Raw genomic sequence first — 57,671 nt, forward strand, 5'->3', positions numbered from 1 at the left:
ATAAAAAAGGCTGTGATAAAAATAAGTGGCAGCATCATGATTAGTCCCACAAATCCAGTTGAAATATGCACGGATAAAAATATAGATAAAACAAGCATAATAGCTGACTCAATTAATGATATACAAACTGCTTCTAGCGTTTGGCCTAGAACAATAGAGCTTCGTTTTATAGGGGCTATGAGTATCCTGTAAAAACTTCCTTTGGATTTCATAATAAAATTAATATAACCGCTACTGCTGCAGCACGCAAGTGTAACGAGTACCATAATGCCAGGTAAAATAAAGGAAGTATAGTTACCTCTTGATATGCTCTGCATGGATTGCCCTGCTATTGCACTATATAGTATTAGCCAAATGAGAGGTTGTATAATGGTAAGGAGAATTGAAATAGGATTTTGGAAGCGCCACTTTATGCTGCGCCATAAAATATTTAGTGTAGCCATGTAATTTACCTTCCTTCAATTAGTTAATTTTAAGAACACGTCCTCAAGGCTTGGTTCTATAATTTCAATTGCCTTAAAAGGAATCTTCTTTTCCAAAAGCCATCTGTTAACAGTTTCAAAAGTTTTTTGGTTCTCCAAGGCATCGATGAAAATTGAGGATTCTCGGATATTTATAGATGGAAGGATATTTGCTTTGGAGAACATTTCAGCACATTCTCTAGTTTTCTTTTTATCAGAAAAGCCAATACGCAAAATATTTTGTTTGGTATATTTCTTTAAGCTTTCAGGAGTTCCTTGAACTAGTTCATGCCCTTCTTTCATAATGCAAATTGTATTGCTGAGTGCGTCTGCCTCCTCAAGATAATGTGTGGTTAGAAAAATTGTGGTTTTAAACTCATCTCGAATTTTTTGCATGATTTTCCACATAGCATTCCTAGAGGCAATGTCCATACCAACGGTTGGCTCATCTAAAAACAGTATTCTAGGCATAGATACCATATTCATTGCAATATCCAATCGACGTTTTATACCTCCGGAATAAGAGGCAACAGGGTATTTTAAATACTGTGATAATCCAAAGCTGTCAATTAGTGAATTTATCCTTTTTCGTGCTGTAACATTATCCACCTTGTAAAGCCTGCTTTGAAACAGCATATTTTCCATAAGTGATAGATGATCATCAATGGAAACACGCTGTGCGGCACAGGAAATTTGTGTACGAATCCAGAAAATGGACTTACATAGATTCTTTCCAAGCACGGTTACATTCCCTGAAGTGGGTTTGTAAAAGGTGGTAAGAATATTGATAAGCGTAGATTTGCCTGCACCATTTGGACCAAGTAAAGAAAATATTTCTCCGCAGTTTACCTTTAAGCTTAAATTGTCAAGGGCTCTTACGCCATTTTTATATTGCTTAAACAATTTATCAACTTCAATTGCCAGCATTTTTACTCCTCCTCTTTTATGGGAAATAGTATTTCTGTAATATACTTGCTCGAATTTCCCTTAAAAAACATTCCTGGTCCTTTTATATATACTTCACGAAAAGGAGGCTCTAGGTGTAGATCCTTTTCTTTAGCATAGCGGTTAATTGCCTCATATGCATAGTTCATAGTTTCATAAGGACCAACATGAGTAGCCGAAACAGCTTTTATCCGGGGCATTTCTTTTATGGCAATACCATTTTCTGTCGGTGTTTCGGAGGTGGGAACGCACAGTTCTAGTTCACCAATTTTTGATTTTGAATCCATTACATAGTAGCAGAAAAATGGAGCTCCGTTCGCTTTGCCGCCAATGGATTTAAACACGCTTGGAAATACTTTATTTGCATCTGTGACCACTCCTTTGTATTTCATGAAGGCAATTCTAATAGGTTCAACATCTTTAACTTGAATTTCATAATCCATTTATTTTTCACTTCTTTCTTTATTTATTGCAATCCAGACTTCTGCATGCCCGCTACTAGCTCCAGCTGCATCAGTAGGGTAAACTTCTACATCTGGAAGCTGTGCATACTCGTAGTCTGAAGTAGGAAGCCATTCTGTAAGGAAACGCTTAAATATAGATTGAACGGACTCTTTAAAATGGCCATTACTTTCAAATATCACCCATGTGGCAGCAGGTATTTCAAATTCAACCATACCTTTAGGGACAGGTTTGTTTGTTGGAGCTGCTATATAATAATAAATATCTTTAGGCCCTTTGTAAGCTGTTATACCTAAAATACCATATGGTTCTTTATTTATAAGACCGCAGATGTCCTTAAATACCTTGCTATTAAGGGTTTTATTCCAAAATACTGGAACAATTTTTTGATTTTCCTCCATATCCTCCTCAAGTGAAGTCCTAACTCCAACAATTCGCATTGCTTTTTTCGATTCAATTCTATAGCTCATATCATTACCTCCTATAACTGAAATTGAAAAGCGGATAGGTGGATAGGCATTTAGCAAGGTTCCTTCAGTACGGGCAGCAGTTGGAGATACACCATGGACACTTTGAAATGCTCGATTAAAAGCCGTGGGAGATTTGTAACCATACTTTAAAGCTATATCCATTACCCTCATATTACTTTTTTGCAAATCAAAAGCTGCTGCTGTCATGCGCCTTTTTCGTATATATTCAGATAGAGATATACCTGAAATGTAAGAAAACATGCGCTCAAAATAATAAGTTGAGCAGCAGGCGATTTTTGCAGCTTCATCATAGGAAATATCATTTGCTAAATTGTTTTCTATATAGTCAATTGCCCGGCTTATATGTTTTAACCATTCCACTTTTACCACCTCTTTCTTGAGAAAAGTTTAGCACAATATAAATTATTAATCCTCTCTTTTGATGTTCAGTTTTGTGAAATTTAATTTAACTGCAATTTTGTGGAAGCGTATTACATATGTGTTATAATTGTCTTTAGATAAATTTCGAATATTACGGTAAAGGGGGAAAGGGAATGAAGGATATCATTATTATTTTAGGAATAGTAATTGGGTTTTTACTAATTAAAATAGGTAAAATGAAGGCAGTGAATAAGTTGCAAACTGTAGGGGCATTAGTAATTGTGGTTTGCTTTGTTGTAGCTGCCCCTGATTTCATAAAGGATGCTATAAGTGGATTTATGGATGGTATAAATAGTGGTATGTAATATTTTAGATACTGTATAATCAGTTGACAATGGACAATTGTCAACTGATTAAAATATTTTCAGCAAATCAACTTTTGCATCAGGGGAAAATATAGAAACATAGTTACTAATATCTTTTAGATGGCTTAGAATAGCGTCGTCACTAATTCCGGATGGGATGTAGGTGTAGAATAATGCATTCTTTGTATCGGTAGAAATTTTTGTCCTGTAATCAGGACCGTTTAAAATGCTTGATATAATAGAAGTTCCATCTGAAAGCATCATATCGTTTTTGGCAAGAGTTTGTTCCTTATGAGAGATGCCAGTAAAACTTTCAGAGCCATCTGCCAAGCTGAGCTTAAGCGGGAAATTTATTTTATCAAAATCATGTCCAGCGGTTAAGAGTAAATTTTTTAATTCAGCTGTGAACATGGCTTCAACCAATGTAGATACGTTTGGTATTGACTTGCCTTTTAAAACTACGGATTCCAATTCAAGCTGAACTGGGTAGGTCTTTTTAAACTTTTTATAATAATTTCTGTAAAAGCAGACCGGTTCAGTTTTAATAAACTCCTTTCTATTAAAGTTTGGATATCTATTCAATAATTCATTTTGCACTGAAGCTTTAATCTCGTTGAATTTTGGATTGCTGTGTAAATTTCGTACATTCTTTATGATAAGTATTCCCAATTTAGCGGCTGGATAAAGTTCTTTTAAATCTTCTGATATTGTTAGCAAGCATCTCACTCCTTAAAATTTTATGTAATATTATGGCTATTATTTTATAATATTATCACATATAAAGTTATTTATATAGTTTTAATTTGATTTAAAGTTGCGGGTTATTATTGATAAAAATAGTATTTTGTAACCAACAATGCCAATAAAAATAATATTATTATAGCAAGTGTATACGTTACAATTTATATATATGAAAAAATTATAGCCATAAATTAATGACTTATTAATAATAGAATGAAGTTGTAGACAATAATCCATAAAAGAGGTAAGAATATTATAATAATAGAAATGAATGAGTATAAAAGATATTAAATTGATTGGGGCGAATTTGATTTAATATCAAAACATTCATTAATAAGAAGGGGGATCTTATAAATGAACGGACTTTTGATGATAGGAATCGCTATTGTGGTTCTTGGAGGAGCCTATATTATCTACGGTAGGTGGCTGGCGAATAAATGGGGCATTGATATTAAAGCTAAGACACCTGCCTATGTAAAAGAGGATGGAGTAGATTATATTCCAACACCTAAAGCAGTAGTTTTTGCACATCAATTTTCATCTATTGCAGGAGCGGGACCTGTAACTGGACCAATTATTGCAGCAATGTTTGGATGGCTTCCAGCACTTCTATGGATTCTTGTTGGAGGGGTTTTCTTTGGAGCAGTTCACGATTTTGGAGCACTTTATGCTTCTGTCAAGAATGAAGGAAAATCCATTGGATGCATCATAGAACAGTATATTGGAAGAACCGGAAAGAAATTATTCTTATTATTTTCCTGGATATTTTCTGCATTAGTTATTGCAGCTTTTGCAGATATAGTTACCAGCACTTTTAATGGTTTTACAGCTACTGGAGCAAAAAGCACACCTAATGCTGCTGCAGCTTCAATATCAATGCTATACATCGTAGTTGCTTTGCTATTTGGATTATTTGTTCGCTATAAAAAGCCAAGTCAAGGACTTGAGTTTGTTATGGGTATTATTCTTTTATTAGTAATGTTAGCAGTTGGCATTTCTTTTCCACTGTATTTTAGTAAAAATTTTTGGACTGTAGTTGTATTTGCATACATTTTTCTTGCATCTATAACGCCTATGTGGCTTTTAATGCAGCCAAGAGATTATTTAAGTTCCTTTTTACTTATAGGAATGATTATTGGTGCGGTACTTGGAGTTATTGTGGCTAGACCATCAATGAATCTTCCAGCATTTACTGGCTTTGTAGTAAATGGAAAGCTGCTTTTTCCAACGCTATTTGTAACTATTGCTTGTGGAGCTGTATCTGGTTTTCATAGCTTGGTTTCATCGGGAACTTCTTCAAAACAGGTACAAAATGAAAAGGATATGCTTACCATTGGATTTGGAGCAATGCTAGTAGAATCTTTACTTGCTGTTGTAGCGCTTGTTGCAGTAGGTTCGCTTGCAGTAGGTGGGAAAATGCCAAAGGGAACACCATTTTCACTCTTTGCTTCTTCTGTAGCTGGTTTCCTTGGAATTTTAGGAATTCCAAAGCACATTGCAGTGTGTGTAATGACTATGTTCGTTTCTGCACTTGCCCTAACAACCTTGGATTCGGTTGCCCGTATTGGTCGTATGTCTTTTCAGGAATTTTTCATAGATGAGAATACTGATAAAAGCAAGCTGTCACCTTTTATGAAGCTAGTTACTAATAACTATTTCTCTACTATTGTTACTCTAGCAATAGGACTTGCACTTTCCTTTGGAGGTTACAACAATGTTTGGCCTTTGTTTGGATCAGCAAATCAGCTTCTTTCTGCACTTGTTTTAATAGCACTTTCAGTATTTCTTAAAACTACTGGACGTAAGGGTTTTATGCTTTGGGCACCAATGTGCATTATGCTTGCGGTCACCTTTACAGCATTGGTTCAGGCAATTCTTGGTATTGTAAAAAAGTTATCAGCTGGAAACTTTGTATTCTTAACTGATGGACTTCAACTTATATTTGCTGTTTTACTTGGGGCGCTTGGTATTATGGTAGCTGTATCTTGTTTTAAAAAGCTTGCTTCTAAAGAGGAGCTTAAGGCTCAGAAATTGGAAGCGTAAAAATCCATAGTTTTCATATAAATAAATATAAACCGTTTGAAACTTCAAAATTAATTTGTATCAAAGTGCCATTTCCTGGACATTATGATGCAAGTTGATTTTGGAAGTTGAAACGGTTTATCTATAGCAGGTAGTTTTTTGTAAAAGAAAAACTGCCTGCTGTTTTATATGTGTTAAAATTATTTTGCAGTTTTATGCACAATAACTGCTATAATTTGAGTTGCTATCCCAAAGATACAAACTCCGTACCATCCAAAGTGTGAGTAGCTATAAGATCCTAGAAAAGAGCCAAATGCTCCGCCTAAAAAAAAGCTTACCATATATACAGTATTAAGTCTGTTGCGCATTTCTTCATTTAAAGACTGCACTCTGGTTTGATTAGAAACATTTCCAGATTGAACTCCTAAATCAAGCAATATAACTCCTAAAATAAGTCCCCATACTTTAAATCCAAATATAAGGAAGAATATATAAGAAATTATTATAACAACTAAGCATATGCCTATAACAAATCTAGGACCTTTCTTATCAGCTGCTTTTCCAACTAAAGGAGCTGCCAAAGCACCACTAACGCCAACTAATCCAAATAAACCCACTGCTTGGGGTCCCATGTTGTAATGAGAACTTCCAAGTAAAAATGTAAGTGATGTCCAAAATGCACTGAAGGCTGCAAATATCATAGCTCCATTAATAGAAGCTTCTCTTAAGACGGGTTCCTTTTTTATTAAGTGAAACATTGATTTTAATAACTCAGTATATTTAATGTTGGAAACAGGTTTACTTACTGGTATTAATTTTCTTAAAGCTATCATAAGAATTAGCATAATGACTGCTGCAATAATATATACTATTCTCCATCCAAAGTATCCACCCAAAATACCGCTAAATGTACGCGATACTAATATACCAATTAATAAACCACTCATTACTGTGCCTATTATTTTACCTCGCTCTTTTGGAGCCGATAACTGAGCAGCTAAAGGGATAATAAGCTGCGGAATAATTGAAGTAAATCCAATTGCAAAAGAAGAGATTATAACCATAAATATATTATGAGAAAAAAACATACTTGTAAGAGAGAATATTGAAAATAAAAGCATTATAGTTATTAAATTTCTTTTTTCTTTTATATAGCCAAGGGGTAATATAAATATCATTCCAGCTGCATATCCTATTTGCGTAAGCATTGCTGCAAAGCCTACACTAGTTTCATTGACATTAAATGTTTTAGCTATATCCGCTAGCAAGGGCTGTATATAATATAAATTTGCTACAGTAAGACCACAAGCTATAGCCATAACCATAATTAATAAATTATTTAGTGCAGGTTTATTTTTTGCAAAATCATTACTTAAGTTTTCCATAATTTCCACTCCTTTAATAAATACTAAACGTTCAGTTTATAATTATATAATATACTAAACGTTCAGTATTGTAAAGAAGAATTTTTTAATATATAATATACGTATATGGATAAACCGTTTTAACTATTGAAATTGCAAGTCCCAAGTTTGTATGGATAAGTTTGGTATTGGTAATTTAAATCTTTCATGCTGTTTATCTATAGTTTTAAAGTTCATTTATAATAATGTAAGGAGATATACATAATGGATAAAAAATTAGGGCGTCCTCGCAGTGAAAAAACAAAAACAGATATTCTTACTGCTTCATATGATTTATTAATTCAAAATGGATTTGGAGCAGTAACCGTTGAAAAAATTGCTGAAAAAGCTGGAGTTAGCAAAGCTACTATTTATAAATGGTGGCCCAATAAAGCTGCTGTTGTTATGGATGGTTTCTTAAATGCGACTACGGAGAAGCTTCCAATACCTGATACAGGTTCAACTATTGATGATATGCTTATTCAAGTCAGTAATTTTGTAGAATTTTTAATGAGTAAAAAAGGAAATGTAATTACTGAAATAATAGCTGAAGGACAGTTTGATCAAAATTTAGCTGATATATATCGTAAAGCATATTTTAAGCCTCGCCGAGATATTTCAAAGCAAATTTTAGAACGTGGGATTTCAAGAGGGGAATTAAGAAAGGATTTGGATATAGAGTTAGTTATTGATTTAATTTGGGGACCCGTATTTTATAGATTATTAATAACTGGAGAAGTACTTGATGATATTTTTATAAAGAAATTGATAGACTATGCATTTGAAGGAATTAAACCGAACTTTTAGGAAATTAAAGGGGAGAAAACTTATGGTTGAATCAAAAGCCTGGGACTGGAGTAAAAATGAAAGTAATAAATGGTTAAATCCTTCATTAGAATCTTGTTATTTAGCTGAATCATGGAAGTCAAAGGGATTTAAGAAGTTCCTTGATTTAGGATGTGGGTTGGGAAGACATTCAATCTATTTTGCACAGAAAGGCTATGAAGTCAGTTCTGTAGATCTATCCGATTATGGTATAAATCATTTAAAAAATTGGGCAGATAAGGAGAAACTAAATATAACAACATATGTATGTGATATGGACCATTTACCATTTAACGATAGCGCATTTGATTGTATAATTGCGTATAACGTAATATATCATACGGATATTGAAGGATTTATTAAGTCACTTCACGAAATAAGCAGGGTATTGAAAGATAAAGGAGAATTATTTATTACTCTGCTTTCAAAAAATAGTTTGGCGTATCAAAATGCTGATAAAAATAAACATATTGATGGCAATACCATATTGAGAGATGAGGATGATACAGAACGAAATGTTCCACATCTTTATATTGACATAAATGATATAAAAAAATTTTTTGTTGAATTTAATTTAATCAATGATACTGTTGAACAAATAAATTATGATATAGAAGGCAATGAGAGAATGTCTAGGCATTTCAATTTAATTGTTAGAAAAAAATAGTTTTTTAAATATCATTTCAGAATATCATAATACATTCCTTTAAATTTAGATAAAAAATGTATTCTTTTTAATAAATGTGATAGAGCAAAATAAAGATGCGTTACTGAGCATTGTAATCAGCTTAATAATACGTTTTGGAATTTATATATAACCAGTTACTTTCTGAGAGCTACTGGTTACTTTTTTATATCTAAATATAATTCAAAGAAAATACAATTTTTACATCTTACTTTGGATAGGAATAAAAATATAATTACTTATAAATATTGATTTATTACTTAAAAATACTTATAATAAAATTATGAGGTGATTATATGTATCAGGAAGAGAGACTTCTTAATATATTAGAGTATTTAAACAAGAACGGCAGTATGTCTGTGCACACTATTTGTGAAATGTTTGAGGTATCTAGAGATACAGCAAGGCGTGATATTGTAGAGCTCATAAAGCAAGGGGCAGCCGTAAGAAGCCGAGGCGGCATTAGTCTTCCAGTTTTAAAAAACACAATTAAAAACTACAGGGAAAGACTTGAAGCATATTCTGATGAGAAAAAGAATATTGCAAAAAGGGCACTGGAATTTATTGAAGAAGGCAAACATTATTTTTTTGATGTTTCTACTACAGTAAGTTTTCTTGCCCAATATGTAAATAAAGAAATTACAGTATTTACTCATTCTCTTGATAACATTGAAATACTTTCTCAAAAAAAGGATGTACACATATATTCAACAGGAGGAAGTCTCAATAAAAACAATAGATTTTTTTATAGTCCTGACTGTTTGAATTACATTAGTGGAATAAAATTTGACACAGCATTTTTGGGGGCAGCAGCCATAACAGAAGAAGGCATTTTTTATGCTGATGAAGAAGATGCTTACATTAAAAGGGGGGTCTCACAAAATGCATCTAAGGTAATAATTCTTGCGGACCTTGAAAAATTTAATAAAGTAAGCTATTTTAAAGGACTAAATTGGGATGAAGTAGACATGTTTATAACAGATACTATGCCAACGGATAAGTTTATTCGTATTATGGAAGAAAAAGGAATTCAACTTGTTACTATAGATAAATAAGCTTAAAGATTGAAATTGATAATACCAAGTGCATTTCGATAAACTGGAAATTGTGAAGTAATAATGCTTCGTCGCGTTAAAAAAATCCTATAAATCTAAGGTTCAAAAATCATAAAACACTAAGATATTTCAATAACTCGCATACGCTCAGACAGATTGAAATATCTAAGCATTTTACAATTTTTGAACCAAGATTTATTAGAATTTTTTTAAATCGTTCCTTCAGTATTGTTGCTTCACTCCCACGGTAGTACAAGGGAAAAATTCCTCCGTACCTACGGAATTTTGGCGTAAATCTTTATAGTACATTATTTGAACATTTTATCACTATTTTTGTCCTAAAATCTCGTTGCTATGGTATTTTTCGTAGAGAATCGGATTATAGAATGTACATAATATTTCGTTCAAGAAGGATAATGGGCAAAGCCCAAACCTCATATATGTGTATATTCCTTGCATTTAGGCCTAAGCGAAGTAATGTTGATTTGTGATGGTTTAAATAGAGCTTTATAAATCTTAGATGATAAATCGTAAAAGTCTTAGAGAATTTAATCTGTTTGAGCGACAGCGAGTAAACGCACACGGGGTATGGGCTTTGCCCATTATCCTTCTATACCGTAAGTAAGCACTCGTTTTAAATCACCACTTGATTTATTAGCTTTATTTAATATCCCAAATCAATATCACCTCGCTAAATTCCAGTTTGAAGTTCTTTATTTTATAATGAGGATATTTATTTTGATAGATGGGGGTATTTAAAGTGAGTAAATTTAAAATGATATGTTTGGATATTGACGGTACGCTATTAAATTCAAATAACGAGATTACTAAAGGGATAAAGAAAGCAATTAAAACTGCGGTAGATCAAAAAGGTATTCCTGTAATCCTGGTTTCGGCTAGAATGCCAAAGGGGATAATATTTTTGTTGAAGGAGCTTGAAATAGAAGCACCGATTATTTGCTATAGTGGTGCTTTGATTTTAGATAAGAATAGAAAAATTCTATCTAAGAGAAATATAGACGCTTTAGATATTAAGAAAGTTTATAGCTATGCTAAGGAATTTGGTATACATGTTAGCTTGTACAAGGATGATGAATGGTATATAGAAAAAATGGATGAGTGGGCTAGGCAGGAAAGTGAGATAACCAATATAACTCCAACCATAGTTAAATTCAATGATTCAATTGAAAAATGGAAGGGGGAGGGCTCTGGAGCAAATAAAATCTTGTGTATGGCAGCTCCTAATAAAATAAAACTATTAAAGGAAAAGCTTAAAATAGATAGTTTAAACATATATCCTTCAAAGTCAACCTATCTTGAAATTATGCCGAAGGAAGCTTCAAAGACGTCTGCAATAGAAATTCTTAGAGAAAAATTTAATATAAAGCAGAGTGAAATACTTGCAGCTGGTGATAATTATAATGATATAGATATGATAGAATATGCAGGTCTTGGAGTTGCAATGGGAAATGCACCAGATGAGGTTAAGAGGTGTGCGGATTTTGTGACTTTAAGTAATGATGAAGATGGAGTGGCAGAAGTTATAAAAAAGTTTTGTCTGGATAATTAAATAAATTCTAAAAACATATTGACAAAGAAGAAATAATTGCTAAAATAAAATTAGCACTCAGTTATATAGAGTGCTAACAAAATATTGACTTAAAAATTTATTGATAATATATACAATCTACGAAAGGAAATGATATCATGGCAACAAAACAGTTTAAGGCAGAGTCAAAAAGACTCCTTGATTTAATGATTAATTCTATCTACACAAATAAAGAGATATTTTTAAGAGAACTCATATCAAACGCAAGTGATGCAATTGATAAGAGCTATTATCGTTCACTTGTAGATGAAAATGTAACTTTCAATAAAGAGGACTTTTACATTAGGATTACAGCAGACAAGGAAAAAAGGACCCTCACAATAACTGATACTGGTATAGGAATGACAAAGGACGAACTTGAAAATAACCTTGGAACTATAGCAAAAAGTGGCTCGTTAGCCTTCAAAAATGAAAATGAGGCAAAAGAGGGAGTAGATATCATAGGACAATTTGGAGTTGGATTCTATTCAGCTTTCATGGTATCAGAGGATGTAGTTGTAAAGAGCCGTTCTATAAATTCTGATGAAGCCTATAAATGGGAATCAAAGGGCGTAGAAGGCTATGAAATTGAAGAATGCGAAAAAAATGAAGTTGGAACTGAAATAACACTTAAAATAAAGGCAAATACTGAAGACGAAAACTATGATAAATATTTAGAAGAGTATACACTAAAAGAATTAATTAAAAAGTATTCTGATTTTATAAAATATCCAATAAAAATGATGGTGAAAAAGAGCAGAGTAAAAGCTGGAATGGAAGACAAAGAAGATAAAGATAAGGAATATGAGGATTACTTTGAAGATGAAACTTTAAACAGTATGGTTCCAATCTGGAGAAAGAACAAGAATGAATTAAAGCAGGAAGACTATGACCAATTTTATATGGATAAGCATTTTGGATGGGAAAAACCTTTAAAGACAATTCATTCAAGTGTTGAAGGTGCAGTAAGCTATACAACACTTTTGTTTGTACCAGCTAAAGCTCCTTTTGATTTCTATACAAAGGAATTCAAAAAAGGTCTAGAGCTTTATTCAAACGGTGTACTTATAATGGAAAAATGCGAGGATTTACTTCCAGATTACTTTGCATTTGTTCAAGGTTTAGTTGATTCTGCTGATCTTTCTTTAAATATTTCAAGAGAACTTTTACAGCATGATAGACAGCTCAAATTTATTGCAAAGAAGATAAAAGAAAAAATTAAAAATGAACTTTTATCAATGCTTAAAAAAGACCGTGAAAACTATGAAAAGTTCTACGAAAGCTTCGGAAGACAGCTTAAATATGGAGTTTATTCTGATTTTGGAAGCAATAAAGATGTACTTCAAGACTTACTTTTATTCTATTCTTCAACAGAAAAGAAGCTTGTAAGCCTTGATGAGTATGTTACACGTATGAAAGAGGATCAGAAGTTTATATACTATGCAGCTGGTGAAAATATAGATAAAATTGATAAGTTACCACAAACAGAGCTTGTTAAGGATAAGGGCTATGAAATATTATACTTCACTGATGATGTAGATGAATTTGCAATTAAAATGCTAATGAAATACAAGGAAAAGGAATTTAAATCTGTTTCAAGCAAAGACTTGGGCTTTGAGGCTGATGAAAAAGAAAGCAAGAAGGAAACAGAAGAAAATAAAGAACTATTTGATTTCATGAAGGATACACTTAAAGACAAGGTTAAGGAAGTTAGAGCATCAAATAGATTAAAAACTCATCCAGTTTGTCTATCAAATGATGGTGAATTATCTATAGAAATGGAAAAAGTGCTTAAAATGATGTCAGACAGCCAGAATGTTAAGGCAGACAAGATTTTAGAGATAAATACAAATCACGAAATGTTTGCTGCCATAAAGAAGGCCTTTGAAGAAGATAAAGATAAATTAAAGATGTATTCAAATCTTCTATATAATCAAGCATTACTTATAGAAGGACTTCCGGTAGAAGATCCTGTACAATTTGCTAATGATGTATGTCAATTAATTAAATAATCTTACCAATGTAAAAAATGGTTTCTGCAAAAGGATTTAGCAGAAACTATTTTTTTACTAAGTTTAATTTTTATTAATTGATTATAATTATTACTTGACATTATATATTGATAGATGTAGTATATAATCATAGTTACTAAAAATTAGTTTGTTACAAAAATAAATTGAGGTGAGATAAATGTCAAAAGATTTTTATGAGGTTCTAGAAAATAGAAGGACAATATATGGAATAGGTAAAGAAAGTACAATTTCCGATGAAAGAATTAAGGAGATAGTTAATCTTGCGGTTAAGTATACCCCATCTTCTTTTAATTCACAAAGCTCTAGGGTTCTGGTATTATTCGGTGGAGAGCATGATAAGGTTTGGGATATTACTAAGGAAGAACTTAGAAAAATAGTTCCAGAAGAAAATTTTCAAAATACGGAGAAAAAGATAAACTCTTTTAAAAATGGTCATGGAACTATATTGTTTTTTGAAGATCAGAGTGTTGTTAAATCATTTCAAGAAAAATTTGAACTTTATAAAGATAATTTCCCTATATGGTCAGAACAGGCTTCTGGAATGCTTCAAATAAACATATGGAATGCGCTTTCCGGAGAAGGTCTAGGGGTATCCCTTCAGCATTATAATCCTTTAATTGATGATAAGGTTAGGCAGCAGTGGAAGATACCTAATGAGTGGAAGCTTATAGCGGAAATGCCGTTTGGTAAACCTATTTCAGGGCCACAGCACAAGGACTTTTTACCTTTAGAGGGTAGAGTTAAATTTTATAAATAAATTATTCATAAACCGGAAGCCAACTCAATGCACAATTAAGGAGGATTTACCTTCTTGTGTATTGAGTTGGCTTCTAAAACTCAATTCTATTTCTTCCATTTTCTTTTGCTTTATACAAAAAGTCATCAGCTATTTTTATAAGCTCGTTAATATCATCTTCCTTAAATTCTGCTAAGCCGATACTTGTAGTAACTCTCAAATTTTTATATTCAAATTCACAAGCTTCAATTTTTTCTCTAATTTCATTGCACAGTTTAGCTGCCGCCTCAAGTGCCATACCTGGCATTATGATAAGAAATTCTTCTCCGCCAAATCTTCCTATTTTTATATTGCCTTTAGCTTGAGATTTGATTATCTTAGATACTTTCTTTAAAACTTCATCGCCAACCAAATGACCATACTTATCATTGATTTTCTTGAAAAAGTCAATGTCCATAATTCCAATAGTGAGAGTTTTCTTGGTTACTGCAACGGCATTGATTTCGTCGCTTAATAGCCTGGTAATATGCTTCTTATTATACAAGGAGGTTAATCCATCCATTATAGACTCTTTGTAAAGCTTGGCATTCAATTTTTTTAATCTATTTTGAACTTTAGTAAGCTGAGTTATATCCTGAAGCAGCAGTAAGTAGCCAATTATCTCACTGCTATTAGATTTGATAGCCTTTATAGAACCATAATAATAAATCTCTCTTCCGTAAAGATTGCGCTTAAATTGAACCTTTAAGGGATTATTCTGTAAACTTGAGAAATCATAGTTTGAAATTTCACTGCTTATTTTTTTAATTGGTTTTCCTAATATATTGGAAGAAGTAGTGTTAAATGCATTAAGAGCTTTTTTATTTATATCGATTATCTTCTTATTGATATCCATTACTATCATAAGCTCGTCCATATCTTCAAAAACATACTCTCTTGCAATAGGAACAATATTCATAAAGCCATATTGTATTACAGCAAAACCTGTTATTAGTACTGAAAATAGAAAAGAAACAGGTGTAAAATCTATTCCGTTAGCAAGCTGCATACTAAGTGTTGAAATTATATTGCTGAAAATTGGAAAACTTATACCTATGATAATACCAATTGCCTGCTTTCTAGCAAAATAACCCTTGGAGAGGGTTGCTCTTAATAAAATTGCCATATTAATTATGTTTATTAAATAATTATATGCAGTGTCAACCCAGAACCAATCTCCAAGTTTCTTAGTAAGAATATTAAAACCATTCTTTAATTCTATGTTAAAATCATATGCAAATAGGTTGCTGTAGGGATTACTTAAAATGATAACAGCTGCAATTGTAGGAATAATAAAAAACACTATTTTAGAGTATTTAGGAAATTCACCTTTCTCCGTAAATTCTGAGGTTGCTATTAACCAAAGTACTGGTATATAAACAATAATCACATATTTAATGGAGAAAAGTAGTATTTTGGTTTTTAAATTATGATTTAATAATTCTGCAGCATAAATTCCATTCCACATGGCAACTAATAAAATACTTAAAGCAATTATTTTTCTTCCAGTCACACCTAAATTGCTCCATAAAAACTTGAAGCATGCTAAAAATATGAATGCTGAGATTATTAAAATAGCTATATATGGCTGCACGGGTTACCTCCTTTAAAGGTCTGCTGGAAATACTATACCTGTTTGCCTTCTTATATTTTCTATAATTTCTGCTGCGGTAATTGATTGAAAATGGGAATTAACACTTGATTCTAGTGTGCCATTTTTTATATCATCTATAAAGCCTTTAATTTCATAGTACATTGCTTCTTTTTTTTGAGGTACAGATATATCTTCTGTACTTCCATTCCTGTACACTATTGAAACTTTATTAACAGGATTTATTCTATCAAAAACTATAGAACCATCTTCTCCTTGTATTTCATTTTGAATATAGGAATTTGATATCTTTGAATATATAACAACGCCTTCCATGTCAGCATAGGACAAAATTGCACTTCCTTCACCATCTACTCCAGATTCAAGCTTCAAAGAGGAAGCACTTACTTTATTCGGTTTGCCAAAGATATTAACTAAAGGCTGTATGCAGTAAGTTCCTATATCCATAACGGCTCCATTTGAGAGCTCTGGTTTAAAGGCGTTTAAAATTTCTCCTTTTTTGTAGGCATCATATCTTGATGAGTACTGGCAGTAACTTATTAAACACTTTCTTATCTTTCCAATCTTATGTAAATTATCTTTAATGGCTTTAAAATTAGGTAAAAATGTTACCTTCATAGCTTCCATCAAAAGTACCTTGTTATCTTTTGCTGCCTTAATCATGGCATTAGCTTCTTTTACATTTGAAGCCATTGCTTTTTCACATAAAACATGTTTTTTATTGTTTAAAAATATTATTGACTGTGCTGCATGAAGTGAATTGGGGCTTGCTATATAAACAGCATCTATAAGGCTGCTTTTAGCCATTTCCTCTAGATCTGTGAATACATTTTTTACACCATATTTATCTGCAAAAGCTTTTCCTTTTTCATATTTTCTTGAATATACCGCATTAAACTTAAAGTCCGGTATTAAATGTGCACTTTCTAAAAATTGATCTGTAATTTTACTTGTACCTATTATTCCAAAGTTTATCATAACTATCACCTTACTATACTTTATAATTATATTTATTCTTACCTATTATAATTATAATTTATTATATATTCAATACAAAGACTTTTTATTTGGTGTTATTGTAAATATATTGTGAAGTAACATTAAAAAGAATCCACAAATCTAATATGGAAAAATCATGAATCCCTAAAATATTTTAATAAATTTCTATCGGTCAGACAGATTAAAATATGCAGGTATTTTGTGATTCTTCTAATAAGATTTATTGGATTCTTTTTAAATCATTTCTTCAGAATATTCCTTCGCTGTTCCTACTGTATTTTTGTAGGGAGCTGGATTATAGAAAGTGAATAACATTTTATTCTAGAATCACATGAGCGTATGATCGAACTCCAATATGCGTATATACAGTGTATTTTCGTTTAGTGAAGTAATAGCATTGAAGAAATAGTTTAAATAAAGTTTTAATGTTTTAAATAGTTTATTTTTTAAAAGTTTTTGCTAATAGGTTCTGATTCGGTATTGTAAAAGTTTAATTATTTATTATGGTTCTTTTTATCAGCGTTTTTTGCATTACCATTATTTGCTTTATTATTTTTCGCTTTGTCATTGTTGTTTTTATTAGTTGATTCAGTAGTTACTGTTTCTGCTTTAATAGTTGCTGGAGCAGTAACTGTTGCTGGGGCAGTAACTTTAGAAGTAGTATCTGTAACTGCTGCAGGTGCGCTTTCTGCAGGTGCAGTGTCAGTTGTCGCAGTGTTTGTACTTTCGTCAGTAGTTCCAGCTGCAGGGGCAGTGGTAGTAGTGCTTCCTGTGCTAGTAGTGTTTTCGTCAGTATCAGTAGATGTATCTTTATCTTCAGTAGTAGTGGTAGTATTTTTCTTATGTCCATTTCCTAACTTTGTGTTTTTAATAACTTCACTTTTGTTTTTTCTAGCAGTATCAAGTGCAGTTTTCTTTTCTGCTAGTACAGTATTAGCAGCATTTAAGTCAGCTGTAGCCTTTTCTATTGCAGCAGCATCTCCCGACTTTGTAGCATCGTCTAAGGCTTTTTTAGCAGTATTAACAGCTTTCTTAGCAGTGTTAAGCTCGTGTATTGCAGTTACCATTTGCTTTACAGCCTCTTTTTTAGCGGTCTGCATTTCTGCTGCAGCAGCAACCTTTTGAGCTGCATTCTGAGGAAGCTTGTCTTTTAAAGCGTTAAGTGTATCTGCTGAATTTGTATTGAAGTTTTCAGCATCCTTTACTACTTCATCAACCTTTGCAGCTTCATCTCCTGATGTACTGCTGTCAGTTAGAATGGAGTTTATTTCTGTTGAAGTTTGATCTGCTAAAGCTTTTAGGCTATCTAATGTTTCTACTCCTAGATCCACTTTTTTGTCATCTATTAATGTTTGAATTTCTCCTAATCTTTCTCTTTCAATTTGAAGAAGCTTTTCTACCTTGTCTGAAGGCGAGCTGGCTAACTTTATTGATAAGTTATCTAGAGCTTGATCTAGTGAATAAAATATACTTCCAGGTGTTATGCCTGCATAAGATTTGTAGTTATCAGTAGTATTTTCTGCTGCAAATGCAGATACTGATAATGACATTGTAAAAAATAGAGATAATCCTAAAATAAATTTTCTTTTCATAATTATTTCCCCCTTTGTGATTTTCAATGTTATTTACGATATCAATGGTTAATTTGGAGGGGGAATTTAAAAAAATATAAATAGGCAACCTGAAAGATTTGAATTCCCCCCTCAAATTTATGGGAGAGTTCGTAATTAAATATATATATATATATAACTTTAAGACTTAAAATTACCCAAAGATTAAAGAGTGCGGACTAGAGAGTACAGTGAAAACTATATATTTAGCAAGCTAGTTATGAACATCTGCTGGATATCACAAGATCCCCCCAGTATTCACTGCACTCTGTATTCTGTACTCTTTAATCTATGTATAATAGCAGAAAGGGTGAAACCATGGAAAAGGACTTCCGTATAGAAGATAGAAATTTATTTATAGAAGAGAATATGGAATTCATCTATAAAACTGCTTCTTTTATATGTAAGAAAAGAATAGATAAAAATAATGATGAAGAATTTAGTGTTGCCATAGAGGCTTTTAATAAGGCTTGCGAAACTTTTTCAGAGACTAAAGGAAATTTTTTTTCTTATGCAAAGGTGGTAATTAGAAATAGCCTTATAGATTTTTTTAAAAGTTCCAGTAAAGCACCGCTTTTATATTTTGATGGTGAAGAAAGCGAAAGGGAAATGCACAATAGTATATCCTTAGATAAATACGATATGGAGCTGGAGCGCAGAAATAGAATAGATGAGATAAATTTATATAAGAAGTACCTAAAGGAGTACGATATAGATTTTTTTACACTTTCAAAAAATTCTCCTTCACATAAAGATACAAGGGATGAGGTTCTTAATGTAGCAACTTTATGTATTAAGGATACTTACATAAAAAAGAGACTGGAGGAAAACAAAAGACTTCCAGCCAAAGAAATAATGAAGCTTACGGGTAAAAATAGAAAGTTCATAGAAAAGTGGAGAAGATATTTAATATCTTTAATAATAATTTTAGCAAATGATGAGTTTATGTATTTAAAATCGTACCTAAACATTAGAAAGGAGGAATAAAAGTGATTAAAAAAAAGGGAATGGTTATGGAAATAATGGGCAGCAGTGCAATTATAATGACTGAAACAGGGGAATTTACCAGAGTAAGACGTGGAAGTGCTGCACCAGTATGCGGAGAAGAATATGAAGGATACGAAGCTAAGGATGTACTTATATTTAGAAAAGCTTTTATAACTGTTGCAGCCGCAGTATTTATATTTATTTTAGGAATTATGGATTATTATAACCCAGTAAAGGCTGTAGAGCTTGATATGAATTCAAAAATAATGCTCAAATTAAATAGATGGAATCGCGTAGTAACTGCTTCTGCTCCTGATAAAGCCGGGGAAACCATATTAAATAAAACTAAAGTTAAAAATGTTCTGCTAAATAAGGCTGTAGATGAACTTATGCTTGAGGCTAAAAGAGAAAAGGTGATAAAATCCTTTTCTGAGGTAAAGGTTAATCCTGTTAAGGGAAATATAGACGTATCATCAATAAGAAATAGTATTCCCAAGGATACTCAAGAGGATAAGGTGAAAAAGGAAAATATAAGACAAGAAAATAAGACTTCAAATCCTCCAAAGGCCAATACTCTGCCTAATAATGAAAATTCCAATGGTAATGGTAAAAGCAATGCTGAAAATAAAAGTGTTAGACCAGATAATAGCAAGAGCAAAGTTCAAAATAGCCAAAATAATAACAGCTCAAACGTAAACAATGCAAATAATAATAAGGACGAAAGAGCCAGTGATAAAAGTAACAAGCATGATAATGAGACTAATACGAAGAAAAACGATAAAGGTGCTGATAAAGCTGAGGGAAATAAAAAGAAGTAGGATTATTTTTATAAGTGAAAGTTGACAAAATTATGGAAGAATATTATACTAACTATGTAAATGAAAAATATGTAACTGTTAGAGCGACATAAGTTTTGGGCTTATGTCTTTTTTTGTGTCCAACTATATTTAAAAAGTTTTTTGGAAACAACTTGGAAACAACTTCGCGAAATTTGGTAAAGAAATGATGGTATTATTATATAGCTTAAGGAGAGTGTGTACAATGAAAAAGTGGAGTGTAAATAAAAAGCTAATTTTACTAGCCTTAATAGCATTTTCTGTATTAATTACTGGCTGTACTCATAAAGATAAGGAAACCGTGTTGACTTGTAATGTAAAAGAAAATGAAACACATAAATTAAATCAAATTAATAAGAATATTAGTTTAGGTAACAATATGCTGGATAGTGGAAAATATGCCGAAGCAAGAAAGGCTTATGATAGTGCAATTAAATTAGACAAAAAGAATAAGAAAACATATATTACTATAGAAAATAAGTATTTAGAGAAAGATAAACTGGATGATGCCTGCAGCATATTAGAAGAGGCTATTGATAATAATGTTGATGTTGCTAATATGAAGAAACTTCTAGCAGTTGTAAAGCAAAAAATTGATTCTAAAAAAGAAGCAAGTAATGTTGTTACAAAGAGAGATATCGATAAAAAGAACAATATTAATAGTGTTGACAATGTTAACAAGCCTACAAGTGATGCTAATGCTGAAAATTCTCCTAATAGTATAAAAAATACTATGCCGAAAATCACAAAAGAATTTGTGCGTATTAAGGACGTGTATGAAAAGGATGGTAACAGATATATTTTATTTTGCAGAGATAAAATTTACATGGGTGATGAAGCAAAAGCACAAGCAAAAAAAGATGGTATAAATAACTGGTATTCAAATTGCTATTTTGTGAAAAATCCTTATGATGTAGCTTCATATAAAGTATCAGATAGCTGCACATTTAATATAGGAGGGTATATTATTAATTATCCGGCTACAGCAGATAGGACAAATCATTCGGTAAATTATGATACATTTGAAAAATCTGTAGTTAATGTAGTAAATGTAAGAGGGAATGAAAGCATTACTCCAATTAATTTATATTGGATTACTTTAAAAGATGGTGTTGTAGTTCAAATAGATTCACAGGATAGAAATTGATATTTTCTTAAATTAGCGAGAGTGTAAAATTAATATAAATGAGACAAAATAAGTGTACTGCAAGAATTGTAGTGCACTTATTTTTATATGTAGCTAAGACAGTGGCTATTGGTATAAAAATAGTGATAATATATATATGTAAGTATATTTAGTAAAAGGAGGAATAGAATTTGCTTGAATTTTTAAAGAAAAGTTATGACATAGGTGCTCCTGTATCAGGAAAGGTTCTAAGTTTATCTGAGGTTCCAGATGACATATTTGCACAAAAAATAGCCGGAGATGGAGCTGCAATAGAGGCTTCTAGTGATGTGGTGGTAGCTCCAGCTGATGGAGAATTAACTTTGGTGTTTAAAACCCATCATGCTTTTGCGCTTACCTTGGATAATGGAATAGAACTTTTGGTGCATATAGGAATCGACACAGTAAATCTTAAAGGCGAAGGTTTTGAACTTCTAGCTAATGAGGGCAGTAGAGTTAAGAGAGGAACTCCAATAGTTAAGCTTGATAGAGAGTTTATTATAAGTAAGGGTTATTCTCTTATTACAGTAGTTTTAATCACTAATTCCAGCATGATAGATTGTATAAAATATAATGCTGGGCAGCTTGTTAAGGCAGGGGAAGATAATATTTATAAGTATTCTTTAAAAGTCTCCAAGTGAGTATATTGAAAGGAGAATGATATATGGATTTAAAAGTTTTGGTAGTAGATGATGAATTGTCTATTAATGATATTTTGACAACAGCATTGAGAACAGCAGGTTATAAGGTTAAAGGTGCATTTTCAGGAGAAGAAACTAGAAGTTTTCTTGAGAGTTTTAAACCTGATTTGGTACTTCTTGATTTATGTCTTCCAGACGAGGATGGTTTTGATTTATGTAAATATATTAATTCAAAATATTCAATACCAATAATTATGCTTACTGCTAAAAATGATGTTGTAGATAAGGTGCTTGGGCTTGAACTTGGAGCTGATGATTATATAACCAAGCCTTTTCACATAAAAGAAGTGCTAACTAGAGTAAAAGTTGCCTTAAGAAGGGTTGAAAAGTATAAAAGTTTGGTGAGTACTGAGGATATTGAGGTCAATGGTGAAATTAAAATAGATTTGGACAGTAGAACTGTAACAGCCTCTGGCAGCGAAGTAAGGCTAAAGCCAAAGGAATACGATTTGCTTGAATTTTTAGCAAAAAACAAGGGACATGTTTTTACTAGAGAGGAGCTTTTAGATAAGGTATGGGGAATGGAGTACGATGGAGAGGTTAGAACAGTAGATGTTCATGTAAGAAGATTAAGGAGTAAATTTGATAAGGAAAATAAAGAATCTATAATTGAAACTGTTTTTGGAATAGGATATGTAATGAGGTAAAAAATGAAGATAAAATTAAAATTTATGGTGGGATTATCTGTTATACTTGTGACTTTAGGAATAATATTAAATATTATAATTAGACAGGCTTTGATTTCTAATATGGAGGAGCAAATTAATAATTCCTTGAAGGAAGTAATGAAAAGCACTCAAGAGCATATAAGATACACGCTTATTATCGACTCAATGGGATTTAGCGATGATGAGGAAAATGGTTACGGATTAAATGAAGACGGCTTAAAAATGGCTTCTGCAAGCATAGCAAAGAATATAAATATAAATTACAATTGCACCTCAAGAATTAGCAGCATGAATGGAGATACGATTAAAAATAGCATAAAGGATAGTTTCAAAGCTTATATCTTGAACAGCATAAAGGCTGCTAAAAATGGTAAGGCGGTAATAGACATAAAGTACAAAGACAATGGAGTTAACGGAATTTTATCTTATCCAGTATACGAAAATGATAATTATATAGGAATAATAACAATATGCAAGGATTATGACCAGCTTTATCAGGATAATAGTAAAATAATAAATTTTATAACTGGAATTGAATTTGCTATTTTTATAAGTATTTTCATTTTAGCATTTTTCATGACGAGTAGAATAACCTATCCAATTAGCAAATTAACTGAAGCAGCAAAGGAAATAGCAAAGGGCGATTATGACTATAAGATTGAATGTAAAACAAATGACGAAATGGGAATATTGTCAAGAGAATTTATAAATATGAAAGACAAGATAAAAGAGCAAATAACCACTATTGAAAAGGAAAAGGATAAGGTTGAAAAGCTTGAAAAGGTAAGAAAGAAGTTTTTTGATAATGTGACGCATGAGTTAAAGACTCCACTTACAGGAATTTCAGGCTATGCAGAGATGCTGTCTGAAGGAATGGTAGAGGATAAAGAGTTTAAGGAAAGGGCTGTAAAGAGAATATATTCTGAAAGCGAAAGGCTTCACAAGCTTGTTTTAAAGTTGATTGATGTATCAAAAGGTGATTCCTTTGTCGACGAGGTTTTAAAGCCAATTAATATGGGTGAACTTTTAAATGAAATATGTGATGACATGAATATTAAAGCTAAAAAGTATTCACGCTCTATAGTTAGAAATGTAAATGGTGGGAGTATTTTAGGACAGCCCAATAAAATTAGGGAATTAATAATAAATATAATAGATAATGCTATAAAGTATTCTATTGACGACAAAATTTACATTAGAGATATGGTTGAAGATAATTACTATAAGTTAGAAGTTGAGAATAAATCAAAACCAATACCAGATAACATTTATAAGAGGATATTTGAACCTTTTGTGAAAACTGAAAAGTCAATAGAAAAGCAGAGCAGTGGTCTAGGCTTATATATATGCGACGAAATAGTAAAAGAGCATAATGGCGAGATAAAAGTTGAAAATGGAGAAAAAATTGTAGTAAGAGTAAAAATACCTGCTTTGGAAACAAGTTGATAATAACTCTATGAAAAATGGTAAAAACATAGTGATATGATTAACTTGAGATCATAAAAGGAGAGAGTGGTATGAAAAGAGATCGCATAAATAGAAGTCTGATTTTATTAATTGTATTAGTATTATCTATATCAATAAGCGGCTGTGGACATAAGGATAAGGAAACTGTGGTAACCTCAGATATGAAAAAGGTGGCACAAAAGGGTGAAAATCAGGTTAAAAAAAGCATTGAATTAGGCAATAAGCTTTTGGATAACGGAGATTATGATGGTGCAAAGAAAAGCTATGATAAAGCAATTGAATTAGATAAAAAAAATAAGGAAACCTATTTAACTATAGAGGAAAAGTATTTGTCAAAGGGAAGAAACCAAGAAGCTTACGATGTAATACAGGAGGCAGTTTCAAATAATGTTGATACTGATAATATGAAAAAGCTTCTTTCACAGTTAAAAGAAAAGTTAGAAGTAAATAATAAGGCACAAGATAATGAAAATGCTCAAGGGTCCCCAAATTATAAGAATAATGAAGCTGGAAAGCATTCTAGTAATCAAAGTAAGAGTCAAAATCAAGATAGTGGCAATTCACAAGAACAAAATGATACTGTAGAATCAAAGAAAATCTTTGCTAGTGTTAAAAGTGTATATGAAAATAATGGAAAAAGATATGCTTCAATTATGGAAGGTCAGTTTTATACATATCCACAAGCAGAAAAGGAAGCTGAGAAAGATGGATTAGCTCATGATGAAGTTAGGGAGTATTATATCAGAAAAATCAGCGGTATTGAGGATTTAGAAATCTCTGATAATGCAAAGTTTAATGTTGGAAAATATATTCTTGATCCATCTTCTAGTGGTATTTCAAATGAAGCTGTAAGCTATAGTCAGTTTAAGTTTATAGAAAACTCACAAAAAGATTCAGGCTATTATTGGCTGTACTTAAATAGTAACAATGTAGTGATTAGAGCAGAAGCTCAGTTTATTCCTTAACTATTTATTTAAAAAATTTTTTCTTGGCAATAACTTGGCAATAAGCTTATGAAACTTGGCAAAAAACCGGTGTTATTATTAATTTGTAATAAGAAAAGGAGAGATTAAAATGAAAAGAAATTATGTAACTAAATTATCAATGTTACTAATGATAACACTTTCAATAGATGCTGTTGTTGGCTGCTCAGGTGCAGATAAGGAAACTGTGGCAACGCAAAATATAAGTAGAGCAGTAAAGCAGAAGGAAAGTCAGGTTAAAAACAATATTGAGCTTGGAAATAAGCTAGTTAATTCAGGAAAAACTGAGGAGGCTAAAAAAGCTTATGTGAAAGCAATTGAAGGAAATGTTGATAAATCAAACATGAATACAGTGCTTTCAAAAATACAAGGTAAGCTTACGAAAAGTAAGGCAACAACTCAGTATTCACAAAGTAAGCAAAGCGTAAATCAAAGTGAGAATGCAAACAATGCGGCAAATGTAAAGCCAAATCAAGCTAAGGCTCCAGTTCCTGTTCCTAAGCAAAGCATCAGAACAATAGGTTTTGTAAAAAACATTTATGAGAGAGATGGAAAGAGATATTTAACTATTGATGAAGCTGAGTTTTATATGGGAGAGCGTGCAGTTGAGGAAGCGGTAAAGGATGGCAAAGCATACTATGATGAAAACAATAAACCTTTTGTGTATGACGATTATTATATAAGAAATACAGATAAAACAGTAAAGGAATATGAAATCTCAAATGATGCTAGCTTTAACTTAGGAAAGGTACTGCTGAACAAATATTATACTGGCAATGGCGCCGATAGTGAAGCTGTAAACTATGATACAACAAAAAATATTGTGAATACTAATAACAATGAAGCAAATGACAGAGGCATTGCAGATTTTCGTGAAAATTTATATTGGATAACTCTAAATGACAATGTTGTAGTGCAAATGAATTCACAGTATACTCCTTAAAGCTATAATGGTATTGAAACTTGAACCTTAATAATGTATAATAAATCTAATGTTAAATTAGGAGGATTATTATGAGTTCATTGAGAATTAAAGCAAAAACTTTAATACATCATCATCACTAGGAAGACTTGTGGCTCGATTAAGTAATCGTAGGTACAAGTTTAGTAAACATTGAGGCTTGTATCTACCTGGTGATTGTGATAATGAATTCATGATTTAGTTAACCATGCAGGTATGTATAAGCTTGCATGGTTTTTGCGTTCAAGGAAAAATAAAGGAGTGTTAAAAATGAGTAATAATAAAATAAAACCTTCAATCTTACCAGGCTTTATGGAGCTTCTTCCAAAAGAGCAATTAATATTTAATGATATAGTTTCAAAAATAACAGGGGTCTATGAAGAGAATGGCTTTTTGCCTATGGATACCCCAATAATTGAAAAGGAAGAAGTGCTTCTTGCAAAATCAGCAGGAGAAACCGAAAAGCAGGTATATAGACTTACAAAAGGTGATAAAAATTTAGCTTTAAGATTTGACCTTACAGTTCCTTTTGCAAGATTTGCAGCACAATACATGAATGATTTGACTTTTCCTTTTAAAAGATATCAGCTTGGAAAGGTGTATAGAGGAGAAAGAAACCAAAAGGGACGTTACAGAGAATTTTATCAGTGTGACGTTGATATAGTTGGAAATGGTAAGCTTAGCATAAAAAATGATGCCCTCGTAGTTGCTATGGCATCAAGAGCACTTAAGAAAATAGGCTTGACTACATATAAGCTTCAAATAAGCAACAGAAAAATATTAAGCGGCTTTTTAACTGCTCTTGGTGTTACAAACATGCAGGAGGTTATGATATTAATAGACAAATATGAGAAGATCACAAGAGAAGAATTTTTATCTGAGCTAGAAAAGCTTGTTGGAAAAGAAAACAGCGAGGCTATAAATAATATAATGGGTATACAGGGCTCTAACGATGAAATCATTTCTCAGCTTAAAGCACTTAAGGTAAATAGCGAAGTGTTTAATAAAGGTGTAGAAGAAATAGAAGAGGTTAAAACTTATTTAAACATATTTGGTGTGGAGGACAGCGAATTTACAATAGATCTTAAAATCATAAGAGGTCTTGATTACTACACTGGAACTGTATTTGAAACAATATTACAAGGAAATGAATCCTATGGTTCAGTTTGTTCTGGTGGCAGATATGATAACTTAGCACAAAACTACACAGATAATGTGCTTCCAGGAGTGGGGATGTCTATAGGTATAACAAGATTGTTCTTTGTATTAAAGGAAATAGGATTTATAGATAAATATGAACACAATTCCTCAGTAGAATACTTAATAATTCCTATTGGAGATACAATCCATTATTGTGCTAAGGTATCCAAAATGCTTCAAGAGAGGGGCTCCAAAGCAGAAATATATTTAGAGGATGACAAGCTTAAAAAGAAAATGTCCTATGCAAATAAGCTTAACATAAAGAAGGTTGTAATCATCGGCGAAGATGAGGTTAAAAGTGGAGAAATTGTTGTAAAAGACATGACTACAGGAGAGCAAGAAAAAGTAAGTATGAAATAAAGAAGTAGTAGGATTTTGAAGCATTAAATAAAAGCCATAAATCTAAGAGAAAAAATACTAAAAAACTAAGAACTTTCAATAATTCGCTGCACTCAAACAGATTGAAAGTTCTAAGCCTTTTAGTATTTTCTCTCTAAGTTTTATTGGCTTTTATTTAAATTGCTTCTGCAATCCTACTATTTCTTTTAACGGTATTGTGTAAAATATTTAGAGTGACTGAATTTTTAAGGAGGTGCTGCATTATGGGACTATTATTAGTAAAGCCGTCTATGAAATATAAGAATCAAGTTTTAGAATACAAAAATGAGTTTATACAGGATGGCGATGATTTGGCTGGTACATCATATTTAGAAGAATATGATGTTTATGAAGAATGGATGAAATTTGTACTTGATAATGAAAATGAAATTACAAAGCATACGAAAGTGACAGCAAATGTGTTTTTGGCAATTAGGGAAGAAGACAATAAATTAGTTGGTATTATAAATATTAGGCATACATTAAATGAATATTTATATAAATATGGCGGACATATTGGATATAGTGTTAGGAAAAATGAACGCAGAAAAGGTTATGCCAAGAAAATGCTTAAAATAGCATTAGAAAAATGCAGAGAATTGGCAATTAAAAAGGTTTTACTTACGTGTGACGTTAATAATATCGCTTCCGAAAAAACAATAAAAGCTTGTGGTGGGATATTAGAAAATGAGGTTTTTAAGGATGGGGAAGTAGTTCAGAGGTATTGGATAAATTTGCAGTAGGATAAATTTATAATATATAATGAAATAAATATAAAAATTATGAGGAGGTATATTATGGAACGAATGCCATTCAAGAGACCGACTGACCATTATGATGAAGAAATTAAGTACATAGATGAAAAAATTTGTGAGCTTATAAATAAGCGTAAAGAAATTTCAAAGGATAATCCAGGTTATCCACCTTTTGATTACATAGTTAGTTGGGCAGAAAAATTTAATTTGTATGAAGAGTTCTTAAAATCATTATTCGGTGCACTCATGAATGAAAAAATGTATAAGCCGTTAATTAAGCCAAAAGTTTTTAAGAAGACTTTGCCAGTTTTAAAATGCATAGAAATAGATAATCACCTTTTCTCTATAACTTGTATTCGTCAGTATTCTAATGCAAGTGTTGTAAATTTTAATGTAGATTGGGATAGTACTAGCGAGTCTTTAGAAGATTCTACTAGAAGACATACTAACTTCGAAATGTTTATTGATGAGAAGCATGATTGTCAAATGCTAAATGGCACAGGAGGAAGCGGGCATTTTCATTATAATTTTGTCGTGTCACCAGCACTTCCGGATGATCTTTCGGGAATTGAAATTGTTTTTAGAGAGTATGAGTATCCGTTTATAGATAAAACAATAGGTAAAAATATTATAATAGGGCTATAATTAACTTTTTCAGTGAAAAGGAGAAGAATAATTTTAACTTGTCATTTATTATTTTTAACTGTCTTTATGTATTTTTCTCCCCAAATCTTAAGACTATCTAAAACCACAGAAAATTCCTTACCAATTTCACTTAGTTTGTATTCTACCTTTGGCGGTACTTCAGGGTATACAGTTCTAATAATTATTCCATGCTTTTCTAAGGTACGAAGCTGCTTTGTAAGTGTTGCTTGAGTTATATCAGGAAGTAGTTTTTGCAATTCACTAAACCTAAGTGTTTTTTCACTTAAATGATGCAAAATAATTAATGCCCATTTTCCAGATAGGATTTTTTGAGAAGTTGCATATGGACATTTTCCGAATAATTCTTCTTGTGTTAACATCGAATCTCCTCCAATAGTATCTTTGTAGATACTAAGTATTTAAAAAAATCGTACTTTTAAAAATTGATGTAACAAAATATAATATATGTATAGTTAAATTATATCATATATCATATCAAAATTAAAAGTTTAGTAACAGCCTTAAGTTTTTATTTTAATCAATTTAAATTTTAAGGACGGTTTTACTATGTGTGAAAGGAAGTAATCAAGGTGGAAGAAGTATTAAAGTTTTTAAAGGAAAATCCAGTGTTTTATTTAGCAACAGTAGAAGGGGATCAGCCAAGAGTTCGTCCATTTGGAGCAGTAGCTGAGTTTGAAGGAAAATTATATATTTGTACTAACAACACTAAAAAGGTATTTAAGCAAATTGAAAAGAATTCTAAGGTTGAAATTTGCGGCATGGGTAAAGGTGGAAGCTGGCTTCGCATTGAAGCAAATTGTATTGCTGATGAAAGAAAAGAAGCAAAGGAAAAGATGCTTTCTGATAATCCAGGATTAAAAAATATGTATTCTGTAGATGATGGTATATTTGAAGTTCTTTACTTAAAAGATGCAACTGCAACTTTTGCAAGTATGAAAGGGGAACCAAAGATAGTTAAATTCTAGTATTTGGGATAACACAGCAGTTGAGTATTTTGAGCATAGGATAAATTAATTTTGTTAGTATATAAGAAAAATGTGCATTATTTAATAAACAGCACATTTTTCACATTCTATTCAGTAGAAGTTTACTTTTCTAATTCTATAAACAGATACATTGGTATTTTCGATAACCATTTAATTCTTGAAGACATGGACATTTGTTCTTTTGATGGAATTGGTTCATTCATATCTACTACTGTAAAATCATTTTTTATGAAAGCTTTGATATACTCTGATAGGGTTCTATGCCTATATATTATGTTAGCATCAATACCTTTAATTTCTCCAATCCATTGTGCTGGGGTAAAATAATCGCTAACTAGAACTTTTATTTTATCATCTTCTGATGTCCATTTACTTTCTTTTGGTTTAAAACACGGATGCAATATAGATATAAAAACTTTCCCATCAGTCTTTAGAACCCTATGTATTTCTTTTAGTGTTCCATATAGGTCTTCTACATCCATTAACATCATAGAGCAAAGTACAATATCATAAGTGCCGTCAGGTATATCTGTTAATTTATTAGCATTTCTACATAAGGTATTAATTTTTAAGTTCTCTTCTTGAGCTTTATTTGTGACATAATTTATAAAAGTTTTAGAACAATCAACAGCGGTTACGATGGCTCCTTGCTTTGCTAAAGCTCTTGAATATCCTCCTTCCCCACAAGCCAAATCAAGAATTTGTTTTCCCTTGACCTTTCCTAACTTTTGCAGGGTATAGGGCATTATATAGTATAATCTAAAGTCATTTGTTTGAGCTTTTTCAATCCAAGTATCAATTCTAACTTGGTTCCAGCATTTAGTTGAACTATCTTGATTCATTTTGTACCCCCTAAAGCTTACATTTTTATATATATTAAGTATTTATAATTATATCATTAATATTCACCTAGAGGGATAATGGTATTATACTTCCGGAGGTACGGAGGGATTTTTTTCTACTACATGTGAGCCAAGCATTGTCAATTTGTGCTTTTTTCTAATTTCATAATTTCAAGCCCAAGTATAAAGAATACAGCTGCAAAGCCTATAAGAATAAGTGATGGGGTATAGACAGCGTTTATATTTGTATTTCTTGTAATCAAATCTGTGGTTCCTTTAATTACCCATGTTTGCGGAACAAAGTTTGAAACTTTTAGCATGGTGTCTGACATTATATTTCTTGGAAACATGCAGCCGGCAAGCAGACAAGTTGGAATTACAACTATAGGTACAAGGGTTGTAAGCTGTTTCTTTGTTTTTACGAAGGAAGAAAGAGCAGTTCCTAGCCCAATTGAAGCAAGTAAAAATGATGAAAACAGAAGTATTATACCTAGAGGAGAGCTTCCCCAGTTTAAGTTAAGCACGTATTTGCTAAATAAAATGAGTATACCAACTTGAAGCCAGCCAATTATAAAGTTACCAAATACATATCCACATAAAATAGTTCTGTTTTTGGTAGGTGTGGACTCAGTTCGTGTCCAGGTTCCAAATTCCTTTTCTTCAAGAATAGAGCCTGCCCCAAGGCTCACGAAAAACATAATAAACATTATCATTATTCCTATTGCACTTGTAGATAATTTATCCTTTGCATGTGTTTTGTTTTTTTGAAGCGTATTTAGGCTATAGGTACTTTTCTGGGTTTTTATATTTTTTAAATAATCTTTTTCAATGTTATTCTCAATTTCAGTTTTTTTATTTTCATTAACTAGCTTCACTGATGTTAGTAAGCTTGCTGAAGCTTTTTTAGCATTCTCTCCAATGGAAAGCTGCTGAATGTAATTTTCTACGATTATACCAAAGGAGGAGGTGTTTTCGTTATCCTGAAGCTTTATCATACCAATGTCTTTAGCTTTGTTATTTTCTATAGAAGCTGAAAAATTTTTTGGAATTACAAAACTCATTGAGAGTTTTCCATTTTCGACAGCTTTACGAGAACTTTCATAGCTACTTTCAGTTACGTCAAAATATTTATCATTTTTAAGCATATTTATAAGCCGCTTTGAGTATTTACCGGTGTCGTTGTTTACAATTCCTACAGGGTATTTTACATTTTTGCTGTCATCGCTGGAATTTTCAAAACCAACAGCTAAAACTGTAACAAAAATGATTGGAGTCAAAATTATTGCAGCAAGAGACATTTTATCTTTTGCAAGCAGCTTCAATTTTAATAATCCTATATAAATAAACTTTTTCATGCAGATCACATCCTTAATCAAATTTAAATTTAAAGGTACCGCAAAGTAAAAGCAAGCTTCCGATAACTACTAAAACTATAGAAGGAATAATAATGGAACTAAAGCCGCTGCCCATCATTAAGCTTAAATATCCCCTAAGTGCCCAGTTGTTTAACATAAATTTTGATGCAGTTTGCATAGCCTCTGGCATTTGAGATAGGGGATACATGCTTCCACCTATAAATGACATTATCATAATTATAACGGCACTAGTTAGAAGAACAGATTTTGTGCTTTTAAATATCAATGATAAGAATAATGAAAAGCCGCAGGAGGCAAATATCATTGCAAGGGATAATACTGTGAGTCCAGATAAGGAATTTCCCCAACTGACGTTAAATACTATTTTAGTAAAAGCCACAAGCACGATAACATCAAAAATCCCTAGAAAAAATACACCAAGAACTTTGCCTAAAAATATCTCAAATTTTGATGCAGGGGTTGTGAAGAGTTTTTTTAAGGTTCCGTCTTCTCTTTCCTCAAGCATGGAGCTTGTGCCGAGGCTGCCCACAAATAAAGCATACATCGCAAGCATTGCAGCAGAGTAATACTGCATTGCAGAAAGTTTATCCTTAGCTTTTAGAGAACTTTCAGTAAGCTTAAAACTGCTGCTTTTAGTTTTAGCTACAAGTTTATTTATTATCATATGACCGTCTAGCTTGTAGCTTTTAAGCTGTCCATTTGAGGCTTCAACGGCTGCTTCAATAGAGGAAACGGTAGCAGTATAACTTTTGACAAAGCTTTCTACGGTTTTGGCATCAACAGTATTTCCGGGGTCAGAGTATATTTCTATGTTAGTTTTTTTGCCATTTGTAGTATCCTTAGAATATCCTTTTGGTATAACTATAAGCACAGGTAATTGTCCATTTTTAATTTCATCCTTTGCAGAGGCTTCACTCATTCTTTTGTAATTTATCATTTTACTTACGTCTTTTGACTTTAATACATTCTTGAATTCCTTTGAGTATTCTCCGTTGTCATTATCAACTACAGCGACATCAAATTTATTAATCGTAACTGCATTACTTTTGAAGGTACTACTGAGTGCCATTCCAAGCACTAATATCAGAACAATAGGCATGAGCACTATGCGTGCCATAGACTTTTTATCCTTTAAAGTGATAAGCAAATCCTTAAAACTTATATGTAAAATCTTCATTTTATAAGCCTCCTTTAATCTCTTAATGCTCTTCCTGTAAGATTTAAAAATACACTTTCAAGATTGGGTTCATCAACTTTAATGGAAAGTATTTTAGCGTTCATTTTAGAAAATAGGTCAAGCAAGCTTGATAAAATGTTTTTATTGCCACAAGAATTTATTATTATTTTGTTGTCATTTATATCTAGGCTTTTTACACCATAAATTTCTTTTGCTTTTTCTAAAATATGAGGGTTTATTTGGGATATTTCAATTTCTATTTTGTCTTGTTTAGCAACTGATTTTTTTAATTCATCCTTTTCTCCAATTGCGATGAGCTTTCCGTGATCTACTATTCCTATTCTTGTGCAGAGATATTCAATTTCCTCCATGTAGTGGCTTGTATAAATTATTGTCATTCCTTCTGAATTAAGTTTCTTTACACTTTCAAGTATGTGATTTCTAGATTGTGGGTCAATTCCAACTGTTGGCTCATCCATTATTAGTATTTGTGGATGATGAAGAAGTGCAGCGGCTATGTTAATTCTTCTTTTCATACCACCAGAATAGCTTTTAATAGTTTCATTTTTTCTATCTTCAAGATTGGCTATTTCTAGTACTTCTGAAACTCTTTCTTTTAATAATTTGCCAGATAAATTATACATTCTTCCCCAGAAATAAAGATTTTCTTTGGCAGTAAGCGTGGGGTAAAGAGCTATATCCTGAGGAACAAGTCCTATAGCATTTTTGGCGAGCATTGGATATTTCAAAGTGTCTTTACCATCAATAAGGATTTTACCTTCGGTTGGTTTTAAAAGACCAGACAGCATAGATATAGTGGTTGATTTTCCAGCACCATTAGGTCCAAGAAGTCCAAATACTTCTCCTTTATTTATTTCAAAGCTTAGTCCTTTAACAGCAGTATTTTTGTCATATTCTTTTACTAGATTTTCTATTTTAATTAGGCACACTTTATATCATCCTTTCTTTAGATGCATGAATTTTTAAAAATCAATTGTTATAGATTAACAATTGATTTTTGTTTAGTTCATAGTTCACAATAATTTCTTTATTATGATTAAAGTATATATCTTAGAATGAATTTTTTGATGTGCCCAAATGCCTATTTTAAGGTCACAAAAAAACCATGACCTTTGTCACACCTGGTCATGGTTCTGATTTACTGAGCACCGCATGTAGTGCTATTATGTAAGCATAAGTTTAAGATTTTTTAGAGCGTAGCGGAGAAAAATCATCCTTCACTCTACTCTTTACTCTGTTCTCTAATTTAAGTGGTTTTTAGCATAAAGTGCAATTTGCGTTCTATCTCTTAAATCAAGTTTACTTAGAATATTAGTTACATGGTTTTTTACGGTTCCTTCTGAAATAAATAAAAGCTTGGCTATTTCTTTGTTTGTATTACCTTCTGCGATAAGTTTTACAATTTCAGATTCTCTTTGTGTAAGATCGTCGATTTTTTTAGGTTTACTGTTACCGCCAAGCCCGGTTACAATTTTTGCGGCTACAGCAGGATCAATAAGTACGCCTCCATTTACAACTGTTCTTATGGAACCAGCAAGCTTATCCGATTCCACATCCTTTAATAGATAACCCTTTGCGCCGTATTTTAATGCTTCAAATATATAATCATCTTCAAGAAAGGTCGTTAATATTATTATTTTAATGTCAGGGTAAGCTTCACTTATTTTTTGAGTTCCAATTACTCCATCGCATTTTGGCATTCTTATATCCATGAGAATAACATCGGGCTTCAGCTTTTCTGTTAGCTCCAAGGCTTCATTGCCATTAGCTGCAGCACCAACAACGGTTAAATCTTCTTCCATGTCAAGTATAAGCTTTAGTCCATCTCTTATTATGGATTGATCATCGGCAATTAGTACTTTTATTTTATTCATTTTATACCTCCACTGGAATAAATCCATTTATACTAAAGTTACTTTCGCCAGATATCTTTAAATTTCCTCCAAGAACTTCTACTCTTTCTTGCATTGTAGTTAGTCCAGTGCCCTTTTTTATATTAGGACAGTTAAGACCATCATTTGTAATGCAGAATTCTACTCCATTTTCTCTAAAACATATATCAACATAGGCATTGTTTGCACGACCATATTTAGTACAGTTTGTAAGAGCTTCTTGGATGGCTCTATAAACAGCAACTTCAATTGCAGGTGATAGTTTGTATTGACGTCTTGAAATATTAAAGTGAACTGCAATACCAGTGTTTTTTTCATAATCGCTTATTAAATCTTTAATTGCATTTATGCCAGTAAGTTTATCATTTGACTTTATTGATTTAACGGATTTTCTAACTTCACTAAGTGAATATCGAGCCAGTTCTTGAGCTTTTTTTAATTCTACTTTTGTTTTATTAACATCTTTACCTATAAGTTTATTGCATATATCCACTTCCATTATTAATGCTGTGAGGCTGTGACCTATTGTATCGTGTATTTCTCCTGCAAGCCTGTTTCTTTCATTTAAAATTGATACTTCTTCTACTTTTTTTGAATAATCCTTGAGCTTTTTATTTGCAGCTTCCAGATCTTCTTCTGATTTCTTTAATTCAGAATATAAAAGTTGCATTTTATCTTTCAAGAAGATTGTCTTTTTTAGAAGATATGCGGCACAGGCAAAGAAAGTTATTGCAACCCAATATGCTAAAAGGTCTGAAAAAATAAATTGAATGGACAAATTTTTATACTTAATGAAGGAGAACAAAGCTAGAGTAATATATGACGGTATCGAAATTAAAATTGACATTTTAAAGCGTGGAAATAGGAAGGTGTCAACTATCAATATAAATATAAGTACGAAGGTAACATAACAAAAATAATAATACATAAAGGTGATTATTATAAGTTCAATTAAGATAGAGCTTATAAATAAAGCAATTCTATGGCTAAATTTATAAATTCTTAATGACGAGGTTATAAGTACAGCTAAAAAAAACAGTGTAAAAATTGCAGCGGATTTAATGTTACTTCCAATTTCAATAATAGATGCTATGTACATTAGCGCGTAAGTTAAATATCTAGATATTAAGAGATAGGTCAATTTTTTTAATTCTAAGTATTCCTCCATGTTTTCCTCCAAAGTTTAAATTATTATTCAATTTACATTATAATATAATATTTTAATCCTGTTGACAAACATGTATATACTGTATATACTGTACATATACAAAAAATATAATATACTCATTTGCAAAGGGGTACTAAGCATGGACATAATTATTTCGAATTCTTCTAATGATCCAATATATGAGCAGATTGCATCGCAAATAAAAAGTCTTATTTTTAATGGAGAACTTTCAGAGGGAGAACCGCTTCCATCTATAAGAAGTTTGTCCAAGGAACTTAAGATAAGTGTAATTACTACTAAAAAGGCATATGAGAAGCTTGAAAATGAAGGTTTTATAGACACTGTGCCCGGAAAAGGTTCATATATTGCGGGACAAAATAAAGAAATTTTAAGAGAAAACAGAATAAAAGTAATTGAAGAAAAATTGACGGAGGCAGTTGAGGCGAGCAAGCTAGTTAATTTGCCTCTTGAGGATTTAAAAGATATTTTAGAAATTATATATAACAATCAGTAATGGAGGCAAGCTATGGACAATATTTTAGAGGTAAATGGTTTAAGTAAACACTATGCTGGATTTTCACTGAAGAATATAAGTTTTAATTTGAAACGAGGATACATAATGGGATTTATAGGTCCTAATGGAGCTGGCAAAAGCACTACTATTAATCTCATAATGAATTTAATTAAAAGGGATTCTGGAGATATAAGGGTTTTTGGACTGGATAACGTTAAAAGTGAAAAAGAAGTAAAACAGAAAATTGGATTTGTTTATGATGAAAATTATTTTTATGAGGATTTAAATTTAATGGAGATGAAGGATATAATAGCTCCTTTTTACAAGCATTGGGACGAAGAAACCTTTAAACATTATTTTTCTAATTTTGATTTACCAAAGAAGAAAAAAATAAAAGAATTATCTAAAGGTATGAAAATGAAGTATTCTCTTGCATTAGCATTATCACATGGTGCTGAGCTCATTATAATGGATGAGCCTACTTCAGGGTTAGATCCTGTTTTTAGAAGTGAAATGCTTGAAATTTTATGTTCTGTGATTCAGGATGAAAATAAATCTATATTTTTTTCTACTCATATTACTTCTGATTTAGAAAAGATTGCAGATTATATAACCTTTATAAACAAAGGTGAAATAGTATTTTCTAAGCAAAAGGATGATATTTTAGAAAGTTATAGCATTGTAAAAGGAAAAAAGAAACTTCTAAACAGAGATAATACAAAAAATTTTGTTTCTATAAATGAAAATGCTTTTGGATTTGAAGCTTTAACGAACAATACTGCAGGTATTAGAAAATTATTTGGAAATGATGTTTTGATTGAAAAGGCCAGCTTGGAAGATATTATGTTGTATACGGTAAGGAGTGGAGAAAATGCTTAATTTAATTTCTAAAGATATACTTATGCAGAAAAAAACTTTAGCTATAGCTATTTTATTTATATTTGTAGAAAGTATTTATGTTTATTTTGCAAAAGAAGTACCTGTAATAATTATTTCAATTTTAGTACCATTTGCTGTTGAATATTTGCTATTAACAAATTCATGTTTGCTTGACGATAAAAATAAATCCTATATTATAATTAACAGTTTGCCAGTAACTAAAAAAAATGTGGTTATTGCAAAATACATATCTGTTTTGGTGTTTTTTGTAATAGCGATATGTATTCAGTCTATATTTGCAGCGTTAATAAATAGTAATAAGGGCATTATGAAGATAGAATATATAATAATTTGTTTTTGCCTTATAGCCATATTAAATTCTGTATATTTGCCTGCTTATTTTAAATCTGGTTATGCAAAAACGAAATGGCTTATTATGATATTATTTTTTGCTATGTATCTTGGAATTTCATCTATTAATAATCATAATCTTATTAAAATGATAAAAATATTTACAAGCATGTCATATTGGACTTTATGTGGCAGCGCACTTTTAATTAGTGCTATACTCATGGTTATATCTTTCTTCATATCTTCTGCATTTTACAATAACAGAGAACTTTCAAGGTAAATCCACCTTCACTATACTTTGAGTTAACATCCAATTTAATAGTATAAACCTAAACCTGGTGTTACTAATTTGAACCTTTTAGCTTGTTTGTCTTTAAATAAAATTAATAAATCTAGGAATATAAATTCTAGAAAATTGAGTGCTTTAGGAGGTGCAAAGGTATGGATCTTAAAGATATAATAGTAATCATTGTTATAGTAGTATTTATACTAGTTGGTGAAAAGATACTTCCAGGAAATCCAATAAGCGTTATAATTAATTACATAAAAAATTTAATTACTCACAGATCATAAGTTTATATTGAGAGATGATTCTGTGTAATACGGGGGAGGCTAGTTATATAGCCTTAGCAGGTTCAGTTGGCGAAATATTGAGTGAAATTGGCCAAATATGAATTCTTTATTTTTTGAAGATGCCTAAAAGCCTAAGAAATAAATCTAAGGCTTTTTATTTTTAATCTAGTTTTTCTTTTATAGCACTAAAAACTCTATTTAAGCGATTTTTAGTGTCATTAAATAATTCATAATTTATTTTAGGCATAAATTCCTCATCAAAATACCTGTTTTCTATATATTTTGTATATCTTATTTCGATTTGTATGGCTTCAACATTTTCTATTGAACTATAATGATAGGTAATATACCCGCCTCTTAAGCCTATTTCATCAACCTTTACACTGAAGCCTTCATTTACAAAAGCATTATATACAATATCTAAAAATTCTTTTGAACATGTTTTCCCGTAGCGAGTTCCGAGTACTACATCTGCTGTAGATTGATGATAAAAGCTGTGAAGATCAAATAGGTATACTTTATTTTTATTATTTAAAATATTGCTTATTTCATTGAGTAAGCAAGAATGATATGGCTTGTATATTTTTTCTATTCTATTTTCTATTACATCACTTTGCAATGGTTTGTCATAAATTTCTTTATTAAACGTGGTTTTAAAATAAACTAAGGATTCAGTATACTTTTCATGATTGTCTTTATATTCAGGCTTTCTATTAACATCTATTACATATCTACTGTAATTAGCCGATATTGAAGTTATATTTAGATTTGTTAAAAAATCATACAATTCATTTAAATACCAATCGTTATTTGCAAGTATTACATTCTCCTTAATACTTTTTTTCATTTCTAAAGTAAGGTTATATGAGCTGTGAGGGAGGCTTGTAAGTATGCTAGAATAATTCGTATACTTTTTTAACTTCACCGGATTAATTGCCAATTGAATCACATCTTTTCTATTTACAGATTTTATAATAAGTAAATTATACTTCCAATATAAAATTTTTACAAAGCCCACAATGTTTAAACCTTGAATAAATGGTTAAATTAATTAATGACGGTACAAATAATTGTAAATATTCCTCTTTTCCAAGTACCAAAATATGAGTGAATTGCAAAGCTAAGTTCGGCAGGAAAAGAGGTGGTAGAATGAATTACACCTTTTTTGCATTAATAGTTCTATGTGTAACAGCTAGCTTTATCTATTGTTGCAATGCTCCTTGCGTTTTGCTATAAGCAGGAGAAAAGTGTTGCTATGAGAAATAAAGCAAATGTTAATAAGGATGGAATTTCCACTGAATTAGCAGTGTACGTAGATAACAAAAAAAGAAACAAAAAAGAAAATAACAAGTAGTTCTGCAAAACCACTTGTTAAGTAAACAATCTACAATTTACAATGATTAAGCCGATTACAAACTTTGCAATCCACTCACCTTATATTATGTCATACTTTAATAAGAAATATACAAAACACAATTATTTTAGGCTATGTTTTAAATAAGTGTTGATTTTTGCAATTATTTAAAACATAGTTTTTTATTTTAATTCACAGCTCAAATCAAAACTAAGAAGTATAATTTATTTATACTATTCATGAAGGTGATGATGAGATGTTTGAATGGCATAGGACAATACAGAAAATGATAAATATTATTGAAAGTGAGCTTTGGCAGGATGCCAGTGATGAAATTGCGTTAACTACCATTTCCCAAAAGCTTGGATATTCTAAGTATCATGTGGCAAAGCAATTTAAGGCGCTTACAGGTATAACATTTAGAAATTATTTAAGACTTAGAAGGCTTGCTTATAGTGTTATTGAGCTTAGGGATACAAGAGAAAGGATAATAGACATTGCTATAAAGTACAGTTTTTCATCTCAAGAGGCTTATACAAGAGCTTTTAAAGCTACATATGGAATAACACCAAATGAATACAGAAAAAGAAAAATGCCACTAGTGCTTAAAAATAAGCAGAACATCTTTGATCCATACTATTTAGGAATAGGAGAGAGCAGTATGAATAAAAATGAATTACAACAAATTTCTATTAAGGAAGTAACACTTCCAGCACATAAGTTTTTGTATATAAAAAATATTGAAGCACATGACTATTTTGGATTTTGGAAGCTTCAAGAACAAGTTCCAGGACAGGATTGTAACACAATTAGCGGTTTACTTGACAGTATTAAAGGTGCACTTGATAGCATTACTGGAAAAATTGGAGAGTTTGATGGACAGATAGGCGGAATATTTTATGATGAAACAGGTAAAAGTGGATATGCATATGGTATACGTTTGCCAGCTGACTATAAAGGAGAGCTTCCGAGTCAAATGATTTGCATAGATGTGCCAAAGAGGAATTATATAGTATTTTCACATGGAACTTTTGATTACGAAAAAATTGGAGCAAGTGTTTGTAGGGCTGTTGATGATGCTTTTAATAATTATGACTTTGAGGTTAATGGATATATTCAGGATAAATCGGCTGTTGTTTACCAAATTCACAATCCAGAACGTGTTGGATATAGATTATACGTACCTGTAAAGGAGATGAAGTAGTATGCTTATAACTTTTGAAGAAAAATGTGATGATATTATTTTTAGAGTTTCGAAATTTCATGAAAAGTATGAAAAAATTCTAAAGATGTGCTTTTATGAGGCGGATGGCGAGAGCTATATCAAAAAATTCTCTAAAGACATTAAAAATATTGATAAAATTAAAGCTAATTATAAAAAAAGTGCAGAGAAAATGTTCAGTCAGCTAGGATATTTTGAACCAATTCCATGGGAAGACGCACTTTTGGAATTTGTAAAAAGGCTAAATGGTAAAGGAGTAGATTGGTGGTTAACTGGCAGTTGTGCTGCATGTATAAGAGGAATACCATTAAATCCTCACGATGTTGATATCATGATTGATTCTAAATATGTTTCCGAGATAAGTGGAATTTTTTCGGATTGTTTAGTCGAACCAATAGTAGATACTAAAGGCTGGGTAACTAAGGATTTTGGAGTGATTTTTTGCCATGCAAGAATAGATATAGCTTCTGATCCTAGCGAATGTTTGGATGAACCAGAGCCTTCAGATTCTGGACCATATGCAAAGCAGCATCTTGAAAGAATTAAATGGAAAGGCTATGAAATTAAAGTTCCTCCTTTAAATTTACAATTAAGTGTAAATAAAAGAAGAGAAAGAATGGATAGGGTTAAGCTTATTGAAGAATATATAAATAAAAATATTGCAGTTCATGAAAAGATAATGTAATATAAAAATATAAATAAACTATGTTAACTAATGTAGTTTATATTCAAGAAAAGGAAGTGCATTTGTGTGAGTGTGGTTTTTAACTAAGTAAATAAAATTAAATTCTTAAAAAATTTGAAAAAATGCCTATTTAGTTAGGCTTATTTGTTGATGGATTTTTTAAGATGAACTTAGTTAAAAGAAATTCACAGGTAAATGCTTATATAAATTTATAGGTTTATTTAGGTTATGATAAATCTAGGCTATAAGTGAAGAATTCTTTGCTTATAGCCTTTTTGTATATAAAAAAGAGTAAAGAGTAGATATTTATTTTTTTGCTAGGTCATTAAAAAAAGTCCTTCAACCAGTTAATTGGAGGAGAAAGAAATTGAATAATAAGTCAAAGGAAATATTAGAATTTTATAAGATAAAGGACGAATTAAAAAGCTTTGCTTTATCGAATATTGCAAAGGAGAGAATTGAAAAGCTTGAGCCTAAGATTCAGGAAGGAACTATAAAGCTTGCACTAATGGAAACTACAGAGGCTAGAAAAATAGTTGATATATCTTCAAGCATACCACTAAATAGCCTTAAGGATATGGATAAAATTGTAGCTAAACTTGAAAAGGGAGCCATATTAACACCAGAGGAATTAGAAGCTTCAGCTAGTTTACTGCATGATACCGCTAAGGTTAAAAAATTTATGAAGGATAAGGAATATGCAGCACCAACCATATCTAGATATGCTTATTCTATTTGCGAACTAGCTGGAGTAAGAGAGGAAATTGAAAGATGTATAGTTCATGGTGCAGTAGATGATAAGGCTTCCAATAAGTTGCAGAAAATAAGAAAAAAAATTTATATATTAGAGGATAGAATTAAAAGTAAATTAGACAGTATTTTAAGAAGTGATAAATATAAATCCTATATTCAGGAGGCAGTTGTAAGCCAAAGGGATGGAAGATACGCTATACCAGTAAAAAGTCAATATAAGCATTATATGGATGGAGAAATTCATGATAAATCTCAAAGTGGCTCCACTGTATTTATCGAACCAGCGGAGGTTAAAAAGCTTCAAAATGAACTTAATGAGAATAAAATCGAAGAAGAAAAAGAGGTCTACAGGACACTTTCAGAGCTTACTGCGGCCGTTTATGATAATATAAAGGAATTTAAAATTAATCTTGAAGTTATGTCTAACTATGATTTTATCTTTGCTAAGGGTAAATACAGCAAAGCCATATCTGGAAGAAGTGTAGAACTTAACACTAGAAATTATATAAATTTGAAGAAGGGAAAACATCCACTTTTGGGTGATAAGGCAGTGCCTTTAGATTTTACCATTGGTGAGAATTACAGAGGACTTGTAATAACGGGACCCAATACTGGTGGGAAAACTGTCACCTTAAAAACTGTTGGACTTCTTACGATGATGGCTCAAGCAGGACTTCACGTGCCCGCAGCAGAAGGAAGCGAAATGGCAATATTTCAAGATATATTTGTGGATATTGGGGATGGCCAAAGCATAGAACAAGATCTAAGCACCTTTTCTTCTCACATAAATAATATTATTTCTATATTGGACTCTGCTGGAAGAAATGATTTGGTTATTGTAGATGAGCTTGGGCAAGGAACGGATCCAGGAGAGGGTATGGGAATAGCAGTTGCAGTGCTTGAAGAATTATATATAAAAGGAGCAACCATATGTGCTACTACTCATTACAGTGAAATAAAAGAATTTGCAGAAAAGCATGAGGGTTTTGTAAATGGTTCAATGGGCTTTGATATTAATACTCTAAAACCATTATATAAATTAAGCATAGGAAAAGCTGGCGAAAGTAATGCATTTCTTATAGCTTTAAGGCTTGGAATGGATAAAAAAATAATTGAAAGAGCACATTTTGTAACCTATAAGGAAGAGAAAAGCTACGCGGATGTAAAACCTTATGAACAGGTAAAAAATGTTGAGGAAAAGGAAGCTCATAAAAAGCAGGTTCGTGAATTTAAAGCATCAATAAAAAAAGAGGAAGAGAAGAAGCTTGCTAAAAAGGAACCTGATTTTAAAGTAGGTGACTGTGTGTATATTTCTTTTATGAAGCGAACAGGTATAATTTGCGAGGAACAAAATAGTAGAGGTGAATATGGCGTTATGGTCATGAAACGCAAAATTAAAATAAATAGAAAGAGACTATCACTTTATATTGATAAGAAGGAATTGTATCCAGAGAATTATGATTTTGACATTATATTTAAGAGCAAAGAATACAGAAAAAAGGATAAGCTTATGAGCAAGCATCACGTAGAAGGAACGGTTTTGAAGGAAGAATAATGGGGCGGTAGCACTAAAAATTGTTAAATCATCCTGCAATACACTTACCTCGCATTACACAGTGTTTAAAGAAAATTTTTCTCCGTTTCTCTGTGAAAAATACATTGTAAAAATGGTTAATAAATAGAGGTGATATATGGTATTAACATTTAATTGGGTACAAAGTTTTAAGTCTAAAATTCCGTAGGCACGGAGGAATTTTCTCCTTGCACTACCGTGGGAGCGAAGTAACAATACTGAAGGAATGATTTAAAAAAATCCTAATAAAGCTCGACTTAAAAATCCTAAAATACTTAGATATTTCAATCTGCTTGAGCAACGCGAGTTATTGAAATATCTTAGAATTTTAGGATTTTTGAGTCTTAGCTTTATAGGATTTTTTTAATGTGACGAAGCATTGTTACTTCGCAATTTTTTTAAATTATAAATGTGAACTTGTCTCCTATGCAGAGCTGCTGACAGAGGTTAGTAATAGTATCATCTGCATTATGTATGATACTATTAATTCTTAAAAGTGGATATCCTCTGGAAATTCCTAATGTTTTAGCTTCTTTAGTATCTGCAAATACAATGTCTAGTGTTTTCCTAGAGTGATCTAAAATTATATTGTGTTGTCTCAAAATGTTGTACAAGGATGTGTCATTTAGATTTTCTCCAAATAAAAATGAAAAGGATTCAGGAAATTTATTAAATTCTAATAACACAGGCTTGCCATTTGCATAACGTACACGCTCTAATACCAGAATTTTTTCGTCTTTATTAAGTGACATTTGCTGTATATCTTTTTCAGACGGCTCTTCAAGGGCAATCTTTATAATTTTAGCGCCTGGAATTGCGTTCATCATTTTACACATTTCAGAAAAGCCTAAAACACCGTTTGTTATTCCGCGCTGAAGTTTTTTCTCAGCAACAAAAGTACCTTTCCCTGATTTGCGCTCTAAATATCCTGATTCGGATAGTTCAGAAAGAGCCTTGCGGACGGTTACACGGCTTACATTATAAGCTTTGCTTAATTCATTTTCTGTTGGAAGACGACTTCCAGCAGGTCTTTGACCACTATCTATTTCTTGCTGCAGCTTTTTTTCTAATTGTTTGTATAAAGGTGTAACAATTGTATTATTTAGTTCCATATATAACCTCCATACGAATGCATAAATTAATTACGTATTTATTATAATACAAACACAAAACATTGTATATACCTTAAAAAATAAAATTTTCCATTGACATAATGTATTATATTGTATTATGATTAATTCAGAAACAAATAAAGACAATAGAGCAAAGGAGAATGAGTAAAATGGATTATAGTAGTAAAGATATTAAAAGCATTATTTCTGAAATTCTTGAGAAAAAGAAAGCAAAAGGCGGAGTTAAGAGTATTTATTTTGTGGGATGTGGAGGATCTTTAGGAGCTCTTTATCCAGCAAAAACTTTTATGGAAAAAGAATGTACTTCAATTAAATCTGTATGGATTAACAGTAATGAATTCGTTCACAGTACACCGAAGGATTTTGGTGAAAATTCAATAATTTGTTTGGCATGTCATAAGGGAAATACACCAGAAACAATTGCGGCTGCAAAGCTTGGTAAAGAAATGGGAGCAGCTGTTATTATTCTAACATGGCTTAAGGAATCAGAAATCATAGAATTTGGTGATTACATTGTTCGTTATACCTTTGATGCTAGTCCAGATCATCTTAAAGGAGATATTGACTATTCAGGTGAAAAGACAATATGTGCTCTTTTAGTAGCAGTAGAGCTTTTAGCACAGACAGAAGGATATGAAAACTACAATAAATTTTATGAAGGCACTGGAATGATTACCAATATCATAAGAAATGCTCGTAATCATGTTGCAGAGAGAGCAGCTAAATTCGCTGAAAACTATAAAGATGATTCAGTTATTTACACTATGGGAAGTGGTGCAAGCTATGGAGCTGCTTACATGGAAAGTATCTGTATCTTTATGGAGATGCAATGGCTTGATTCTAGCAGCATCCATACTGGAGAATATTTCCACGGACCTTTTGAAATTACTGATGCAAACCGTCCATTTATGATTCAGATTTCTGAGGGTTCAACACGTGATTTAGATGAAAGAGCTCTTAAATTCTTAAATACCTATGCAAAACGTATAGAAGTATTGGATGCTAAAGAACTTGGTCTTTCTACAATTGATGCTTCTGTTGTTGATTATTTTAATCATTCATTGTTCAATAATGTGTATCCTATATATAACCATGCACTTGCAACAAAACGTGAGCATCCATTAGCTACGCGCCGTTATATGTGGAAAGTGGAATATTAATATTAAAGCGGTAAATACTTACTTCCAGGGATTATGGAATCACTATGCATATAAATAAAAGTAGTATTCAAAATACTTTTATTTATATTGCAAAGCGTGAAAGTTCTATTTATGGAGCAGTTTTTTGTGTCTATATATTAAAACGATTACATGAAAATAGGAAACAATAAGTGATGATTTTAATTGTATATTAAATAAACATTAAAATCCAATTGACAAAAGCATATACAGGGTATACTATTGTATTAAATACAAAACGATACAGTACAATACAAAACGATACACAAAAGAGCTGAATTGATTTTGTATTACTAAGAATGTGCGCACCATTCTTAAATAATAATATTTCTTGCAATAAGGAATAATAAAATTAATTTAACATTGAGGAGGATAAATCTATGTTTTGGGTAGAGTTAGTAATCGTTCTTGCCATTATTTTTATAGGTGTACGAATAGGGGGTACATTCTTGGCAATGGCTGGTGGGCTTGGAATGTTAATTATGACATTTGGTTTACATGTAGCACCAGCTGATCCGCCTATTACAGTAATTTTGATTATGATTGCAGTTATTTGTGCCGCAGCTACAATGCAGGCATGTGGGGGATTGGATTTTTTAGTTAAGATAGCGGAAAAGATACTTCGTAAAAATCCTAAGATGCTTACAATTTTAGCACCAGTTATTGCTTATATTTTTACGTTTATGAGTGGAACAGGCCATATTGTATATAGTTTGCTTCCGGTTATTAATGAAATTGCCATTGATACAGGAATTCGTCCAGAACGTCCAATTTCAGCATCTATTGTTTCATCACAGCAGGCTATCACAGCATGTCCAATTTCAGCAGCAACTGTAGCGGTATTGGCGTTTATGTCTAAATCACACTACACTTCGGTTAATATTTTTACATTACTTGTTGTCTGCATTCCAGCAACCTTAGTTGGAACCGTTTTATGTGCATTATCAGTGTTAAAGAAAGGAAAAGAATTAGCAGATGATCCTGAATTTCAAGCTCGTGTAGCTGAAGGAAAGATTCAAGATTTTTCTAAAGTAGAAAGAGATGAAAAACCTACTACTAAAGAAGCAAAGATTTCTGTAATAATATTTTTAATTGCAATGGTTAGTATTGTATTTTTAGGAGCACAAAGTAAGCTTCTTCCAGTATTTGCACATAATACAAAGTTACCACTTACAACTGTAATTCAAATTTTCATGCTTACAGCTGCAGCTGTTACAGTTCTTGTAACTAAACTTGATAGCGGAAAAGTTTTAGAACAGCCGGTATTCACCACAGGAATGTTTGCAGTAGTATTAGCTTTTGGTCTTTGTTGGTTAGTAAATACCTTTATTGGTGATCAAGCTTCCTTTATCACTAAGAATATGTCTGTATTAACAAATAAATATCCATGGATTTATATAATAGCAGTTTTTGTAGTTGGTGCAATTACTACCAGTCAGTCTTCTACAACAATGATTATGGTACCAATTGGTATTGCATTAGGTCTTCCAGTTAATATCATTATCGCAGGTTGGCTTGCTTGCAGTTCAAATTACTTTATTCCAGCATCTGGACAGTGTGTTGCTGCAATAGCATTTGATTCTGCTGGAACTACAAAAATAGGTAAATATGTATTGAATCATAGTTATATGCTTCCAGGATTGGTATGTACAGTAGCATCTGTAGTAGTGGCTTTGGCACTTGGTGCAATCGTTTTTTAGTGTAGTATAAATAAATATAAGCTAATTATATCATAAAGTTTAGGTTATGGTATAAGAAAGTAGAGGAGGCTGTGTATATGAAATTTGCTCCTATGAGTTATCATTATTTGCGTTACCCAATAGAAAAATTTCTTGATAAGGTAGAAAGATCTCCATTTGATAGTATCGATCTTTATTGTTCAGCACCGCAATTAAATATTTTTGATTATTCACTTGGAAAACTAATTGAATTAGATAAAAATATTCGAAGAAGAAAACTAAATGTAATGGCAATTACACCTGAAAACTGCACATATCCTGTTAACTTTTGCACACCAGATATTATTACAAGAGAATCAAGTATTCGTTATTATCAGAGGGCAATAGATACAGCTGAATTTTTAGGATGCAGCAATGTTCAAATTAGTACAGGGTTTGGATATTTTGATCAGCCAAGAGATGAAGCGTGGAAGTATTGTCAGGAGTCATTAGCTCAGGTTATAGCTTACTGTGAAAGAAAAAACGTTAGACTAATTCTTGAGGAATTAAAAGCAACAACAACTAATGTGTTGATTTCAAGTAAGGATATTTCAAATATGATTCGTGAAATCGATTCACCGAATATTGTGGGGATGATAGATTTAGATCAGATGACATATGCAGGAGAGACAATTGACGATTATTTTGATAATCTTGGCGAAAAGGTTCAGCATATTCATTTTAATGATAGAGGCCATACGGTACCAGGAGATGGAGATTTTCCAATGAAAGAATATTATAGCGCACTCAAAAGAAGAGGTTATACGGGGAATGTTTCTTTTGAAATTTGTGACAGAAGATATTATTGCGATCCTGATAAGGCTATTGATGATATTATTTCTTGGATGAAAGAGAATACAAATGAATTAGAGTAGATTTGCTAGTTTCTCTTTTGAATAATTTAAATACTGCTATAGAAGGAGAAGAAAAATGAAGAATTATAAAATTGTTGCTATTGGCGATAACGTCTGTGATAAATACCTTTCAAGAGGAAAGATGTATCCGGGAGGACAGTGTGTTAATACTTGTGTATATGGAAAAATGAATGGAGCGGAGACAGCATACCTTGGAAAGTATGGAAATGATGAAGTGGCAGAATGTGTGCAAAGTACATTGAAACAGATAGGAATTGATGATAGCCATTGCCGTCATTATGAAGGAGAAAATGGATTTGCTTTAGTTACTTTGAAAAATGCTGATCGTGTTTTCCTTGGTTCCAACAAAGGTGGTATTGCTAAAGAGCACTCTTATAATTTTGATGAAAACGATTTTCAATACATTAAAAAATTTAACTTGATTTATACAAATTTAAATAGTTATATTGAAGATAATTTGAAGGAGCTTCATGCAACAGGAGTACCAATTGCTTATGATTTTTCTATGAGATGGACAGATGAATATCTCTTGAAGGTATGTCCATATATTGATGTAGCAATCTTATCATGTGCTCATTTGACAGCCGAGGAACGAGAAAAAGAGATGAAAAAAGTTCAGAATTATGGAGTTAAAATAGTCCTTGGAACAATAGGGGAAGATGGATCATATGTACTTTATGATGGTGAGTTTTTATATACTACTGCTATTATGGCTGCGAATATTATTGATACAATGGGTGCAGGAGATTCATATTTTTCAGCCTTTCTTTGCTCACTTTTACAGACCTCTGAAACAGGAAAGTTAGTTGAAGGAACAAAAGAAAGCATGAAGATAAGATTAGAAAGTGCTATGAAAAGCGGAGCAATATTTGCAGCTAATGTGTGCGGTATGGAAGGTGCATTTGGCTACGGAGTTCCAATCCAAGGAAAAACTGAAATATAAAAATGTAAATTTAAAAAAGGGGAAATGAAAAATGAAACCAAATATATATGAGAATAATGAAGAAGGAATACTTTGCGTATACAAAAATGAAAAATGGCTTGTTTCTATTAAAAATTGGAAGCCAGATAATGATATTGCAGGGATAGCTCATTTAGAAATCCATCACTCAACAGATGAACAGTTCATTTTGTCGGCTGGAAAGGCAATATTAATTACTGCAGAAAGAGAAAATGATAAATTTAACATTGAACTAACTTTAATGGAAAAAGGAAAAGTGTATAATGTTCCTGCAGAGTGCTGGTTCTACTCTATTACACAGAAGGATACAAAAATGATGTATGTACAAGATTCAAATTGTTCTATGGATAATAGTGATTTTTGTGATTTGTCTAAAGAAGAAATTGAATATATTCAAACTAATGCTCGTAAACTTTTTGAACAATAGGCGAGTAGATTATGAACAAAAGATTTGTCTTGTTTGATTTTGATGGAGTTATTGCAAATACAGAGGAAAGTAATGCAAGATACTTTGAGAAGGCATTAGCTTCATTTGATATTTACCTCTCAGAAGAGGACAAGCATAAACTAATTGGAACTAAGGATACTGAAAATGTAATCCGATTGCTTTCAAGAGCTCATAAAAAGGTTACATTGGAAGAATTGCAACTAAAGAGAAAAGAGATAGGAAACACATATGAGAATAGTGATATTTCTCCTATGCCAGGGTTAATATCATTAATTGAAAATTTCCGAGAAAAAGGCTTCAAAATAGGAATTGTATCTTCTACTTCTACAAGATTAATTATTATTGCATTAAATCGCATGAAAATGATAAATTTATTTGATGCTATTATCTGCGGTGATATGTGCACAAAAGGCAAGCCAGATCCAGAAGGCTATAAAAAAGCAATGTCGCTATTAAATGCAAAGCCAGAAGAGTGTATTGTATTTGAAGATTCAAAAGTGGGAATCCATGCTGGAAAAATGGCAGGAGCTCAGGTTGTTGCATATAGGGGATCAGGAATTGCCCAAAATGTTGAGGAAGCAGATTTTGCAATTGATTCCTATGAAGAATGTAAAAAAATTTTGGATGAAATAACTATATAGATAAGTGTATTTTACAGACCTTTTGGAAAGTAACCAAGAGGTCTGTTTATTTTTTGTATTGATACCAAATTGAAAGTTAGAATTAATGATGTTAGGATAATATGTAGATGCGAAAAACTAACTATAGATGAACAACTTGGAATATTAAAATTACAATCTCCAAGTTTATCCTGAAAAACTAAGGTGTGGTTTAGAGCACAGATTACAGTGAAGGATGATTTTTCTCCATTAACTGTCAATTGTCCTCTGTCCATTGTCAACTGATTAAGGCATATAAAATATTACTTTTAAAATTATAACATTAGCTATTTTAAGCTTTCAGCTTGTTTACCTATAAGTAACATCTATAATGTGAAAAGTGTGGATAACCTTTGATTAAAAATGAGAAGCTGTGGATATTTATTGTGAAAAACATGGAGGGATATTATGATATTTAAAAGCCTAGAAACAGAAAGATTAATTCTTAAAAATATAGCCGTGGAGGATAGAGAGTTTATATTTAGCCAGTTTTCAGACCCTGTAGTGACTAAATATTTATTTGATAGGGAGCCTTTAACTGATATAGGGGGAGCAGATGAAATACTTGAGCTTTATTTATCACAGCCGGAACCACATTTGCATCATAGATGGATTTTGGTGAGAAAAACCGATGGAGTAAAAATGGGCACATGTGGAATTCACAGATGGGATCAAGAAGCTGGTACTGCTGAAGTTGGGTACGACCTTAAAGAGGAATTTTGGGGAAAAGGTTATATGCAGGAGGCAATGAAAAAAGTTATTGAATTTGCAGTAAATGATATGCACGTAAAGGAGATAAATGCTTTTGTTTATAGTAATAATGAAAAATCAAAGCAGCTTGTAGAAAAACTTGGCTTTGTTGTGTCAGGTTCAAGCTATGAAGTATTTAGAGGGAATAAATATCCTCATAAGGTGTATACACTTTATGTAGAGAAGTAACAATGCTGAAGGAACGATTTAAAAAAATTCTAATAAATCTTGGTTCAAAAATTGTAAAATGCTTAGATATTTCAATTGTCTGAGTATTTTTTCAGCGAGTAAACATGCACGGGGCATGGGCTAATATATAGATGACTAATACAAGTTAAAGAAGGATAATGGGATTACATCCCAAACCCCGTATATGATCGTTATCCTTCTATAACCAAAAGCAAGCACTCGCTTAGAATCACCACTTAGATTTATAGGACTTTTTTTAGCGCGACGCAGCATTGTTACTTCGCATTATTTTTACAACAACTCTTTTTTCTTAGGTGCTTGCACAGCATCAGTAACTTCAATGCGAACTTTATTAAAGGTTTCAACAAATTCATCTACGGACATTGATTTGATATCGTAATGCCTGTCTAAATAAAACATGGTCAGCTTATCAATACGCTCTGCGAGATAGGTATGATCGTGCACATTGAAATTCAATTTAAACACCTCCCATATATTTTATTATTTAATTAGATGTTTTATGGTAAATTAAATATTATATTTTGTTACAAATCCTGTTGCAGCAGCTTTTTTTATGAATGTGGTAAGGTAAATGAAATTCACAAATAAGTAGGAAAATATCATATAAATAAAGTGTAGAGATAATTTGTTCATCTATAGTGAAACTAGTTTAACTACAAACTATATATGCACCATAATCCCTTGAACATTGGTATTTTGGAACATAAATAGTTTGAGTTTCGCGGTAGTTTCACTATATAAAAGTGTAAAGGAGTAGTTTACCATGGCTATAATTGTTCCTTCTATAATTCATAGAGGAAATCCTGTTGGGATTTTATATAGAAATCCCAGCTTAGGTCATAGCGCATGTAACCAAAGTGATAGATGTCTATATTCAAACAATCAAGGTGCGTGCTATTGTGTTCATAATGGAGTTTTTTATGCTGCTTTGTATAGGAGAAATGGAGTATACCATTATTATAGCAGCATAAATCCAGCGCATGGTACTCTTGTTCAGGTGATTTTAAGACATTGGAGATTTAGAACAGGAACAACCACACCTTGTCTTGAAAACCTTGCAATTGGAATGATTGCAGAAGTAAGAAGAACTCAGCCTATACCATCTCCTTCTAATTTAGGTTGTGTTATGCATCCAGCTTCTGGTTCCCTTATTGCTAGGACTGGTACCCCGGTAGGTGTTTATTTTAACGAAGGAGCAGGGCGTGATATTAAAAATGGAGTTTTCCTGTACTGGACAAGTGGAATTAATAGGTATTGTAGACTTTACAGTAATGACAAGCCAGTTAGCGTTAGATATGCCCATTGGATTATAGTTGCAAGTGGTAATGGAGTAGCTATGAGGCTTACTGGAAGAACAAGAACAGGAATAATAAGAGTTCTGCGAGTTTCTACAAGCCAAACTATTCCTACACCATGTAGTTAAGATAACTTTTATAAGGGGTAGAGTGAAGAAAGCTCTACTCCTTTAATTCAACCAAATACTTTATATCCAAATTATATATTTTTAAAAAGAGTTTTTTATAGAAATTACTAGGTTTAATTATAACTTTAATGGATGGCGATATAAAATATTAAATTGGAGGTTTTTATATTTGGGGAATTGATATAATATGTATAGATAAACCATTTGCAAGTGAGTGATTATATGAACATTAGTATTAAAAGGAATAGTAAAATTTCTATATATATTCAAATTAAAAATCAAATAAGGGATATGATTTATTCTAAAATGCTACCCAAAGCTTATGTGCTGCCATCAGAAAGAGAACTTGCAAAAACATTGGAAGTCAATAGAAGCACAGTAGTTAAAGCCTATCAAGAGCTTAAGGCAGACGGGCTTATTGCTTCAGAAATTGGAAAAGGAACTTATGTTGTTTTTGGTGATGACAAAGCTCATAATCCTAAAAGATATTTAGCATGGGATGAAATATACAGCGAGAGCTCTAAAAATAATTATGATGATGTTATTAGCAGAATAATGAATATTAATGATGACGGTAAGACAATTTCCTTTGCTGGTGGTATTCCATCACCTAATTTGTTTCCCAAGCATGAGTTTCATGAAATTCAAATTGATTTGTTAAAAAATGAGGCTGAAAATATATTTTTGCATAGCCCTGTAACAGGAGATAAGAAACTAAAAAAAGAAATTAAAAGATTAATGCTAAACAGAGAAGTTAGGGTATCAACTGAGAATATAATGGTTACATCAGGTTCTCAGCAGGGATTAGATTTGATTGTAAGGACTTTTGTAAATCCCGATGATGTAATTTTAGTAGAAGAGCCTACTTTCTTTGGAGCCCTTCAATTATTTCAAATGTTAAAAGCCAAAGTTATAGGTGTTCCTCTTGATGAAAATGGAATTAGGCTTGATGTACTGGAATATTTAATAAAAAAGTTTAATCCCAAATTTATATATACTATTCCAAATTTTCAAAATCCAACTGGAATTACTATGGGTTTAAAAAGAAGATATGAGCTTATGAAAGTTATTGAACAGTATGGTATCCCTGTAATTGAAGATGATCCTTATGGAGAAATAAGGTATGAGGGTGAAGAACTGCCACCATTAAAAGCACTAGATAAAAATAATTATGTTATATATTTAAGTACATTTTCAAAGACTATATCATTAGGTTTAAGAGTTGGATGGGTAGCTGCACCGGAGAGGGTGATAAATAAATTAAGTTTGTTTAAACAGCTAACCGATTTACACGTAAATACCTTAAGTCAGCACATGGTGTGCGAGTTTTTGAGACAAGGCTACTATGAAAAACATATTATAAAAGTAAGAAGTGAATACAGGTTAAAAAGGGACTTAATAATTAAAGAATTGAATAATAATTTTGAAAAAATACAATTCTATAAGCCTCAAGGTGGATTTTACTTGTGGTGTAAATTCTTAGATGGTATTAATCTGAATTTATTATTGAAAAAAGCAATAAAAAATGGAGTGAATTATACCCCGGGAAATTTTTTTTATAGCAGAAGCGAGGATAAAAGTAATTTTATCAGATTGAATTTTACTTATCCACAAAATGAAGAGATAACTGTAGGTATAAAGCGATTAAGAGATAGTTTAAAGGAGATGTTTTAGATTGAAAACAATTGGATTAATTGGAGGAATGAGCTGGGAATCATCACTGGAATATTATAAAATCATAAATGAAACTGTTAAGTCAAAATTAGGAGATCTTCACTCTGCAAAGTGCATAATGTATTCTGTGGATTTTGAGGAAATAGAGCTTTTGCAGCATCAAGGCAAATGGAAAGAGTTAACTGATATTATGGTTGCTACGGCTAAAGCTCTTAAAAGTGCAGGAGCAGACTTTATTGTAATATGTACTAATACTATGCATAAAATGGCAGAGGATATAGAAAATGAAGCTGGAATAAGGGTCTTACATATAGCAGAAGTGACTGGAGAAAAAATAATTGAAAAGGGGCTTAAAAAGGTTGGACTTCTTGGAACTAAATTTACTATGGAGCAGGATTTTTATAAAAAGGTACTAAAGGACAAGTTTAATATTGATGTAATTATTCCTGAGGAAGCTGATAGAGAAATTGTCCATAAAATTATTTATGAAGAACTTTGCAAAGGTATATTAAAGGATACTTCAAGAGAGAAATATAAAGAAATAATAAGCAAATTGCAAGCAAAGGGTGCTGAAGGAGTAGTTCTTGGATGCACAGAAATACCGTTATTAATAAAACAAAAAGATGTTTCTGTTCCAGTTTTTGATACAACAACAATACACGGAGTTGCTGCTGTGGAATTTTCAATTACGGAGTAATAGTGTTTTGAAACATTAAATAAAAGTTATAAATCTAAAGAGATTATTTTTTAAAAAGCTAAGAACTTTCAATAACTTGAATTATTTAGACAATTAAAAGTTCTTAGCTTTTTTTAATTTTGCGATATATTTATTGTTTTTAGTAGAGGAGTTTTACTGTAATATAGTATATAATTAGACTAAGTAGGTTTTATTGGAAGATTATTGTGATGGGGGAGTTAAATTGAAAATACTTAGGAGAGCAATCATTATCATTTGCAGTGTTTTATTAATACCTTTGATAATGTCTAGTATACCATCAGCAAAGTATTTTGATAGTACTTGGAAAAGGGAAATGACGGCTGATAATGCAAAGGTTATAGAAGTAAATAAAAAGTGGAAAATAGACAACGCTTATATAATAATTCAAAGAGTGATACTTACGGATAAACATGTATACATAAGGTCGAGATATGTTTCATTTGAGCAAGGATGGAGTTTCCCGCTTGAAACTATAGAAATATATGATGATAAGGGTAAGAAATATATGCACGTTGCTAGCACAGGTGAAGGAAAGCTTTGGGGAGAAGAAGAAATGGCCGAATATGAAAAGGTTCCTAAAAATTGCAGGGAAATAGTCCTAAAGCTTCAGCATTATGATAGAAAAGCGGAACTTAAAATACCCTGCAAAAGAGGTGGAAATATATGAGCTTAAGAAAGAAAATATTTGCTGTGCTTGAGTGGATAGTAGCAATTATTTTATTATCTATATGTGTACGTTACTATATATTTTCATACGGAAGTTTTTCTGCTATTGGAGCCTATAAGGCATCGGAAAGAACAATGCATTATGGACCATCAGAAATAAAAAAGGTTATTGATGTAAAGAATGGTAAAGTGTATTTAGGAAAGTATAAAAATTGGATTTCAGCAGCTCCTATAGAAAAGAGATTTATAAAGTGGTATCCTGGCAGTGGCGGTGAAGGATGTCCAATAAAATATTCTGATAAAATTTCACAGTTTATGGATTGTACATCAATGGGACATAATTCATTTATATGCTCAGTTTTTGGATATGTAAATGATCCTAATGTAAAATCGGTAAGTTTACAATTTCAAGCAAATAGAAAAAAGAATACAATGAAATACAAAATTACTTCAGATAAAATGTTTATATTTTGCTTAGAGAATAATTTACATAAGTACAAAGTAACTTCACTAAAGGGATTGGACAAGAATGGAAAAGTTATATACGAAAATGATTATAAATAATGTAAATTGAGGTGGACAAAATGAGAATTGTGCAAGTTAATCCACACACATTAGATGCGTTAAAAATGATGGAGGAATTATCAGAAACCTTAAAAGATATAACAGGTAATAGTGGAAAAAGTTCTTTTA

At 31.7% G+C, this 57,671-nt stretch carries 59 protein-coding genes (2 of these 59 running past the window's edge); 40 read left to right on the forward strand and 19 right to left on the reverse strand.

The annotated features are described in order from the left end of the window. The 4 genes in view from ACJDT4_RS11235 to ACJDT4_RS11250 are tightly spaced (at most 15 nt apart) and all read right to left on the reverse strand, a layout consistent with a single transcriptional unit that may run on beyond the window. Window positions 1-443, reverse strand: the 5' portion of a protein-coding gene (locus ACJDT4_RS11235; protein WP_406787660.1) for an ABC transporter permease. It extends 313 nt beyond the left edge of the window; the window shows 443 of its 756 coding nt (coding positions 1-443); it begins with the start codon at window positions 441-443; its stop codon lies beyond the left edge, outside the window. A 15-nt stretch (window positions 444-458) separates the two neighbouring features. Further along, window positions 459-1,388, reverse strand: coding sequence for an ABC transporter ATP-binding protein (locus ACJDT4_RS11240; protein ID WP_406787661.1), 930 nt, complete (start codon window positions 1,386-1,388; stop codon window positions 459-461). Window positions 1,389-1,390: 2 nt separating this feature from the next. Next, window positions 1,391-1,849, reverse strand: a complete 459-nt coding sequence (locus ACJDT4_RS11245) for a GyrI-like domain-containing protein (RefSeq protein WP_406787662.1) — start codon at window positions 1,847-1,849, stop codon at window positions 1,391-1,393. After that, window positions 1,850-2,719: an AraC family transcriptional regulator gene (locus ACJDT4_RS11250; RefSeq protein ID WP_406787663.1), complete on the reverse strand. Its 870-nt coding sequence runs from the start codon at window positions 2,717-2,719 to the stop codon at window positions 1,850-1,852. Window positions 2,720-2,892: 173 nt separating this feature from the next. Between ACJDT4_RS11250 and ACJDT4_RS11255 the strand changes: the two genes are divergently transcribed. Beyond that, window positions 2,893-3,084 carry a hypothetical protein gene (locus tag ACJDT4_RS11255; RefSeq protein ID WP_406787664.1) on the forward strand — a complete coding sequence of 64 codons (192 nt, stop codon included), beginning with the start codon at window positions 2,893-2,895 and terminating at the stop codon, window positions 3,082-3,084. Window positions 3,085-3,132: 48 nt separating this feature from the next. Here the strand turns inward: ACJDT4_RS11255 and ACJDT4_RS11260 are convergent, their stop codons facing one another. Beyond that, window positions 3,133-3,801 (reverse strand): phenylalanine--tRNA ligase beta subunit-related protein, encoded by a 669-nt coding sequence (locus tag ACJDT4_RS11260; protein ID WP_406787665.1) that lies wholly within the window; start codon window positions 3,799-3,801, stop codon window positions 3,133-3,135. A gap of 378 nt (window positions 3,802-4,179) precedes the next feature. Here ACJDT4_RS11260 and ACJDT4_RS11265 point away from each other — a divergent pair, with 378 nt between their 5' ends. Continuing rightward, a complete protein-coding gene (locus tag ACJDT4_RS11265) occupies window positions 4,180-5,868 on the forward strand; it encodes a carbon starvation CstA family protein (protein WP_406787666.1) in 1,689 nt (562 codons plus the stop codon). Window positions 5,869-6,047: 179 nt separating this feature from the next. Here the strand turns inward: ACJDT4_RS11265 and ACJDT4_RS11270 are convergent, their stop codons facing one another. Further along, window positions 6,048-7,232 (reverse strand): MFS transporter, encoded by a 1,185-nt coding sequence (locus ACJDT4_RS11270; RefSeq protein WP_406787667.1) that lies wholly within the window; start codon window positions 7,230-7,232, stop codon window positions 6,048-6,050. Between the two features lie 243 nt (window positions 7,233-7,475). Here ACJDT4_RS11270 and ACJDT4_RS11275 point away from each other — a divergent pair, with 243 nt between their 5' ends. The 6 genes from ACJDT4_RS11275 to ACJDT4_RS11300 all read left to right on the forward strand — a co-directional run bounded on the left by ACJDT4_RS11275 (window position 7,476) and on the right by ACJDT4_RS11300 (window position 14,193). Next, window positions 7,476-8,057 carry a TetR/AcrR family transcriptional regulator gene (locus ACJDT4_RS11275; RefSeq protein WP_406787668.1) on the forward strand — a complete coding sequence of 194 codons (582 nt, stop codon included), beginning with the start codon at window positions 7,476-7,478 and terminating at the stop codon, window positions 8,055-8,057. A gap of 22 nt (window positions 8,058-8,079) precedes the next feature. Then, window positions 8,080-8,742 carry a class I SAM-dependent methyltransferase gene (locus ACJDT4_RS11280; RefSeq protein ID WP_406787669.1) on the forward strand — a complete coding sequence of 221 codons (663 nt, stop codon included), beginning with the start codon at window positions 8,080-8,082 and terminating at the stop codon, window positions 8,740-8,742. A 314-nt stretch (window positions 8,743-9,056) separates the two neighbouring features. Continuing rightward, the gene (locus tag ACJDT4_RS11285) at window positions 9,057-9,815 is read left to right on the forward strand and encodes a DeoR/GlpR family DNA-binding transcription regulator (RefSeq protein WP_406787670.1); all 759 of its coding nucleotides are present in this window, start codon (window positions 9,057-9,059) and stop codon (window positions 9,813-9,815) included. 760 nt (window positions 9,816-10,575) lie between these two features. Next, on the forward strand, window positions 10,576-11,385 hold the full coding sequence (locus tag ACJDT4_RS11290; protein WP_406787671.1) for a Cof-type HAD-IIB family hydrolase: 810 nt from the start codon (window positions 10,576-10,578) through the stop codon (window positions 11,383-11,385). Window positions 11,386-11,522: 137 nt separating this feature from the next. Further along, complete coding sequence (gene htpG / locus ACJDT4_RS11295; RefSeq protein WP_406787672.1) at window positions 11,523-13,415, forward strand: molecular chaperone HtpG; 1,893 nt, start codon at window positions 11,523-11,525, stop codon at window positions 13,413-13,415. A 178-nt stretch (window positions 13,416-13,593) separates the two neighbouring features. Continuing rightward, window positions 13,594-14,193 carry a nitroreductase family protein gene (locus tag ACJDT4_RS11300; protein ID WP_406787673.1) on the forward strand — a complete coding sequence of 200 codons (600 nt, stop codon included), beginning with the start codon at window positions 13,594-13,596 and terminating at the stop codon, window positions 14,191-14,193. A gap of 73 nt (window positions 14,194-14,266) precedes the next feature. On the opposite strand, the gene ACJDT4_RS11305 is transcribed toward ACJDT4_RS11300, so the two are convergent. From ACJDT4_RS11305 to ACJDT4_RS11315, 3 genes are all read right to left on the reverse strand, one after another. After that, on the reverse strand, window positions 14,267-15,805 hold the full coding sequence (locus ACJDT4_RS11305; RefSeq protein WP_406787674.1) for a histidine kinase N-terminal 7TM domain-containing diguanylate cyclase: 1,539 nt from the start codon (window positions 15,803-15,805) through the stop codon (window positions 14,267-14,269). 12 nt (window positions 15,806-15,817) lie between these two features. Next, window positions 15,818-16,801, reverse strand: coding sequence for a Gfo/Idh/MocA family protein (locus ACJDT4_RS11310; protein ID WP_406787675.1), 984 nt, complete (start codon window positions 16,799-16,801; stop codon window positions 15,818-15,820). Window positions 16,802-17,316: 515 nt separating this feature from the next. Further along, window positions 17,317-18,414, reverse strand: coding sequence for a DUF5667 domain-containing protein (locus ACJDT4_RS11315; protein WP_406787676.1), 1,098 nt, complete (start codon window positions 18,412-18,414; stop codon window positions 17,317-17,319). Window positions 18,415-18,750: 336 nt separating this feature from the next. Between ACJDT4_RS11315 and ACJDT4_RS11320 the strand changes: the two genes are divergently transcribed. The 11 genes from ACJDT4_RS11320 (at window position 18,751) to ACJDT4_RS11370 (ending at window position 29,178) form a co-directional block, all read left to right on the forward strand. After that, window positions 18,751-19,419 carry an RNA polymerase subunit sigma gene (locus tag ACJDT4_RS11320; protein WP_406787677.1) on the forward strand — a complete coding sequence of 223 codons (669 nt, stop codon included), beginning with the start codon at window positions 18,751-18,753 and terminating at the stop codon, window positions 19,417-19,419. Window positions 19,420-19,421: 2 nt separating this feature from the next. Then, window positions 19,422-20,237, forward strand: coding sequence for an anti-sigma factor domain-containing protein (locus ACJDT4_RS11325; RefSeq protein WP_406787678.1), 816 nt, complete (start codon window positions 19,422-19,424; stop codon window positions 20,235-20,237). A gap of 223 nt (window positions 20,238-20,460) precedes the next feature. Beyond that, window positions 20,461-21,402 carry a tetratricopeptide repeat protein gene (locus ACJDT4_RS11330; protein WP_406787679.1) on the forward strand — a complete coding sequence of 314 codons (942 nt, stop codon included), beginning with the start codon at window positions 20,461-20,463 and terminating at the stop codon, window positions 21,400-21,402. 170 nt (window positions 21,403-21,572) lie between these two features. Further along, window positions 21,573-22,061: a PTS sugar transporter subunit IIA gene (locus ACJDT4_RS11335; protein ID WP_406787680.1), complete on the forward strand. Its 489-nt coding sequence runs from the start codon at window positions 21,573-21,575 to the stop codon at window positions 22,059-22,061. Between the two features lie 23 nt (window positions 22,062-22,084). Beyond that, on the forward strand, window positions 22,085-22,768 hold the full coding sequence (locus tag ACJDT4_RS11340) for a winged helix-turn-helix domain-containing protein (RefSeq protein ID WP_406787681.1): 684 nt from the start codon (window positions 22,085-22,087) through the stop codon (window positions 22,766-22,768). Between the two features lie 3 nt (window positions 22,769-22,771). Continuing rightward, the gene (locus tag ACJDT4_RS11345; RefSeq protein ID WP_406787682.1) at window positions 22,772-24,235 is read left to right on the forward strand and encodes a HAMP domain-containing sensor histidine kinase; all 1,464 of its coding nucleotides are present in this window, start codon (window positions 22,772-22,774) and stop codon (window positions 24,233-24,235) included. Window positions 24,236-24,306: 71 nt separating this feature from the next. Next, entirely contained in the window at window positions 24,307-25,221 is a 915-nt protein-coding gene (locus ACJDT4_RS11350; RefSeq protein WP_406787683.1) for a tetratricopeptide repeat protein, read from the forward strand. Between the two features lie 109 nt (window positions 25,222-25,330). Beyond that, a complete protein-coding gene (locus ACJDT4_RS11355; protein ID WP_406787684.1) occupies window positions 25,331-26,182 on the forward strand; it encodes a hypothetical protein in 852 nt (283 codons plus the stop codon). A gap of 288 nt (window positions 26,183-26,470) precedes the next feature. Next, window positions 26,471-27,760: a histidine--tRNA ligase gene (gene hisS / locus ACJDT4_RS11360; protein WP_406787685.1), complete on the forward strand. Its 1,290-nt coding sequence runs from the start codon at window positions 26,471-26,473 to the stop codon at window positions 27,758-27,760. A 242-nt stretch (window positions 27,761-28,002) separates the two neighbouring features. Further along, a complete protein-coding gene (locus ACJDT4_RS11365; RefSeq protein WP_406787686.1) occupies window positions 28,003-28,521 on the forward strand; it encodes a GNAT family N-acetyltransferase in 519 nt (172 codons plus the stop codon). A gap of 54 nt (window positions 28,522-28,575) precedes the next feature. Next, on the forward strand, window positions 28,576-29,178 hold the full coding sequence (locus ACJDT4_RS11370; protein ID WP_406787687.1) for a hypothetical protein: 603 nt from the start codon (window positions 28,576-28,578) through the stop codon (window positions 29,176-29,178). Between the two features lie 41 nt (window positions 29,179-29,219). Here ACJDT4_RS11370 and ACJDT4_RS11375 read toward each other — a convergent pair whose 3' ends face one another. Beyond that, entirely contained in the window at window positions 29,220-29,558 is a 339-nt protein-coding gene (locus tag ACJDT4_RS11375) for a winged helix-turn-helix transcriptional regulator (RefSeq protein ID WP_406787688.1), read from the reverse strand. Window positions 29,559-29,768: 210 nt separating this feature from the next. Between ACJDT4_RS11375 and ACJDT4_RS11380 the strand changes: the two genes are divergently transcribed. Further along, window positions 29,769-30,164 carry a pyridoxamine 5'-phosphate oxidase family protein gene (locus ACJDT4_RS11380; protein WP_406787689.1) on the forward strand — a complete coding sequence of 132 codons (396 nt, stop codon included), beginning with the start codon at window positions 29,769-29,771 and terminating at the stop codon, window positions 30,162-30,164. A gap of 122 nt (window positions 30,165-30,286) precedes the next feature. Here the strand turns inward: ACJDT4_RS11380 and ACJDT4_RS11385 are convergent, their stop codons facing one another. From ACJDT4_RS11385 to ACJDT4_RS11410, 6 genes are all read right to left on the reverse strand, one after another. After that, window positions 30,287-31,027, reverse strand: coding sequence for a class I SAM-dependent methyltransferase (locus ACJDT4_RS11385; protein WP_406787690.1), 741 nt, complete (start codon window positions 31,025-31,027; stop codon window positions 30,287-30,289). A gap of 140 nt (window positions 31,028-31,167) precedes the next feature. Continuing rightward, window positions 31,168-32,382: an ABC transporter permease gene (locus ACJDT4_RS11390; protein ID WP_406787691.1), complete on the reverse strand. Its 1,215-nt coding sequence runs from the start codon at window positions 32,380-32,382 to the stop codon at window positions 31,168-31,170. A gap of 13 nt (window positions 32,383-32,395) precedes the next feature. Further along, window positions 32,396-33,580 carry an ABC transporter permease gene (locus ACJDT4_RS11395; RefSeq protein ID WP_406787692.1) on the reverse strand — a complete coding sequence of 395 codons (1,185 nt, stop codon included), beginning with the start codon at window positions 33,578-33,580 and terminating at the stop codon, window positions 32,396-32,398. Between the two features lie 14 nt (window positions 33,581-33,594). Continuing rightward, window positions 33,595-34,530: an ABC transporter ATP-binding protein gene (locus ACJDT4_RS11400; protein ID WP_406787693.1), complete on the reverse strand. Its 936-nt coding sequence runs from the start codon at window positions 34,528-34,530 to the stop codon at window positions 33,595-33,597. 312 nt (window positions 34,531-34,842) lie between these two features. Beyond that, window positions 34,843-35,475, reverse strand: coding sequence for a response regulator (locus ACJDT4_RS11405; protein WP_406787694.1), 633 nt, complete (start codon window positions 35,473-35,475; stop codon window positions 34,843-34,845). Window position 35,476: 1 nt separating this feature from the next. Next, window positions 35,477-36,661 carry a sensor histidine kinase gene (locus tag ACJDT4_RS11410; RefSeq protein WP_406787695.1) on the reverse strand — a complete coding sequence of 395 codons (1,185 nt, stop codon included), beginning with the start codon at window positions 36,659-36,661 and terminating at the stop codon, window positions 35,477-35,479. A 139-nt stretch (window positions 36,662-36,800) separates the two neighbouring features. On the opposite strand from ACJDT4_RS11410, the gene ACJDT4_RS11415 reads away from it, so the two are divergent. The 4 genes from ACJDT4_RS11415 (at window position 36,801) to ACJDT4_RS11430 (ending at window position 38,978) form a co-directional block, all read left to right on the forward strand. Continuing rightward, window positions 36,801-37,175, forward strand: a complete 375-nt coding sequence (locus ACJDT4_RS11415; protein ID WP_406787696.1) for a GntR family transcriptional regulator — start codon at window positions 36,801-36,803, stop codon at window positions 37,173-37,175. A gap of 12 nt (window positions 37,176-37,187) precedes the next feature. Further along, complete coding sequence (locus ACJDT4_RS11420) at window positions 37,188-38,054, forward strand: ABC transporter ATP-binding protein (protein ID WP_406787697.1); 867 nt, start codon at window positions 37,188-37,190, stop codon at window positions 38,052-38,054. After that, on the forward strand, window positions 38,047-38,685 hold the full coding sequence (locus tag ACJDT4_RS11425; RefSeq protein WP_406787698.1) for an ABC-2 transporter permease: 639 nt from the start codon (window positions 38,047-38,049) through the stop codon (window positions 38,683-38,685). The genes ACJDT4_RS11420 and ACJDT4_RS11425 overlap by 8 nt, the downstream gene beginning before the upstream one ends. Before the next feature lie 161 nt (window positions 38,686-38,846). Continuing rightward, window positions 38,847-38,978 (forward strand): hypothetical protein, encoded by a 132-nt coding sequence (locus ACJDT4_RS11430; RefSeq protein ID WP_406787699.1) that lies wholly within the window; start codon window positions 38,847-38,849, stop codon window positions 38,976-38,978. Window positions 38,979-39,138: 160 nt separating this feature from the next. Here ACJDT4_RS11430 and ACJDT4_RS11435 read toward each other — a convergent pair whose 3' ends face one another. Next, window positions 39,139-39,996: an N-formylglutamate amidohydrolase gene (locus tag ACJDT4_RS11435; RefSeq protein WP_406787700.1), complete on the reverse strand. Its 858-nt coding sequence runs from the start codon at window positions 39,994-39,996 to the stop codon at window positions 39,139-39,141. Between the two features lie 592 nt (window positions 39,997-40,588). Between ACJDT4_RS11435 and ACJDT4_RS11440 the strand changes: the two genes are divergently transcribed. From ACJDT4_RS11440 to ACJDT4_RS11450, 3 genes are all read left to right on the forward strand, one after another. Next, window positions 40,589-41,536 carry a helix-turn-helix domain-containing protein gene (locus tag ACJDT4_RS11440; RefSeq protein ID WP_406787701.1) on the forward strand — a complete coding sequence of 316 codons (948 nt, stop codon included), beginning with the start codon at window positions 40,589-40,591 and terminating at the stop codon, window positions 41,534-41,536. A gap of 1 nt (window position 41,537) precedes the next feature. Then, window positions 41,538-42,239 (forward strand): nucleotidyltransferase domain-containing protein, encoded by a 702-nt coding sequence (locus ACJDT4_RS11445; RefSeq protein WP_406787702.1) that lies wholly within the window; start codon window positions 41,538-41,540, stop codon window positions 42,237-42,239. A 367-nt stretch (window positions 42,240-42,606) separates the two neighbouring features. Then, the gene (locus tag ACJDT4_RS11450) at window positions 42,607-44,547 is read left to right on the forward strand and encodes an endonuclease MutS2 (RefSeq protein ID WP_406787703.1); all 1,941 of its coding nucleotides are present in this window, start codon (window positions 42,607-42,609) and stop codon (window positions 44,545-44,547) included. Between the two features lie 416 nt (window positions 44,548-44,963). On the opposite strand, the gene ACJDT4_RS11455 is transcribed toward ACJDT4_RS11450, so the two are convergent. Next, window positions 44,964-45,677 carry a GntR family transcriptional regulator gene (locus ACJDT4_RS11455; protein ID WP_406787704.1) on the reverse strand — a complete coding sequence of 238 codons (714 nt, stop codon included), beginning with the start codon at window positions 45,675-45,677 and terminating at the stop codon, window positions 44,964-44,966. Window positions 45,678-45,847: 170 nt separating this feature from the next. Here ACJDT4_RS11455 and ACJDT4_RS11460 point away from each other — a divergent pair, with 170 nt between their 5' ends. The 7 genes from ACJDT4_RS11460 to ACJDT4_RS11490 all read left to right on the forward strand — a co-directional run bounded on the left by ACJDT4_RS11460 (window position 45,848) and on the right by ACJDT4_RS11490 (window position 52,476). Continuing rightward, window positions 45,848-46,858: an SIS domain-containing protein gene (locus ACJDT4_RS11460; RefSeq protein ID WP_406787705.1), complete on the forward strand. Its 1,011-nt coding sequence runs from the start codon at window positions 45,848-45,850 to the stop codon at window positions 46,856-46,858. A 398-nt stretch (window positions 46,859-47,256) separates the two neighbouring features. Beyond that, window positions 47,257-48,576, forward strand: a complete 1,320-nt coding sequence (locus ACJDT4_RS11465) for an anaerobic C4-dicarboxylate transporter family protein (protein WP_406787706.1) — start codon at window positions 47,257-47,259, stop codon at window positions 48,574-48,576. Between the two features lie 77 nt (window positions 48,577-48,653). Continuing rightward, on the forward strand, window positions 48,654-49,469 hold the full coding sequence (locus ACJDT4_RS11470; protein WP_406787707.1) for a sugar phosphate isomerase/epimerase family protein: 816 nt from the start codon (window positions 48,654-48,656) through the stop codon (window positions 49,467-49,469). 55 nt (window positions 49,470-49,524) lie between these two features. Further along, on the forward strand, window positions 49,525-50,412 hold the full coding sequence (locus tag ACJDT4_RS11475; protein ID WP_406787708.1) for a fructoselysine 6-kinase: 888 nt from the start codon (window positions 49,525-49,527) through the stop codon (window positions 50,410-50,412). Window positions 50,413-50,443: 31 nt separating this feature from the next. Further along, window positions 50,444-50,857 carry a cupin gene (locus tag ACJDT4_RS11480; RefSeq protein WP_406787709.1) on the forward strand — a complete coding sequence of 138 codons (414 nt, stop codon included), beginning with the start codon at window positions 50,444-50,446 and terminating at the stop codon, window positions 50,855-50,857. 11 nt (window positions 50,858-50,868) lie between these two features. Then, window positions 50,869-51,519 (forward strand): HAD family hydrolase, encoded by a 651-nt coding sequence (locus ACJDT4_RS11485; RefSeq protein WP_406787710.1) that lies wholly within the window; start codon window positions 50,869-50,871, stop codon window positions 51,517-51,519. A 426-nt stretch (window positions 51,520-51,945) separates the two neighbouring features. Next, on the forward strand, window positions 51,946-52,476 hold the full coding sequence (locus tag ACJDT4_RS11490) for a GNAT family N-acetyltransferase (RefSeq protein ID WP_406787711.1): 531 nt from the start codon (window positions 51,946-51,948) through the stop codon (window positions 52,474-52,476). Between the two features lie 291 nt (window positions 52,477-52,767). Here ACJDT4_RS11490 and ACJDT4_RS11495 read toward each other — a convergent pair whose 3' ends face one another. Further along, window positions 52,768-52,953, reverse strand: coding sequence for a hypothetical protein (locus ACJDT4_RS11495; RefSeq protein WP_406787712.1), 186 nt, complete (start codon window positions 52,951-52,953; stop codon window positions 52,768-52,770). Window positions 52,954-53,260: 307 nt separating this feature from the next. Here ACJDT4_RS11495 and ACJDT4_RS11500 point away from each other — a divergent pair, with 307 nt between their 5' ends. From ACJDT4_RS11500 to ACJDT4_RS11525, 6 genes are all read left to right on the forward strand, one after another. After that, complete coding sequence (locus ACJDT4_RS11500) at window positions 53,261-53,920, forward strand: hypothetical protein (RefSeq protein ID WP_406787713.1); 660 nt, start codon at window positions 53,261-53,263, stop codon at window positions 53,918-53,920. Between the two features lie 222 nt (window positions 53,921-54,142). Next, a complete protein-coding gene (pdxR, locus tag ACJDT4_RS11505; protein ID WP_406787714.1) occupies window positions 54,143-55,594 on the forward strand; it encodes a MocR-like pyridoxine biosynthesis transcription factor PdxR in 1,452 nt (483 codons plus the stop codon). Between the two features lies 1 nt (window position 55,595). Continuing rightward, on the forward strand, window positions 55,596-56,291 hold the full coding sequence (locus ACJDT4_RS11510) for an aspartate/glutamate racemase family protein (protein ID WP_406787715.1): 696 nt from the start codon (window positions 55,596-55,598) through the stop codon (window positions 56,289-56,291). A 223-nt stretch (window positions 56,292-56,514) separates the two neighbouring features. Next, a complete protein-coding gene (locus ACJDT4_RS11515; RefSeq protein WP_406787716.1) occupies window positions 56,515-56,979 on the forward strand; it encodes a hypothetical protein in 465 nt (154 codons plus the stop codon). Beyond that, complete coding sequence (locus ACJDT4_RS11520; protein ID WP_406787717.1) at window positions 56,976-57,542, forward strand: hypothetical protein; 567 nt, start codon at window positions 56,976-56,978, stop codon at window positions 57,540-57,542. Before ACJDT4_RS11515 ends, ACJDT4_RS11520 begins: the two co-directional genes overlap by 4 nt. A gap of 20 nt (window positions 57,543-57,562) precedes the next feature. After that, window positions 57,563-57,671, forward strand: the beginning of a protein-coding gene (locus ACJDT4_RS11525) for a GNAT family N-acetyltransferase (RefSeq protein WP_406787718.1). 341 nt of this gene lie beyond the right edge of the window; 109 of the gene's 450 nt are visible here — the first part of the coding sequence; the start codon lies at window positions 57,563-57,565; its stop codon lies off the right edge, out of view.

Source organism: Clostridium neuense (assembly GCF_045310695.1).
Taxonomy (GTDB): Bacteria; Bacillota; Clostridia; order Clostridiales; family Clostridiaceae; genus Clostridium_S; species Clostridium_S neuense.

Excerpts from the sequence above, each read along its gene's own strand:
- ACJDT4_RS11240 (WP_406787661.1), bottom strand. The coding sequence starts at position 1,388 with ATGCTGGCAATTGAAGTTGATAAATTGTTTAAGCAATATAAAAATGGC.
- ACJDT4_RS11245 (WP_406787662.1), bottom strand. The coding sequence starts at position 1,849 with ATGGATTATGAAATTCAAGTTAAAGATGTTGAACCTATTAGAATTGCC.
- ACJDT4_RS11255 (WP_406787664.1), top strand. The coding sequence starts at position 2,893 with ATGAAGGATATCATTATTATTTTAGGAATAGTAATTGGGTTTTTACTA.
- ACJDT4_RS11265 (WP_406787666.1), top strand. The coding sequence starts at position 4,180 with ATGAACGGACTTTTGATGATAGGAATCGCTATTGTGGTTCTTGGAGGA.
- ACJDT4_RS11270 (WP_406787667.1), bottom strand. The coding sequence starts at position 7,232 with ATGGAAAACTTAAGTAATGATTTTGCAAAAAATAAACCTGCACTAAAT.
- ACJDT4_RS11275 (WP_406787668.1), top strand. The coding sequence starts at position 7,476 with ATGGATAAAAAATTAGGGCGTCCTCGCAGTGAAAAAACAAAAACAGAT.
- ACJDT4_RS11280 (WP_406787669.1), top strand. The coding sequence starts at position 8,080 with ATGGTTGAATCAAAAGCCTGGGACTGGAGTAAAAATGAAAGTAATAAA.
- ACJDT4_RS11285 (WP_406787670.1), top strand. The coding sequence starts at position 9,057 with ATGTATCAGGAAGAGAGACTTCTTAATATATTAGAGTATTTAAACAAG.
- htpG (WP_406787672.1), top strand. The coding sequence starts at position 11,523 with ATGGCAACAAAACAGTTTAAGGCAGAGTCAAAAAGACTCCTTGATTTA.
- ACJDT4_RS11300 (WP_406787673.1), top strand. The coding sequence starts at position 13,594 with ATGTCAAAAGATTTTTATGAGGTTCTAGAAAATAGAAGGACAATATAT.
- ACJDT4_RS11310 (WP_406787675.1), bottom strand. The coding sequence starts at position 16,801 with ATGATAAACTTTGGAATAATAGGTACAAGTAAAATTACAGATCAATTT.
- ACJDT4_RS11315 (WP_406787676.1), bottom strand. The coding sequence starts at position 18,414 with ATGAAAAGAAAATTTATTTTAGGATTATCTCTATTTTTTACAATGTCA.
- ACJDT4_RS11320 (WP_406787677.1), top strand. The coding sequence starts at position 18,751 with ATGGAAAAGGACTTCCGTATAGAAGATAGAAATTTATTTATAGAAGAG.
- ACJDT4_RS11330 (WP_406787679.1), top strand. The coding sequence starts at position 20,461 with ATGAAAAAGTGGAGTGTAAATAAAAAGCTAATTTTACTAGCCTTAATA.
- ACJDT4_RS11340 (WP_406787681.1), top strand. The coding sequence starts at position 22,085 with ATGGATTTAAAAGTTTTGGTAGTAGATGATGAATTGTCTATTAATGAT.
- ACJDT4_RS11345 (WP_406787682.1), top strand. The coding sequence starts at position 22,772 with ATGAAGATAAAATTAAAATTTATGGTGGGATTATCTGTTATACTTGTG.
- ACJDT4_RS11350 (WP_406787683.1), top strand. The coding sequence starts at position 24,307 with ATGAAAAGAGATCGCATAAATAGAAGTCTGATTTTATTAATTGTATTA.
- ACJDT4_RS11355 (WP_406787684.1), top strand. The coding sequence starts at position 25,331 with ATGAAAAGAAATTATGTAACTAAATTATCAATGTTACTAATGATAACA.
- hisS (WP_406787685.1), top strand. The coding sequence starts at position 26,471 with ATGAGTAATAATAAAATAAAACCTTCAATCTTACCAGGCTTTATGGAG.
- ACJDT4_RS11365 (WP_406787686.1), top strand. The coding sequence starts at position 28,003 with ATGGGACTATTATTAGTAAAGCCGTCTATGAAATATAAGAATCAAGTT.
- ACJDT4_RS11370 (WP_406787687.1), top strand. The coding sequence starts at position 28,576 with ATGGAACGAATGCCATTCAAGAGACCGACTGACCATTATGATGAAGAA.
- ACJDT4_RS11375 (WP_406787688.1), bottom strand. The coding sequence starts at position 29,558 with ATGTTAACACAAGAAGAATTATTCGGAAAATGTCCATATGCAACTTCT.
- ACJDT4_RS11385 (WP_406787690.1), bottom strand. The coding sequence starts at position 31,027 with ATGAATCAAGATAGTTCAACTAAATGCTGGAACCAAGTTAGAATTGAT.
- ACJDT4_RS11390 (WP_406787691.1), bottom strand. The coding sequence starts at position 32,382 with ATGAAAAAGTTTATTTATATAGGATTATTAAAATTGAAGCTGCTTGCA.
- ACJDT4_RS11395 (WP_406787692.1), bottom strand. The coding sequence starts at position 33,580 with ATGAAGATTTTACATATAAGTTTTAAGGATTTGCTTATCACTTTAAAG.
- ACJDT4_RS11405 (WP_406787694.1), bottom strand. The coding sequence starts at position 35,475 with ATGAATAAAATAAAAGTACTAATTGCCGATGATCAATCCATAATAAGA.
- ACJDT4_RS11410 (WP_406787695.1), bottom strand. The coding sequence starts at position 36,661 with ATGGAGGAATACTTAGAATTAAAAAAATTGACCTATCTCTTAATATCT.
- ACJDT4_RS11415 (WP_406787696.1), top strand. The coding sequence starts at position 36,801 with ATGGACATAATTATTTCGAATTCTTCTAATGATCCAATATATGAGCAG.
- ACJDT4_RS11420 (WP_406787697.1), top strand. The coding sequence starts at position 37,188 with ATGGACAATATTTTAGAGGTAAATGGTTTAAGTAAACACTATGCTGGA.
- ACJDT4_RS11425 (WP_406787698.1), top strand. The coding sequence starts at position 38,047 with ATGCTTAATTTAATTTCTAAAGATATACTTATGCAGAAAAAAACTTTA.
- ACJDT4_RS11430 (WP_406787699.1), top strand. The coding sequence starts at position 38,847 with ATGGATCTTAAAGATATAATAGTAATCATTGTTATAGTAGTATTTATA.
- ACJDT4_RS11440 (WP_406787701.1), top strand. The coding sequence starts at position 40,589 with ATGTTTGAATGGCATAGGACAATACAGAAAATGATAAATATTATTGAA.
- ACJDT4_RS11445 (WP_406787702.1), top strand. The coding sequence starts at position 41,538 with ATGCTTATAACTTTTGAAGAAAAATGTGATGATATTATTTTTAGAGTT.
- ACJDT4_RS11455 (WP_406787704.1), bottom strand. The coding sequence starts at position 45,677 with ATGGAACTAAATAATACAATTGTTACACCTTTATACAAACAATTAGAA.
- ACJDT4_RS11460 (WP_406787705.1), top strand. The coding sequence starts at position 45,848 with ATGGATTATAGTAGTAAAGATATTAAAAGCATTATTTCTGAAATTCTT.
- ACJDT4_RS11465 (WP_406787706.1), top strand. The coding sequence starts at position 47,257 with ATGTTTTGGGTAGAGTTAGTAATCGTTCTTGCCATTATTTTTATAGGT.
- ACJDT4_RS11470 (WP_406787707.1), top strand. The coding sequence starts at position 48,654 with ATGAAATTTGCTCCTATGAGTTATCATTATTTGCGTTACCCAATAGAA.
- ACJDT4_RS11475 (WP_406787708.1), top strand. The coding sequence starts at position 49,525 with ATGAAGAATTATAAAATTGTTGCTATTGGCGATAACGTCTGTGATAAA.
- ACJDT4_RS11480 (WP_406787709.1), top strand. The coding sequence starts at position 50,444 with ATGAAACCAAATATATATGAGAATAATGAAGAAGGAATACTTTGCGTA.
- ACJDT4_RS11485 (WP_406787710.1), top strand. The coding sequence starts at position 50,869 with ATGAACAAAAGATTTGTCTTGTTTGATTTTGATGGAGTTATTGCAAAT.
- ACJDT4_RS11490 (WP_406787711.1), top strand. The coding sequence starts at position 51,946 with ATGATATTTAAAAGCCTAGAAACAGAAAGATTAATTCTTAAAAATATA.
- ACJDT4_RS11500 (WP_406787713.1), top strand. The coding sequence starts at position 53,261 with ATGGCTATAATTGTTCCTTCTATAATTCATAGAGGAAATCCTGTTGGG.
- pdxR (WP_406787714.1), top strand. The coding sequence starts at position 54,143 with ATGAACATTAGTATTAAAAGGAATAGTAAAATTTCTATATATATTCAA.
- ACJDT4_RS11520 (WP_406787717.1), top strand. The coding sequence starts at position 56,976 with ATGAGCTTAAGAAAGAAAATATTTGCTGTGCTTGAGTGGATAGTAGCA.